Consider the following 43,070-nt stretch of genomic DNA (forward strand, 5'->3'; position numbering starts at 1 on the left):
GGGGCCGCGGGGTAGGCCGGCGGCTGCTCGGGGTGCGCGGGCGGAGGCAGTGGTGCGGGCAGGGGCGGGAGGGCGCGCGATGCGAGGACCTCCGCGGCCCGCACGCCGGGCAGGGGCGCCGGGCCCTTGTCGCGTGCGGCGCGCGCCGCACGGGTGGCGTTCAGCCGGGACAGCGCGTCGAGCAGGTCCCGCTCGCCCCGGCCGCGCAGCAGGAGCAGGACGAAGGGGTCGGCGTCGAGCAGCCGGGCGGTCTGGTAGCAGAGGGCGGCCGCGTGCTTGCAGGGGTGACCGCGGTCGGGGCAGCTGCACCGGGGGTCCAGGTCACCGGGGCCGGGCAGCAGCGGCACGCCGCATTCCGCGAGGGACTGGGGCATCTCCTTGTCGAGCAGCGCGGCGATGTGCCCGGGGCGGTCGGCGGCCGCCTCCAGGAAGCGGTCCCAGTCGGTGTCGTCGAGCGTGCGCAGGCGCACCTGGACGCGGTACGGGCGGGGACGGCTGCCCTGGACGTAGGCCAGCACGAGCCCGGGCGTCACGCTGATGGCATCGACATGCCCCTGCCCCGCGTACCCCCGCCCACGCTCCAGCCGCTTCGCGTCCAGCGCGCCCTGCTCCAGGGCACCGACCCAGGCGTTTCCCCACCAGCTCTCGGCGAAGCGGTCACCGTCCCGGGGCGGGAAGGGCGGGAAGGTACGGCGCAGGTCGCCGTCGCGGTTGGGGGCCGCCATGGAGCCTGGAGCCGTAGCGGAGGCCGTCGGGCCGGGAGCCGTCTTGGCGAGGGGCGGGGACGCCGGGTAGGCGGGTCCGGAGGCGCGCTCCGGCGGGGCCGGAGCCGCCGGTGCTGTCAGGGCCGTCGGCTCCGGGGCGTCGGTCGCGGCCACGGCCGGGCTCGCCGGGGTGTTCGTCTCGGGGGTGGGAGCCACGGCCGACGTCGCCTGAGCGTTCCTCTCGTCGAGGGCGGAGGGCGTGTCCTCCGGGCCCGCCGACGCGTCCGGCGGTCCTACCGGGTCCGGGGCATCCGATACATCAGGCGTGTCGGACACACCAAGGGGGCCCGGCACGTCCCGCGCGTCCGACAGATCCGGCATCCGGAACGCGTCCGACAGCAGCCGTCGTACCTCGGGTGCTCCCCCGCCGACGCCGTGGTCGCGGGCTCGCCGGGCGGCCGCAGCCCTCTCGTCCACGACTCTCTGCCGGGCCCTGCGCCTGCGCCGGGCGCCTTCCCGCTCGGTCTCCTCCCGGGCGCGCCGCGCTTCGTCCCGGGTCGCGCGCAGCGCCTCCCGCGCGATGTCCGCCGCGCGTGGCCCGGGCCCGTCGGGGGCACCTCCGCGGTGACCGGTCGCAGGCGCTTCGGCCTCCTGCGCCCCGGCTCCGTCCTCGGCCGGGGCGGGCCCGGCCGCATCGGCCCTCGGACGCTCCGGCACGGACGGCTCCGTCGCAGTCCCGGCTTCCCGGGTCTCCTCCTCCGTGTCCTGCCCTTCTTCCCGGCCGCTCCCCCGGTGCCCGGACACCGCCTTCCGCAGCGCCTCACGGGCGATGTCGCCGGGGCGCGTAACGTCCTGCCCCGCGGGCTCACCGCCCGGGGACGAGGCCGGGTCCGGTCCGTGGGCCGCCCGTGCCCGGGCCTCCCGCAGGGCCCGGCGGGCCTCGTCGGCAGGACCGGGTGTCATGACGACCTCCGCAGGGACACCAGGTCGGACAGCTCCCGGTCCGTCAGTTCCGTGAGGGAGGACTCGCCGGAGCCGAGGATCGCGTCGGCCAGGGCGCGCTTGGACCGGAGCATCTCGGCGATGCGGTCCTCGACGGTGCCCTCGGTGATGAGGCGGTGCACCTGCACCGGCTGGGTCTGGCCGATGCGGTAGGCGCGGTCGGTCGCCTGTTCCTCGACGGCCGGGTTCCACCAGCGGTCGAAGTGCACGACGTGTCCCGCCCGGGTGAGGTTGAGGCCGGTGCCCGCCGCCTTGAGCGACAGCACCAGGACGGGTGTCGAACCCGCCTGGAAGCGGTCCACCATGCGCTCCCGCTCGGCCACCGGCGTACCGCCGTGGAGGAGGTCGACCGGGACGGCCCGGGTGGCCAGGTGGGAGGTGATCAGGCGGGCCATCCCGACGTACTGGGTGAAGACGAGGGCGGATCCGTCCTCGGCGAGCAGCGTGTCCAGCAACTCGTCCAGCAGGGCGAGCTTCCCGGAGCGCGCGGCGAGCCGGTCCCCGGCAGCACCGGTGTGCTCCTCCTTGAGGAACAGCGCGGGGTGGTTGCAGATCTGCTTCAGCGACGTGAGGAGCTTCAGCACCAGGCCGCGGCGGGGCATGCCCTCGGCGGTCTCGATGGCGAGCATCGACTCGCGGACCACCGCCTCGTACAGCGCGGCCTGTTCGCGGGTGAGCGGGACGGGATGGTCGGTCTCCGTCTTGGGCGGCAGCTCGGGCACGATGCCCGGGTCGGACTTCCTGCGGCGCAGCAGGAAGGGCCTGACCAGCCGGGCGAGGCGCTCCACCGCCTCCTCGTCCTCGCCGTTCTCCACGGCACGCGCGTGCCGGGCGCGGAAGGACTTCAGCGGGCCGAGGAGGCCGGGGGTGGTCCAGTCGAGCAGGGCCCACAGCTCCGAGAGGTTGTTCTCGACGGGCGTGCCGGTCAGGGCCACGCGCGCGGGGGCCCCGATCGTGCGCAGCGCCTTGGCGGTGGCCGAGTAGGGGTTCTTGACGTGCTGCGCCTCGTCGGCCACGACCATGCCCCAGGCTCGCTCGGCCAGGGCGGGGGCCGCCGAGCGCATGGTGCCGTAGGTGGTGAGGACGAAGCCGCCGTCCAGGCCGTCGAGGCTGCGGTCCGGGCCGTGGAAGCGGCGGACCGGCACACCGGGGGCGAAGCGGTTGATCTCGCGCTGCCAGTTGCCCAGCAGGGAGGCCGGGCACACGACCAGGGTGGGTTCGCTGCGCGCCCGCTTCAGGTGCAGGGCGATGAGGGTGACGGTCTTGCCGAGGCCCATGTCGTCGGCGAGGCAGCCGCCGAGGCCGAGGGTGGTCATCAGGTCGAGCCAGGCCAGGCCCCGCAGTTGGTAGTCCCGGAGGGTGGCCTCAAGGGCCGGGGGCGGTTCGGCCGGTCGGATCCCCGCGGTCAGGCGGTCGCGCAGGGTGGCCAGCGCGCCCACGGGGACGGCCTCGACCGTCTCACCGTCCACGTCGGCCGTGCCGGTGAGGGCGACGGACAGGGCGTCGACCGGGTCGAGCAGGCCCAGGTCCCGTTTGCGGGCCTTGCGCACGAGCGCCGGGTCGACCAGCACCCACCGGTCGCGCAGCCGGACGACCGGGCGGTGCGCCTCGGCGAGGGCGTCCATCTCGGTGTCGGTGAGCGGGTCGCCGCCGAGCGCCAGCTGCCAGCGGAACTGGAGGAGGTCCTCGCTCTCGAAGAAGCCGGTGCCGTCGGTCGCCGAGCCGGGGGCCGGGCGGACCACCGCGGCGGCGGAGAGGTCCTGCGCGAGGTCCCGCGGCCAGTGCACGGCGACCCCGGTCGCGGCGAGCCGGGTCGCCGCGACCCCGAGCAGGTCGCTCAGCTCGTCCTCGGTCAGGGCCAGCACGTCGGGCACGTCCTGGTCGGCGAGCCGGTCGAGCGGGGGCCAGACACGGGCCGCGCGGCGGACCGCGAGGGCCGCGTCCACCCGCGCGCGGGGCCCGAAGGCGTCGTCGGCCTCCCCCGCCCACAGGGCCGCAGCGTCGGCCACGAGGGTGGGGTCGGCGAGGCTGTGCACCTGGACGATCGCCGCGCCGGCACTGCGGGCCCGGCCGTCGGAGGCGTCGTCGAACAGGTCGTACGCCGAGAGGTCCAGGCGGAGCGAGATCCGCACGCCGGCGTCCATGCCGGCGGCGACCTCGGCGGCCCAGTCGTGAGCGGCGGGCAGGTGCTGGGGTTCGCGGGCCGCGAAGGGCCTGCCGGAGGTGTGGGGCGCGGCCGGGGTGCGGGGCAGGGTGTCGGCGACCGCGTCCAGGAAGGCGCGGACGAGCGCTTCCGGTTCGGGCAGCCGGACCGGGCCCGGGCCGGGCAGCGGGACGGCGTGTCCCTCGTAGGGCAGGGCGGCGGCGACGGCCCGAAGGTGCGCGATGTCGTCCGGGTCGAGGGGGCCGGCACGCCAGGCGTCGTGGCCCGTGGGGGTGAGGCCGGGCAGCAGCCGGCCGCGGGCGGTCAGCCGCAGCGCGTGCAGGGCGGCGGCGCCCCAGCAGGCGGTGGCGGGGTGGGCTCCCGGGTCGTGCCGGGCGCGCACGAGGAGCGGCAGGGCCGCGTCGAGCGGGAGGGTCAGCGCGGGGGTGGCGCGCCGCCGGACCCCGGTGGCGCCGTGCCGCCGTACGACGGTCAGCTCGGTGGCGGCGGTGTGCTGCGGGTCCCCGGCGGGCAGGGGCTCGCCCTCGGGGTCCCAGAAGGCGATGCGGCCCTCGCGCGGGAGGGGCGCGGGCAGGAAGACGGCCGGGAGCCGGACCGGGACGGCGGGCGCCTCGGCCCGCTCGGCCACCGCAGTCGTGTCACGCATACGCCTGGTCACCTCCCGCCCGCGTTCCGGATCAGCTGTCTCCGACTCTACGGGCGGGGTCTGACAATGGGCTCCGGCGACGGTCAGGGCACGGTCCGCGCGACCACGTACACCCAGGGGTACGCCGGGTTGGACAGGTCCACGACCACGTCGTGGGTGGGGGCCGGGTTCTTCTGCCGGTGGACGAAGCCGTACCAGGAGTCGGTCGTGGCGAACTTCCAGCCGGTGACCTTCCGGTCGCGGGCGCCGATGGTGACGTCGCCCTGCTTCAGGTCCTTCCGGGTCACGCCCAGGCCGGTCAGGTAGGCGTCGAGGCCGGCGGCGTTGGTCTCGAACTGGGTGTAGAGGCGGCTGGTCTTCCAGTTGTTCGTCTCGTAGTACGCCACGTGCCAGGCCGGGTGCGGGACGGGCACCTGGTAGATCCGGCGCTGGAGCTTGGAGGGCCAGCCCTCGGTCAGGCCGGTCGCCGAGTACTTCGCCTCCTTGTCCTCGCCGCTGTCGCGGCTCTGGTTCGCGGCGATCACGAGGTAGACGGCCGGGATGCCGATGAGCAGCACGATGATCAGCAGGGTGAGGGCCCTGCGGCGGATCATGTGGCGGCGGTCCTCGACCGGGCGGTCCGGCTCGTCGGGCCAGGGTCCCTGGTGGGGCAGGGAGGCGGTCACGGCGTCTCCTGGGTACTGCGGAGCGACTGCGTGTAGCGCTCGTACCGCTCGTAGCGCTCCACGCGGCGGCGCTTGGCGCGGCGGAAGCGGCGGGCGACCAGCCGGGCGAGGTCGGCGGCGCCGACCATGCCGGCCTCGGGGCCGAGCTGGGCCCGGACGATACGGGCCTCGGGGCGGTAGCCGCGGCCGGTGAGGTGCCGCTTGAAGGCGTCCCGGGCCGGGCCGATCAGCAGGTCGTCGGCGGCCGAGACACCGCCGCCGATCACGAAGCAGGACGGGTCGAGGGCGGCGGCGAGGTTGGCGATGCCGACGCCGAGCCACTGGCCGATGTCCTGGAGCAGCTCGATGCACATGGCGTCGCCGTCACGGGCCAGCTCGGTGATCATCGGGCCGGTGATGTCGCCGATGCTGCCCTTGACGTGCTCGATGATCCCGTACGCGACGGGCGAGTCGGCGGCGGCCAGCTCGCGGGCCTCGCGGACCAGGGCGTTCCCGGAGCTGTACTGCTCCCAGCAGCCGCGGTTGCCGCACGGGCAGCGGTGGCCGCCGGGCACCACCTGCATGTGGCCGAACTCGCCGGCGACGCCGTACTTGCCTCGCTTGACCTGGCCGTCCTCCAGGATCGCGCCGCCGATGCCGGTGCCGAGGGTGATCATGACGAGGTGGTCCTCGCCCCGGCCGGCGCCGAAGCGCCATTCCGCCCAGGCCGCGGTGTTGGCGTCGTTGTCCACGAGGACGGGGACGGAGAGCCGTCCCGAGAGGCGGTCGCGGAGCGGTTCGTTGCGCCAGGACAGGTGCGGGGCGAACAGCACGCGGTTGCGGTCGGCGTCCACCCAGCCGGCCGCGCCGATGCCGACGGCGTGCACGTCGTGCCGGTCGGAGAGGTCCAGGACCAGCTCGGCGATCGTGTCCTCGACGACCTTGGGGCTCTTGGACTTGTCCGGGGTCTCCGTGCGGAGCATCTCCAGGATGTTGCCGTCGGCGTCGACGACGCCCGCCATGACCTTCGTACCGCCGATGTCGATGCCGACCGTGGGCACGCGGGGCGCCGTCAGGAGCGAGCGGCGCTCCCGGGTGCCGACGGTGCGCAGGGCCGTGGCACGGCGGGAGCCGATGGGGGCGGTGAAGTCGCGGTAGGTGCTCATCGCCGCCGATTCTGCCTCACGGGGAGGCAGGGTGCGGATCACAGGGGTGGTGCGGATCGTCGCCGAGTGCGGGCCGGTGGGGGCTCGTCGCGCGGTTCCCCGCGCCCCTCAAGTACGCACGAGCAACTGGAATTCGAAGGAATAGCGCGTCGGGCGGTAGGTGTGGGTGCCGTACTCGACGGCGCGGCCCGTGTCGTCGAACGTGACGCGTTGCATGGTGAGCAGCGGCGCGCCCGTCTCCTCCGCCAGGCGCTCCGCCTCCTCCGTCGCCGCCGCGCGGGCGCCGATCGACTGGCGGGCACTGTGCAGGGTGATGCCCGCCGCTCGCATCAGACGGTAGAGGCCGGTGGTCTCCAGCTGGCCGGTGTCGAGATCGATGAGGCCGGGCGGCAGGAAGTTGCAGAGGTAGGCCATGGGCTCGCCGTGGGCGAGCCGGAGGCGCTCCACGCGGTGGACGTCGCTGTCCTCGGCGACGCCGAGCGCGGCGGCGACCTCGGCGGAGGCGGGGACGAGCTTGTTGACGAGGACCCGGGTGGCCGGACGCTGGCCCGCCGCCTCCAGGTCGTCGTAGAGGCTGCTGAGCTCCAGTGGGCGCTTCACCTGACTGTGCACGACCTGGGTGCCCACGCCGCGGCGGCGGACGAGGAGGCCCTTGTCGACGAGCGACTGGATCGCCTGGCGGACGGTCGGCCGGGACAGGCCGAGCCGGGCGGCGAGTTCGATCTCGTTGCCCAGCAGGCTGCCGGGGGTCAGCGTGCCGTGCTCGATCGCGGCCTCCAGCTGCTGGGACAGCTGGAAGTACAACGGCACGGGGGAGCTGCGGTCCACGCTCAGCTCTAGCTGCACGGTCGGGTCCACTTCTGGTTTCGGCACGGGGCGAGCGTAGCTCCGTGCGTTGTTGACGGGAAGTCGTGTAGTCAGATTGTCCGGACATACAGATTGACAGCGGCGCGTCGGGCACGCACTTTGTTTTCATGCGCATCGGCGTCATCGGTACGGGCCGCATCGGCACCATCCACGCGAACACGCTGAGCCGGCATCGTGACGTCGGCTCGCTGATCCTCACGGACGCGGACGCCTCCAGGGCCCAGGAGCTGGCGCACCGGCTGGGTGAGACGGCGGCGCCCGGCGTGGAGGAGATCTTCCGCTGGGGGGTCGACGCGGTGGTGATCACGACGGCCACGTCGGCCCACGCCGAACTGATCGGTCGGGCAGCACGCTCGGGTCTGCCGGTGTTCTGCGAGAAGCCCATCGCCCTGGACCTGCCGGGGACTCTGAGCGCGATCTCCGAGGTCGAGACGGCCGGGACGGTGCTCCAGATGGGCTTCCAGCGCCGCTTCGACGCGGGCTACACGGGCGCGCGCGAGGCCGTGCGCTCCGGCCGCCTGGGGCGGCTGCACACCGTGCGGGCCCTGACCAGCGACCAGGCGCCGCCGGACGCCGCGTGGCTGCCGCTGTCCGGCGGGCTGTACCGGGACACGCTGGTCCACGACTTCGACGTGCTGCGCTGGGTGACCGGCCGGGAGGTGACGGACGTCTACGCCGCCGGGTCCGACGCAGGCCCCCGGATGTTCCGCGAGGCGGGTGACGTGGACACCGCCGCCGCGCTGCTCACCCTGGACGACGGCACCCTCGCCACCCTCACCGCGACCCGGATGAACGGCGCCGGCTACGACGTGCGCATGGAACTCGCCGGGGAGCGCGACCAGATCGTGGTCGGTCTGGACGACCGTACGCCGATCGCGTCCACCGAGCCGACGGGGCCGCCGGCCGCGGACAAGCCGTGGACGGGCTTCCTGGAGCGCTTCGGCCCCGCCTACGAGGCCGAGCTGAACGCGTTCGTGGAGGTCGTCCGGGGCGAGCGGGCCAACCCCTGCGACGGGCGCGAGGCCCTCCAGGCGCTGCGGATCGCCGAGGCGTGCGAGCTGTCGCGGCGGGGGCGCAGACCGGTGCACCTCGCGGAGATCTCCGGAGCCTCCCCCGCGTTCGCCTGACGGCGGGCCGCCGCGGTCAGCGCTCCTCCTGCTCCTCCTCCAGGAGTCCCGCGTCGTAGGCGAGCAGCGCGATCTGCACCCGGTTGTTGAGGTCCAGTTTCGCCAGGATGCGCGAGACGTGTGTCTTCACGGTGGCGACGCTCATGAACAGGCCGGTGGCGATCGCGGCGTTGGCCAGCCCCCGGCCGACCGCGACGGCGACCTCGCGCTCGCGGTCGTTGAGGGCGGCCAGGCGTTCGCGCGCGCGGGTGCGGCGCGTGTCGGCCGCAGTGCCGACGGCGTGCCGCATCAGCTGGCGGGTGACCGTGGGCGACAGGACCGGGTCGCCGGCCGCGACCCGGCGTACCGCCGCGAGGATCTCGGCCGGCGGGGTGTCCTTGAGGACGAACCCGGCGGCACCCACGCGCAGCGCGCGCAGCACCTGCTCGTCGGCGTGGAAGGTGGTGAGGACCACGACCTGCGGGGCGTCCTCGCGGGCGCGCAGCCGCTCCGTGGCCGTCAGACCGTCCACCGTCGGCATCCTGATGTCCATGAGGACGACGTCCGGGCGGGTGCGGTCGACGAGGGCCTCCGCCTCGGCGCCGTCGGCGGCCTCGCCGACGATCTCGATGTCGTCGGCGCCGCCCATCATGAAGGACAGCCCGGCCCGCACCAGCGGATCGTCGTCGACGAGGAGCAGTCTGATCGCAGTCATGGGCCTTACGTAATCACGGCCCGGCCGGGCTGCGGGGCGCGAGCGGTCATCCCCACGGCAGCCACGCCCGCACCTCGAACCCGCCCTGCGCGGTGGGCCCGTGCTCCAGCCGGCCGCCGGCGAGGACCGCCCGCTCGGTGAGGCCGATCAGGCCCTGGCCGGAGCCGGGGACGGGCGGCACCTCGCCCTCGGGCGGCGGGTTGTGCACCCGGATGGTGAGGCCGGTGCCCGGGGCGCCGGTGACGGTCACCGTGACGTCCGTGCCGGGTGCGTGCTTGCGCGCGTTGGTCAGGCCCTCCTGGGCGATCCGGTAGGCGGTGCGGCCGACGGAGGACGGGACGGCGGCGGGGTCCTCGACGCGGTGGTCGAGGGAGACCTTCATGCCCGCCTCGCGGGACTCGGCGACCAGGGTGTCCAGGGCCGCGAGCGTCGGCTGCGGACGGCCGGCGTCGTCCGGCTCGCCCGCCCGCAGCACGCCGATGATCTCCCGCAGGTCCTGGAGCGCCTCGTGCGCGCTCTCCCGGATCACGCCCGCCGCCCGCGCGGTCTCCGCCGGGGGCGCGTCGGGCCGGAACTCCAGGGCGCCGGCGTGCACGCTCAGCAGGGTCAGCCGGTGGGCGAGCACGTCGTGCATCTCCCGCGCGATGGCCTCGCGGGCGAGCCGCTGGGCCTGCTCGGCCCGCAGCCGCGCCTCCGTCTCGGCGCGCCGGGCCCGGTCCCGGAGGCTCACCATGAGCTGGCGCTTGGCGCGGACGAACATGCCCCAGCCGACGATCGCCAGGGTGAGCAGCACGGCGAAGGGGACACTCACCAGGTAGGGGAGGTCCGCGTCGGGGCGTACCCAGTAGTAGAGGGGCATCAGCGCCACGTTGACGCCGCCCACCCAGGCCACGTACCGGAAGGGTCGGTGCACGGCGAGGGTGAACAGGGCGATGAGGCCCGCGCCGCCCGAGGTGTCGGAGAGGAGGCCGATGGGGGTCAGCGCCACGGCCAGCCCCAGCGGCCAGCGGCGCCGCAGCCAGACCGCCGCGCAGGCCAACGCGCCGATCACCTGGTCGGCGACGGCGAGTCCGTCCGGCACATGAGGGTTGTCGGCGAGCGCCTCCATGGCGATCGCGCCCACCACCACGGCCAGCAGGAAGCAGGAGAAGTCGACGACCCAGTCGCGGGCGGTGCGCCGGGGCCTCCGCCCGGCCCGAGCGGCGTCGGGGTCGAGTTCGTGCAGGAGGGCCGACGGGAAGAACCATCGGCGCCCGGTGAACAGCGCGGGCGTCTCTCCCACCGGCAGCGGGGAGGCCTGCCCCACGTCGTCACCCTTCACGAGCGCCAAATCTACGCAGCACGAGCCCGCCGCACCTGCTCTCGCGCGGGATCGTCGACCAAAGTCGCCGCGTCGCCGACTTTCGTCGCCGTGGTGGCGGTGGAACGGGGACTTCCGCCCTTCTGGGGCTCGCCTCGCGGCCGATGTGCGTGGGGGGTCCGCGGAGCGAGGCTGAGGGCATGAAGCAGGTACTGGAGATTCTCGGCTTCCTCGCCCTGGTCCAGGGCGGGGCGGGCCTGGTGCACGAGTTCACCGACTGGAACTGGGGCCTGGTGCAGCGGCTGGGGTTCCTCGACGGCCACGAGGTCTACGCGAGCGTCGCGCTGCTCGTGCTGGGTGTCGCCCTGTTCGCGGCGGCCGGGAGCCGGAAGTCCGTCTGAGCAGTCCGACGGACGTCCGGCCCGCGGCCCCGGCCGGATTCAGCAGCCGTAGTCGACCAGGTCGAACGACGCGTAGTGGTCGGCCGTGTAGTAGTCCTCCCGGTTCTGCTCACCGGTGACGATGCGTCGCGCTCCGCGGGTGGAGGAGCCCGGGGTGATGACCGTGTACTCGTGGTAGTAGCCGGACGACTGGCCGGGCAGGATGCCCTCCCGGTTCTGGAAGACGGTGCCGTCCTGGTCGAACGGGTAGGGGCCGCCCTGTTCGATGAGGTCGAGCGTGTCGTGGGCCTGGGACGGCAGGGCGCTGTAGCAGATGTCGCCGACGGCGGTGGGGGCGGCGCCGGCCGTGGTGGCGGAGACGGTTCCGCCGACGAGGAGGGCGGACAGGAGGGCGGCTGCTGCGCCGAGCCGCGAGGCGCGTGGGGGGAAGTTCATGGATCTCATGATGACGCGCGTAGACGCTGGCATGTCAATGACAAGCGTGGAGAATTTCCTGTGAAACCCCGTGCGTTCGCGGGAAGTTCACCCGCGCACCGGCGCCCTCAGGCGTCCTCCGGCAGTCCGAACTCGCCGTACTCCGGGCGGCCCTTCGGGGCGTACGTCCGGACCGACACGCCCGCGCCGGTGACGCTCCCGCCGGTGTGCTCGAACGCGGTCGGCACGGCGCCCTCCGTGAACAGCCGGAAGCCGGAGCCGAGGACGACCGGGAAGGTCAGCAGGTGCAGGGTGTCGACGAGGTCGAGGGCCAGCAGGGAACGGACGAGGGCACCGCTGCCGTGTACCTGGACCTCGCCGTCGGTGCGTTCCTTCACGGCGGCGACCTCCTCGGCGAGGTCGCCGGTCAGCACCGTGGTGCCCGCCCAGCCGGGGTCCGTCAGCGTGGAGGACGGCACGTACTTCGGCAGGGAGTTCAGCTTGGAGGCGACCGGGTCGGCGGGGTCGGTCACCTTGGGCCAGTACGTGGCGAAGATGTCGTAGGTACGGCGGCCGAGCAGGAAGGCGCCCGGGCGGGCGAAGACCTCGTCGATGAACCGGCCGAAGTCCTCGTCGGCGTACGGGAAGCTCCAGCCGCCGTGGGTGAAACCGCCCCGGGTGTCCTCCTGCGGCCCGCCGGGGGCCTGGTAGACGCCGTCGAGGGTGACGAAGAGGGTGGAGACGAGCTTGCCCATGGCGGGTGCCTTCCTTCCGGTGGGCCGGGGTCTGCTGTCATCGGTTCAGACCCGGCCGCCGCCCGCAACTCATCGCTGGGCCGTACGCCACGCCGCCGGTGGCCTCACCTCGACGTCCGTTCGCCGCCAGCGCCGGCGTGGTGCGGCGGCTGGGATGGACTCATGACCATTCAGGGAACTCTGCACGGCAAGGTGGCTCTCGTGACCGGCGGGAGCCGTGGGATCGGCGCGGCGACGGCGGTACGGCTGGCGCGGGAGGGCGCGGACGTGGCCGTCGGCCACGTGAACGGCAAGGAGGCGGCCGAGGGGATCGTCCGGGAGGTGGAGGCGCTGGGGCGCCGGGCCGTGGCGCTGCGCGCGGACGTGGCGCAGCCCGCCGAGGCGGCCGCCGTGGTGGACGCGGCGGCACAGGCACTGGGCGGGCTCGACATCCTGGTCAACAACGCCGGTGTGGGGGTGCTCGGACCGCTGGACACCCTGTCGCTCGCGGAGGTGGACCGGGTCCTCGACGTCAACGTACGGGGTGTCTTCCTGGCCTCGCAGGCGGCCGCGGCGCGGATGCCCGAGGGCGGACGGATCATCACGATCGGCAGTTGCCTGGCCCAGCGGGTGCCGGGGCCCGGCGGGACGCTCTACGCCACGAGCAAGGCGGCCCTGGCCGGTCTGACGAAGGCGCTGGCCAGGGAGCTGGGCGGACGCGGGATCACGGCCAACCTCGTCCTGCCCGGCCCGATCGACACGGACATGAACCCGGCTGACGGGCCGTACGCGGCCGGCCAGGCGGCGATGACGGCACTGGGCCGGTTCGGGACGGCGGACGAGGTGGCGTCGATGGTCGCCTACCTGGCGGGGGCCACCTATGTGACCGGGGCGGAGTTCCCGGTGGACGGGGGCCACGCGGCGTGAGGCGCGTGGGACGCGCCGGTGCTGTCCGGCCGGTGCGCCCCACGGTCAGCGGGTGGCTCAGCCGCCCAGCTCCTGGTGGCGTGCCGCCAGCCGGCTCGTGCCCTCCTGGGTCAGGGAGCCGAACAGGCGGAGCCGGGAGATGCCCCCGTCGGGGAAGATGTCCACGCGCGCGTGCGTGCCGACGGCCGGTTCCGGCAGGACGAAGCGGTGGTTGGTGTCGGGCTGGAGGCGGGTGCGGGGCAGGATCTCCTGCCAGTCGCCGTCCTCGCCGTCCCGGACCGACACCGACGCCCAGCCGGCACTGTTGCCCTTGAGGTAGGCGGTGTCGATCTCCAGGGCGCGGATCTGCGCCCGGGCGGCCAGCCGGTAGCGGATCCAGTCGTGGCCCTGGTCGCGGCGGCGGCGGGTCTCCCAGCCGTCGTCCATCTTGAGGGAGCGGCCCGGCGCGATGGTGTTGGAGGCGGGCGAGTAGAAGCGGTTGGAGGCGTCCTCGGCCCGTCCGCCGTTCTCCAGGGCGACGACGTCGAAGGTGCCGAGCGCCTCCAGCCACGCCGGGTCGGGGACGACCTCGCCGTGGACGCGCAGCCGCGCGATGCCGCCGTCGGGGTGCTGGTTGACCCGCAGGTGCGTGAAGCACTGCTCGACGTCGACGGCGAACCCGTTCGCGGCGTGGCCGCCGACCGGCGTGCGCGGGACCAGGGTCGTCCACTTCACGTCGTCCCCGAGGAGTTCCTCCGGCGACGGGGAGCCGGTGACGCGGGTGCCCTCGACGGACACGGCCTGCGGGTAGTTGCCGCGGAAGTGGGCGGTGTCGACGACGATCCCGCGGATCACGCCCGGGGCGCCGAGGCGGACCAGCGCCCAGTCGTGGTCCTCGGCGGTCGGCCAGGGGTGACCGGCGGAGGCGCCCCGGCGGCGGCGCGTCTCCCAGCCGTCCATGATCTTGCCCTTGTGGCCGAAGTGCTCGGGGTCGAACTCGGCGGGCCCGGGCACCAGCAGGTTCTCGCGCTGGGCGAAGAACTCGTCGTTGGCGGCGATGACACCGGCACCGAGGCGCCGGTCGGCGAGGTCGGTGTACCGGGTGAAGGGGAAGTCGGCGGTGCGGTAGTCCGCGTACGGGTCGCCGCCTCCGTAGGGGCTCGCGTCGCCGGTGAAGCTGGGGATCGCCGTCACGATGATCAGGTCTGCCTTTCGGGTGTCCGGGATGGGATTCAGTGGGTCCGGGTGAGGAGCCGCCCCTTCGGTCCGGTGAACTCGCCGTCCGCGACGATGCGCTGTCCGCGCAGCCAGGTGGACTTCACGACGCCGTGCAGGGTCTTGCCGGCGTAGGCCGTGACGCGGTTGCGGTGCTGGAGGGCGACCGGGTCGACGGTGAAGGTCTCGTCGGGGGCGAGGACGGCGAAGTCGGCGTCGCGGCCCACCGCGATGGCGCCCTTGCGGTCGTCGAGCCCGACCAGTTCGGAGGTGCGCGCCGACATCCAGCGCACCACGTCCTCCAGTCCGTGGCCGCGCCTGCGGGCCTCCGTCCACACCGCGGCCAGGCTCAGCTGGAGTCCGGAGATGCCGCCCCAGGCCGTCGCGAAGTCGTCGGTCTTCAGGTCGGCCGTGGACGGGGAGTGGTCGGTGACGACACAGTCGATGGTGCCGTCGGCGAGCGCCTGCCAGAGCAGGTCCTGGTTGGCGGCCTCGCGGATGGGCGGGCAGCACTTGAACTCGCTGGCGCCGTCGGGGACTTCCTCGGCGGTGAGGGTCAGATAGTGGGGACAGGTCTCCACGGTGATGCGGACGCCCTCCGCCCGCGCCTGGGCGATCATCGGCAGGGCGTCGCTGGAGGAGAGGTGCAGGACGTGCACGCGCGCGTGGAGGGCCTTCGCCTCGCGGATGAGCTGGGCGATGGCGCTGTCCTCGGCGTCCCGTGGGCGGGAGGCGAGGAAGTCGGCGTACTTCGGGCCCGGCTGCTGCGGGGCGGAGGCGAGGAGGCGGGGGTCCTCGGCGTGCACGATGAGCAGTCCGTCGAAGGCGGCGATCTCGGCCATGGTGCGGGCCAGGGGGTCCCGCTCCAGGTGCGGGAACTCGTCGACGCCGGACGGTGACAGGAACGCCTTGAAGCCGAACACGCCGGCTTCGTGCAGCGGGCGGAGCTCCTTGATGTTGTCGGGCAGCGCGCCGCCCCAGAAGCCGACGTCGATGTGCGCCTTGGCGGCGGCGACCCGCTGCTTGGTGCGCAGATGCGGGACGCTCGTGGTCGGTGGCAGGGAGTTCAGGGGCATGTCGACGAGCGTCGTGATGCCTCCGGCCGCGGCGGCGCGGGTGGCGGTCCAGAAGCCCTCCCACTCGGTGCGGCCCGGGTCGTTGACGTGCACGTGCGTGTCGACGAGGCCGGGCAGCAGGACGTGGTCGCCCAGGTCCTCCAGGCGGGCGCTCTCCGGTACCGGAGCGTCGTGGGGGAGGACGGCCGTGATCGTGCCGGCGGCGACCGCGACCGAAGCGGCGCGGGTCCCCTCGGGAGTGATGACACGCGTCGAGCGCAGCACCAGTTCAGCGTCGGACACCCGAACCCCTTTCTTCAACGTTCTGTTGAAGGAGTCTTCACTCCCACTTCCACCCCGTCAAGGGCACACTGCTACAGAGCACACACGGCACCCCGCCCCTGGACTTTTCCACGAAGCGGAATTAACATCCCGGGAAGCGAAATGCTACCCGAAAGGAACGCCCCGTGCCGACGTCCAGCGCCAGCACCACCGACTCCGCCCGGTCCTCCGCCAACGGCGGTGTCCAGTCCCTGGAGCGCGCCTTCGACCTGCTCGAACGGATGGCGGACGCGGGCGGGGAGGTGGGCCTGAGCGAGCTGTCCGCGAGCAGCGGCCTGCCCCTGCCGACCATCCACCGCCTGATGCGCACGCTCGTGGCCTGCGGCTACGTACGCCAGCAGCCCAACCGGCGGTACGCGCTCGGCCCGCGCCTGATCCGCCTCGGCGAGTCGGCCTCCCGGCTGCTGGGCACCTGGGCGCGGCCGTACCTGGCGCGACTGGTCGAGGAGACCGGCGAGACGGCGAACATGGCGCTGCTGGACGGGGACGAGATCGTCTACGTGGCGCAGGTGCCGTCGAAGCACTCGATGCGGATGTTCACGGAGGTCGGCCGGCGGGTGCTGCCGCACTCGACGGGCGTGGGCAAGGCCCTGCTGGCCGGTTTCCCGCCGGAGGAGGTGCGGGCGCTGCTCTCCCGTACGGGCATGCCGGCGGCGACGGAGAAGACGATCACGACGCCCGACGGGTTCCTCGCGGCCCTGGAGGACGTGCGCCGGCAGGGCTACGCCATCGACGACAACGAGCAGGAAATCGGGGTCCGTTGCCTCGCGGTCCCGGTGCCCGACTCCCCCACCGCCGCGGCCATCTCCATCTCGGGCCCGGCGGGACGGGTCACTGAGGCGGCGACGGACAAGATCGTGCCGGTGCTCCAGCAGGTCGCGGGGGAACTGTCCGAGGCGCTCGCGAGTCAGAGCCCCGCGTAACGGTACGGACCGCGGGGCACGGCGCCCCACCGCCGGGCCCGGCGCGCGCCTGCGGGTTCAGCCCTGGCCCCGCACCGGCCCCCCGAAGAGATCCACCGCCCGCCGGACCTCCCGCAGCTCCACGGACAGCGCGCTCACCGAACCGATCGCGCCCGCGATCAGCAGCAGGGAGCGGCGCAGGCCGGTGATCTCGGGGATGCCGTCGGCGGCCATGGCGGCCACGGCGGCCAGTTCCTCCTCGGCGACGGTCCGGTCGGCGAACTCTCCGGGATGGGCGGCCAGCCGGCGGCGCAACCGCGACACGGCGGAGCGCAGCTCCGTCACGCGCGGATCCTCGACGCCACCGGTCACAGGCCCCTGCCGCTTCTGCTCGACGCTCCGCAACACAGTCCTCCCCCTCGCACCTCGTCGCGCTCGTGCCCCTTGGCCGCCAAGTCCCCCACACCGGGCAGCCGTCGGGCACCCGGCCGGTCGGTGCGGGCGACAGTAAACGACGTGGACCACCGGGCGCCAGTCCATTGCGTCATCGGCTTGTTTCGCAGAGTGACTTTCTGGCCCGAGGCGCACGCCCGTGCGACGCGCGCCCCGCGCCGTCGTACCCCCGTACGGGGCGTGCGGTATGCAGGAGCCATGACGACACGGGAGACGACGGACGGGGCGCCGGCGGTTGCGGGACTGCTGCTCGCGGCAGGGGGCGGACGGCGGCTCGGCGGGCGGCCCAAGGCACTGCTCCCCCACCGGGGACGGCCCCTGGTGGAGCACGCGGTGCGGGTGCTGCGGGAGGGCGGCTGTGCGACCGTCCATGTCGTGCTGGGAGCGCGGGCCGACGAGGTGCGCGCCCGGGCCTCGCTCCCGGGGTGCGTCCTGGTCGGCAACCCCGACTGGGAGCAGGGGATGGGGAGTTCCCTGCGCGCCGGGCTCGACTCGCTGACCGGCACGGGCGCGCGGGCCGCGCTGGTCTCGCTCGTCGACCAGCCCGGCATCGGACCGGAGGCGGTGGCCCGGGTCCTCGCGGCCTGCACGGACGAGGCGTCGCTCGTCTCCGCCTCGTACGACGGTGTGCGCGGCCATCCGGTGCTGTTCGGCGCCGCCCACTGGGCGGGCATCGCCGCGACCGCGCACGGGGACCGCGGGGCACGCGCCTATCTGAAGGAGCACCGGCCTCAGGTCGCCCTCGTGGAGTGCGGGGACGTCGCCCGGCCCTTCGACATCGACACCGAAGCCGATCTGGCCCACCTGGAGTGAGCGGGGTGGCACGGAGCGCCACCTTGCCTCGACCCGGAGAATCTCGACATCAACAGACGATTGAACTTCCACCATGAGGAAACTAGTATCCACTGTTCAGAAGCGCCCGTCTTCCCCCAGCTCTCGGCTTCGCTCGAGCCGGGGACACCCCCATCGCGGGCGCCGAACGCCGTATCCGGGAAGACTGGCACCCGGTGCCAAGCACGCCGGCTCGTCTTCACAGCTCGCTGAAGGAAGTGACCGTTCATGTCCGCTCCAGCGCCGTCCCCGCTGGCCATCGTCGACGCCGAGCCCCTGCCCCGGCAGGAGGAGGTCCTCACCGAAGCGGCGCTCGCCTTCGTGGCCGAGCTGCACCGGCGGTTCACGCCCCGGCGTGACGAGCTCCTCGCCCGCCGCGCCGAGCGCCGCGCCGAGATCGCCCGCACCTCCACCCTCGACTTCCTCCCGGAGACCGCCGCGATCCGCGCCGACGACTCCTGGCAGGTCGCCCCGGCCCCGGACGCCCTGAACGACCGCCGGGTCGAGATCACCGGCCCCACCGACCGCAAGATGACCATCAACGCCCTCAACTCGGGCGCGAAGGTGTGGCTCGCGGACTTCGAGGACGCCTCCGCGCCCACTTGGGAGAACGTGGTCCTCGGCCAGGTCAACCTGAGCGACGCCTACACCCGGAACATCGACTTCACCGACCCGAGGTCCGGCAAGTCCTACACCCTCAAGGCGAACGAGGAACTCGCCACGGTCGTCATGCGCCCGCGCGGCTGGCACCTGAACGAGCGTCACCTCGTCGACGCCGGCGGCACCCCGGTGCCCGGCGCCCTCGTCGACTTCGGCCTGTACTTCTTCCACAACGCCCAGCGCCTGCTGGACCTCGGCAAGGGCCCGTACTTCTACCTCCCCAAGACGGAGTCCCACCTGGAGGCCCGCCTGTGGAACGAGGTGTTCGTCTTCGCGCAGGAGTACTGCGGCATCCCGCAGGGCACCGTCCGCGCGACCGTCCTCATCGAGACGATCACCGCCGCGTACGAGATGGAGGAGATCCTCTACGAACTGCGCGACCACGCCTCCGGGCTGAACGCGGGCCGCTGGGACTACCTGTTCTCCATCGTCAAGAACTTCCGTGACGGCGGCGCCCGGTTCGTCCTTCCGGACCGCAACGCGGTGACGATGACGGCCCCGTTCATGCGCGCCTACACCGAACTCCTCGTCCGCACCTGCCACAAGCGCGGCGCGCACGCCATCGGCGGCATGGCGGCCTTCATCCCCTCCCGCCGGGACGCGGAGGTCAACAAGGTCGCCTTCGAGAAGGTCCGGGCCGACAAGGACCGTGAGGCCGGCGACGGCTTCGACGGCTCCTGGGTCGCCCACCCCGACCTGGTGCCGATCGCCATGGAGTCGTTCGACAAGGTCCTCGGCGACAGGCCCAACCAGAAGGACCGGCTGCGCGAGGACGTCGACGTCAAGGCGGCCGACCTCATCGCCGTCGACTCGCTGGACGCCAAGCCCACCTACGCGGGACTGGTCAACGCCGTGCAGGTCGGCATCCGTTACATCGAGGCCTGGCTGCGCGGCATGGGCGCGGTCGCCATCTTCAACCTGATGGAGGACGCGGCCACCGCCGAGATCTCCCGCTCCCAGATCTGGCAGTGGATCAACGCCGAGGTCGTCCTCGACAACGGCGAGCAGGTCACCGCCGACCTGGCCCGCAAGGTCGCCGCCGAGGAACTCGCGAACATCAGGGCCGAGATCGGCGAGGAGGCCTTCGCGGCCGGCAACTGGCAGCAGGCGCACGACCTGCTGCTGACGGTCTCCCTCGACGAGGACTACGCCGACTTCCTGACGCTCCCGGCGTACGAGCAGCTCAAGGGCTGACTCAGTCCGCGGACGGCTTCTCCGAGTGGCCCAGGGACTTCCCCGGGGCCACTCGGTCGCGTACGGCCTGCTTCACGGCCGTCGGCTCCGGGAAGCCCTGCTCGCGACGGTCCCAGACGACCTCGTCACCGACGCGGACCACGAACACCCCGCCCGTGCCGGGCCTGAGGGCCAGTTCTGTCAGTTCGGCCTCGAAGGTCGTGAGCAGTTCCTGCGCCAGCCAGGCGGCGCGGGGCAGCCAGCGGCACTGGGTGCAGTACTCGATCTCGACCCGCTGAGCGTCCGTCATCCGAGGTGCACCGACCAATCCTGCTGAGCCGCGGGCTTGCCGTGCAGGTCGGGCACCTGCTTGAGCCACGCGGGACGTCCTTGCTGGTTCTTCGCCGCCCGCAGGGCCTCCTCGGCGGCGAGTTCCTCCCGGGTGGGGAAGCCCGTCGGCAGCCAGTCCCCGGACGCCCGCACGCGCGCGTGCAGGTACCCCACATACGCCTCGCGCACCTCGTCCGCGGTGGCGAAGCCCGGCTCGTCGGCGAGCCAGGCGTCCGGGACCTCGGCGAGGATGCGCCGCAGCAGTTCCTCGGTGACCCGGGGCGCCAGCTCGGCGTCGGCGGCCCGGACGTCGGGCCCGTAGTGGCCGAGGGCGTGGTGCCGGAAGTCGTAGGCCTTGCGGGGGTCGGCGGCGTCCCAGCGGTGGTGGAAGACCAGGGCGGCGCCGTGGTCGATCAGCCACAGACGCGGGGGTGCGACGCCGAGGGTGGGCCAGACCATCAGGTTGGAGCTGTGGACCGTACGGTCGACGTTCACGGTCAGGGCGTCCAGCCAGACGATCCTCCCGGCCTCCAGCGGGTCGACGGGGAAGACCCGGGCGAGCTCCGGCGTGAAGTCCCTGGCGCCCGGCAGGTGATCCATGCCGAGGTTGACGCCCGCGCTGGCCGCGTGCAGGCCCCGCACCTCCTGGTGCGGCTCGTGGTCCGCGACCGCCGGGTCGAAGTGCACCAGGACCAGCTCGGGGAAGCGCATCCCGAGGGCGCGGGCCAGCTCCCCCACGATCACCTCGGCGACGAGTGCCTTGCGGCCCTGCGCGGAGCCGGTGAACTTCACGACGTAGGTGCCGAGGTCGTCCGCCTCGACGACGCCGGGGACGGAACCGCCGGATCGCAGCGGTTCGATGTAGCGGGTCGCGGTGACTTCTCTCAGCATTGCCCGCAGCCCCACGGCTGACTCGCCCTGCATTCCACGTTCCTGCCTCCGGCCTCCGGCATGAAGTGAACATAGTAACGACGGAGCCTGGACGGAGGCCTGCCACCGGGGCGAGCGTGGACTCGTGGTGCCGGATGACGCTCGTACGACAACCGGCCTCAGGGGGTCGCGGGCGCAAGACGGCGAGCGGGCGCCGGTGACCGCACGACGTCCATGACGAAGCCGCTGCGGACCCGGGCCGGCATGCGGTTCAGCGGAATCCGCAGATCCTGGTCGGGCACGTCGTACTCCAGCAGGGCCAGCCGTGGCCCGAGGGCGCGCAGCAGGGCGATCGTGACGTCCTCGCCGGGGCAGCGGTGACCGGTGTCGCGGTCGCCACCGCCCTGGGGGATCAGTTCGTCGGCCCGGGGCGGTCGCTGAAGGAAGCGCTGCGGTTCGAAGGTGTACGGGTCGTCCCAGAGGTCGGGGTCGTGGTTCTGCCCGAAGAGGTCGAGCAGGATCAGCGTGCCGGACGGGATCGGTTCGCCCCGCCACTCCAGATCGGTGGCGGCCCGGCCGCCGACGAAGGGGGCGAAGGGGTAGAAGCGGCGCACCTCGTGGGCGAACGCCACGGCGTAGGCGGGGTCGTCGCCGGTCAGGCGGTGCCGCAGCCCGGGCCTGAGGCGCAGCGCGTGGGCGGCGTACGTGACGAACCAGCACACCGCGACGGTCGGGCGGATGACGTTGAGCAATTCGACCGCGGCCGTGTGCGGGTCGAGGAGCAGGCCGTCGGCGTCCCGGTGCCGGACGATCCCCTCCAGCGCCGACCCGGCCGGCGCGGTGGCGGCCCCCGACCTTACGTCCTCGACCAAGCGCCCCAGCCAGGCCTCGCAGCGGGCCCGTGCCCGGCGGGCCCGCCAGTGGCGCGGGCCGGGGCCGCCGAAGCCGTCGACCATGGCGACGAGGTCCCGGGCCAGGGGCCCGGCGTCCTCGACCGCGAGTCCGGCCCACTGGCACACGCCCCGGGTGAGCACCCGGCTCGACTCGTCGAACAGCACGACCCGCCGGCCGGACCACGTCTCCACCGACTCGTCCCACTCCGCGGCGACGCGGTCGACCAGACCGGCCACCGCCTCCGCCCCGGTGAGCAGGGACAGGAACATCTCCTTGCGCACGCGGTGGTCCGGCCCGTCCAGGGTGTGCACGGCCCCGTGCCCGAAGAGCGTGCTCAGCACCGGCCCGGGCAGTGCCGCCCGGCGCTCCACGTGCCGCTCGTCGTAGAAGAAGCTCACCGCCTCGGGGCCGTGCAGGGCGACCACCTGCTGTCCCATGAGCCGCGTACGCACCAGCGGAGCGGTGGTGCGGCGCCTCCGGTCGGGCAGCCATGCGTAGCCCTTGGCCAGGAGGGCGAGTGAGCTGTCGGCGACAGGTGTACGGAGACGGGGATCCATGGCGGGGCGAGTGCCCGCCGGCCCTCCCGGGAAACCGGGGGCCCGCACGGGCGTCCCTGACCTGCGGCGGGGCGGCTGACCAGGGCCGCCGCCGGACCGCACCCGGTTTGTCGCCGGTTGCGGTGGGGACCCGGCGAGGCATGAGCGCACCCCCACGTCGCCGCGTGCTGCGGCAGAACCGGGTCCTGTGGTTGCTGGACCGTCTGGAGAGGGAGCCCAGGGCCGACGCGCTGATCGACACACTCCGCAGGGGCGTGCGGGCTCTTCCCCTGGGGCGTGGCCGGGACCTGCTGCACGGCAGGTGGCTGGGGCACCCGGTGCATCCACTGCTGGTGCAGGTGCCGATCGGAAGCTGGCTGTCGGCGGCCGTCCTGGACCTGCGCCCCGGCCGCTCGCGCGAGTCGGGGCTGCTGGTCGGGGTCGGGCTGGGCGCCGCGGCGCCCGCAGCCGTGGCCGGCTGGGTGGACTGGGCTGAGCTGCACCACCCCCAGCAGCGGATCGGGCTGGTGCACGCCCTGTCGAACACGGCGGCCGTCGGCCTGTACGCCGCCTCGCTCGTCAGCCGCGTCAAGGGACGCGAGGGGGCGGGCCGGGCCTACGGCTTCCTGGGGCTGACGGCCGTCGGGGTCGGGGGCATGCTGGGCGGCCACCTGGCCTACCGGCAGGCCTCCGGCGCGAATCACTCCGAGGAGGTCCCGCACGTCGTCTCCCCGGGCTGGCACCGGGTCGGGGCCGTCGACGAGTTCCCGGCCGGTGAGCCGGTGCGGCGCAGCGTGGACGACGTGCCGGTGCTGGTGGTGCGCGAGTCCGGCGGGGCGGTCCACGCGCTGGCCGAGCGGTGCAGCCATCTCGCGGGGCCGCTGTCCGAGGGCACCGTCGAGGACGGGTGTGTGCGGTGCCCGTGGCACGGCAGCGTGTTCCGGCTCTCCGACGGCTGGAACGTCCGCGGACCGGCCACCGCGCCCCAGCCCTCCTTCGAGACGCGGATCACCGGCGGGCACGTCGAGGTGCGGCTGCGTCACCAGAACGGCGGAGAGCCCGCCGGACAGAGGAGGCCGACACGATCGGGGGCCGCCCATGGGCACGGCGACCATGACTGACAGCCGCCTCGCGCGCCGGCTGCACGGAGTGCTCCGGCGCACCCGCCGGGACTACGCGGCGGGACACGACCGCCCGCTGGGCGGCTATCTCGTGACCCTGGCCGGATTCGCGGCCTACACGGCGGCCTGGACCACGGTGGTACGGCGCAGCGGACGCCCGCTGCCCGAGCGGCCCGAGCCGTGGGACGTGGTCCTGACGTCGGTGGCCACGTTCCGGCTCAGCCGGCTGCTGAGCAAGGCGTCGGTGACCAGCCCGCTGCGGGCTCCCTTCACCCGGTACGTCGGGCCGCAGGGTCCCGCCGAGCTGCACGAGGAGGCGCAGACCGAGCAGGGCAGGCACACCGTCGGCGAGCTCGCGACCTGCCCGTTCTGCATGAGCGTCTGGGTGGCGTCGGGCCTGACCGCCGGCCGGCTGCTCTGGCCGCGCGCCACCCGGACGGCCATGGGCACGCTCACCGCCCTGGCCGGGGCGGACGCGCTGCAACTGGCGTACGGCGCGCTGGTGGACAGGACGACGGGCGACTGACCGCACAGGTCTCGTCTCCCCCGCCCGCACCCTCGTACGTCCCGAGGGACCGGACGAGTTCCGGAAGCGGCACCCCTTGTCAAGGCGATATTAGGTTAGGCTAACCTTCGCCTCGTGAGATCTGGTGAAGAGACGGCCGGCGGACTGCGTCTGCGCGGGCATCAGCTGTCGGCCACGGGCGTGACCGTGTCGTACGACGGCACGGACGTCGTGCACGACGCGGCGATCACGCTGCTGCCCGGCGAGGTGACCGTCCTGGTCGGTCCCAACGGCAGCGGGAAGTCGACGCTGCTGCGGACGATCGCCCGGCTCCAGCGGGCCCGGCGGGCCGAGATCGGCATCGACGGCGACATCGACGGCCTCGCCCTGTCCGCCCGGGAGTTCGCGCGGTACGTCGCCCTGCTGACCCAGGGGCGCCCCACACCGAGCGGCCTGACCGTGCGGGATCTCGTCGAGTTCGGCCGCTACCCGTACCGGGGCCGCTTCGGCCGGCCGGACCCGGACACGCCCGCCGCCGTCGAACGGGCGCTGGCGCTGACCGGCGTGACGGACCTCTCCGAGCGCGGCGCAGACCACCTCTCCGGCGGGCAGTTGCAGCGCGTGTGGCTCGCGAGCTGCCTAGCCCAGGAGACCGGCGTCCTGCTGCTGGACGAGCCGACGACCTATCTCGACCTGCGCTACCAGATCGAACTCCTCGACCTCGTCCGCGACCTGGCGGACGACCACGGGATCGCCGTCGGGGTCGTGCTGCACGACCTCGACCAGGCGGCGGCCATCGCCGACCGGATCACGCTGCTCGAAGCGGGCCGGATCGTCGCAGACGGCCGGCCCGAGGAGGTCCTGACCCCGGAGCGGCTGACGGCCGTCTACGGCATCCGGATCGACGTCGACACAGACCCCCACACCGGCCGGATACGGACCCGCCCGATCGGCCGGCACCACACCCGCTCCAACCGAAGCGAAAGGCTCGGCACCACCTCATGAGACGTCTCCTGCTCACCGCGGCCACCACCACCGCCGCGGCGCTCACCCTTGCCGCCTGCGGCACCACCGAGCCGGCCGCCGACAGCGCGAAGAAGAAGACCTCCGAGGCCATCAGCCTCACCGACTCCACCGGCGCGAAGGTGAAGCTGGACGGCCCGGCCAAGAAGGTCGTCGCCACCGAGTGGAACGAGGTCGAGAGCCTCATCACCCTCGGCGTCGACCCGGTCGGCGTCGCCGACGTCAAGGGTTACAAGACCTGGGACACCGCCGTCCCGCTGAAGAACGAGCCGAAGGACATCGGCACGCGCGGCGAGCCCAGCATGGACACCATCGCCTCGCTCTCCCCCGACCTGATCGTGGCCAGCTCCGACCTGCCGGACGCGGCCGTGAAGCAGCTGCGGAAGATCGCCCCGGTCCTGGAGATCAAGTCGGCGGACGCCTCCGACCAGATCGGGCAGATGTTCACCAACCTCGACCTCATCGCCAAGGCCACCGGCACCACCGACAAGGCCGAGGCCGCGCGCAAGAGCTTCGAGGCCAAGGTCGCCGAGGGCAAGAAGACCCTCGCCGACGCCAAGCTCGCCGGCACCGACATCGCCTTCGCCGACGGTTACGTGACGTCCAACCAGGTCTCCCTGCGCCCCTACACCAGCGGCTCCCTCATCGGCGCCGTCAACGAGCGGCTCGGCCTGAAGAACGCCTGGAAGGTCAAGGGCGACCCGGCCTACGGCCTCGGCACCACCGACGTCGAGGGCCTCACCGCCCTGCCGAAGGACGTGCAGTTCGCCTACATCGGCAACGACGGCGACAAGTCCAGCAACCCGTTCTCCGGCCAGCTGAAGAAGAACGCCGTGTGGACCTCCCTGCCGTTCGTGAAGGCGGACCGGGTGCACCGGCTGCCCGACGGCATCTGGATGTTCGGCGGTCCGGAGTCGATGGAGGCGTACATCGACTCCCTCGTCGGCGCGCTGAAGAAGTAGCGAGGCCATGGCCGTCACCGAAGCACCCCCCGTCGCCCGTCCGCAGGCGGCCGCGTCCCGGACGGGTGCGGCCGCGGTGACGGCCGGGCTCGTCCTCCTGGTCGCCGTCCTCGCCGTCGTCGACATCACCCAGGGCACGGCCTCCGTCGGGCCGGGCCAGGTCCTCAAGGCCCTGACGGGGCAGGCCGATCCGGGCGACGCGTCCGTGGTCATCGCCTCCCGGCTGCCACGGATGACCGCCGGCATCCTGGTCGGCGTCGTCCTCGGCATCGCGGGCGCGGTCCTGCAGGCCGTCAGCCGCAACGTGCTCGCCTCGCCCGACACCCTCGCGGTGAACGCCGGTTCGTACCTGGCCCTCGGGCTGGTCGGCGCGACCGGCGTCTCGCTGCCCCTGCTCGCCTCCTCCGGCGTGGCCTTCGCGGGCGGACTCGCGGCCGCCGCCGTCGTCCTCGCGCTGTCCGGCCTCGGCACGGGCACCGTGCGGCTGGTCCTCGCCGGCACCGCGCTCGCGCTGGGCCTGAACTCCGTGACCGAAGGGCTGCTCCTGCTGTTCCCGCAGCAGACGGAGGGCCTCTACCAGTGGAACCAGGGCAGCATCGGCCAGAACGGCTTCGACGGCGTCCTTCAGATGCTGCCCGTCGCCCTGGTGGGACTCGCCGGGCTGCTGCTGGTCGCCCGCCGGGTCGATGCGCTCGCCCTCGGGGACGACGCGGCGCGCGGTCTCGGCGTCCCCGTGCGGGCCACCCGGGTCACGGTGGTGGTCCTGGCGGCGCTGCTGTCCGCCGCGGCCGTCACGCTCGCCGGACCCATCGGCTTCGTCGGCCTGTGCGCCCCGGCGCTGGTCCGTCCGCTCGCCCGCCGGTTCCGGGGGTTCGTCCGGGCCCGGGCGGTCCTGCCGGTGACCGGTCTGGCCGGTGCCGCGCTGGTGCTCGGGTCGGACGTGCTGCTGCGGGCCCTCATCCCGGCGGACACGGCGGTCGCCGTCCCCACGGGCATCGTCACCAGCCTGGTCGGTGCCGTCTTCCTGGTGGTGACGGCCCTGCGTCTGAAGGACACCGCCGGGGCCGACGCGCCGGACCGGCTGCGCATCCCGAGCCGGACGGCGTTCCTCGTCACCGTGGGCGCGCTCGTCGCGGCGGTCGTCGGCGTCACGGTGGCCGGCGTCCTGCTGGGCGACAGCAAGCTCCTGCTCGGCGATGTCGCCAACTGGGTGCAAGGGCGGGCCGGGCAGACCGTCTCCTTCGTCCTGGACACCCGCGTGCCGCGGGTGCTCGCGGCGCTGTGCGCGGGCGCGGCGCTCGCCCTGGCCGGCACGCTGGTGCAGGCCGTGACCCGCAACCCCCTGGCGGAGCCCGGTGTGCTGGGCGTCTCCGGCGGTGCCGCGCTGGGCGCCGTCCTGCTCGTCACCACCGTGCCCGCGGCCGGGTCCTGGGGGATCGCCGGTGCGGCCTTCGGGGGCGCGGCGCTGGCCTCGGCCATCGTCTTCGGTCTTTCCGCCCGGGGCGGTTACCGGCAGAACCGGCTGGTCCTCGTCGGCATCGGCATGGCGGCCGGTTCCACGGCCCTGATCAGCCTGCTCATCGTGCTCACCGACCCGTTCAACGCCGTCAAGGCGCTGACCTGGCTGTCCGGTTCGACGTACGGGCGGACCATGCCGGACGTGCTGCCCGTCGCGCTCGTCCTGGCCCTGGGCCTGGCCGTCGCGTTCGCCCGGCGCACCGAGCTGGACCTCGTCTCCCTGGACGAGGACACCCCGCGGCTGCTCGGTCTCGGACTGCCGCGGGCCAGGCTGGGCTTCCTGGTGACGGGTGTGCTGCTCGCCGCGACCGCCGTCGCCTCGGCCGGCACGATCGGCTTCGTGGGCCTGGTGGCTCCGCACGCGGCCCGTGCCCTCGTGGGCCGGCGGCACGGGCGGGTCGTACCGGTCGCCGTCCTGCTCGGCGCGGCGCTGGTCTGCACGGCCGATGTGATCGGCCGCACCGTCATCGCCCCCGCCCAGCTGGGCGCCGGCCTGATGACGGCCGTGATCGGCACTCCGTACTTCCTGCACCTGCTGGTCCGCGGCCGCAAAGCGGTATGACGCCCGAAAGGTGCATCAATAGTTAAATCGCTCCGAAAGTGCCTGTTGTATGGATGTACACACAACGGGAGCGAGGGAGCATGGCCAAGGACATCACGGACCCGGGCCCGCCCCCGGAGACGAGCCTGAAACCCAATGCGATCGGGTTCCTCGACGCCCTGGTCATCGGGCTCAACGCGACCTCCCCCGCGTACTCCGTGGCGGCGGTCATCGGTCCGATCGTGGCGCTGGTGGGCATCTACGCCCCCGGGGTGATGCTCGCGTCGTTCGTACCCATGCTGCTGATCGCGTCGGCGTTCTACTACCTCAACAAGGTCGACCAGGACTGCGGCACGACGTTCTCCTGGGTCACCCGGGCCATGGGGCCGTGGGCGGGCTGGCTGGGCGGCTGGGCCATCGCGATGACGGGCGTCCTGGTCGTCGGGTCGCTCGCCGACGTCGCCGTGACCTTCTTCCTGCTCGCCGTGGGCCTGGACGGCTGGGCCGACAACGACGCGGTGCGCCAGGTGCTGACGGTGCTGCTCATCCTGGTGATGACGGCCGTCTGTGTGATCGGCACCGAGATCTCGGCCAAGGTGCAGAACGTCCTCATCCTGGCGCAGGTGGCCTGCCTGCTCGCCTTCGCCGTGGTGGCGCTCTACCGCGTCTACGCCGACACCGGCACCCTCGACGCCGTCGATCCGGAGTTCGGCTGGCTCGACCCGTTCGGAGCCGGCGGGGCGTCCCTGACCGCGTCCCTGCTGCTGGGTGTGTTCATCTACTGGGGGTGGGAGTCGGCGGTCAACCTCACCGAGGAGACCGAGGACTCGGCCACCGCCCCCGGCCGGGCGGCCGTCTGGTCGACCGTGCTGCTGCTGGTGACCTACCTCGCGGTCGCCTTCGCCGTCGTTGCCTACGCAGGAACGGACTATCTCGCCGAGAACGCGGCGGAGGAGGAGTTCATCTTCGCCCTGCTCGCCGAGGAGGCGATGGGCGGCTGGGACTGGGTCGTCCTGCTCGCCGTCTCGACGTCGGCGCTCGCCTCCACGCAGACGACGATCATCCCGGCGTCGCGCACCGGTCTGTCCATGGCACGCCGGCACGCTCTGCCCGCGCACTTCGGCCGCATCCACCCGCGGTTCCGCACCCCCGACGTGAGCACCTGGTGGGTCGCGGGCATCGCCATCGCCTGGTACCTCGTCCTGTACCACGTCAGCGAGAACGCCCTCTTCGACTCCCTCACCGCCCTGTCCCTGCTGATCGCCTTCTACTACGCGCTCACGGGCCTGGCCTGCGCGGTCTACTACCGCCGCCAGCTGACCCGCAGCGCCCGCAACCTCTTCCTGATCGGCCTCGGCCCGCTGATCGGCGCGGGGCTGCTGGCGTGGCTGCTGGTGGAGTCCGTGGCGGACATGTCCGACCCCGAGAACTCCTACAGCGGCGTCTCGTGGTTCGGGCTGGGCCCGCCGCTCGTCATCGGCATCGGCATCGCGGTGACGGGTGTCGTCCTCATGATCGTGTGGCGGGTGCTGGCGCCCGCCTTCTGGTCGGAACACCCGAGCGTGGTCGACCCGGACCTCGTCGACGGCAAGGAGTCCTGAACATGTCGGTGGTCCTCGGCTACGACGAGTCCCCGGGCGCCCTGAGCGCGCTGCGCGTCGCCATCGAGGTGGCGACCGCGTACGACGAACCCCTGGTGATCGTCCACGGCGTCGCCGCCCCCGGCGTCACGGGCGAGGAGTACGGCGCTCATCACGAGGCCGTCCGCGAGGCAGGCAGCGCCGCGCTCTCCCACGCGGTCCGGGTGGCCGACGAGGCCGGTGTGCGAACGTCCGTGGAGCTCATCGACGAGCGGCCCGCGCAGGCGCTGATCGAGGCGGCGGCCCGGCACGGCGCCAGGGTCATCGTCGTGGGCACGTGGGGCGAGAGCCCGGTGCGGGGCGCGCTGCTGGGCTCCACGCCGCACAAGCTGCTGCACCTGTCGACCGTGCCCGTGCTGTGCGTGCCGGCCCGGTCATGAACCGCCCGGGCGTCGCCCGGGCTTGAACACGTACAGGCCGAGGATGTCGGGCAGCGGCGCGACGCCGGGGCCGCCGTCGCGCACCCAGGAGACGACGTCCTCCGTGGCGGCCGGGTCGTTGACCAGTCCGAGCCACACCGGCCGGGCTCCGGCGGCCCGGCCGGCCGCCGACGGCTGGACCACGACGACGTTGGCCTGGTCGCAGACGTCGAGGCAGTCGGAGATCCGCACCGGCGCCGCCTCGCGCAGGCGTTCGGTCTGGGCGGCGTGATCGACGCCTCTGATCTTGCGGGTGCCGCAGCAGCAGTCCCGGCAGACGACGATGCGGCAGGGGACCCCTGCGTTCGGCGTCGCGGACATGCTGCCCCTCCCTCGCTGCGTCTGGTGATGATCATGTCACGCGGGCACCGGGCCCGGAGCGTCAGGTCCCTTCCCGGAGCGGGTTGGGCAGGGGCCGGTAGCGGGCGTCGGCGCCGTCCGCGCCCGTCCACCGCAGCAGCAGGTTGGTCTTCGCGGGGAGGGTCGGCGAGCCGAGCAGGGCGGGGATCTCCGGGAGGTCGTGGCGGGCGAGTTCGCGGCGGGCGGCGGGCCAGGGGTCGAACCCGGGGTGGCCTTCGGCGAGGGCGCCGGCGATCTCCATGAGGTGATTGACGACGAGGCAGTACACGAGCCGCTCCCAGCCGTCCTCCCGCGCCACGTCCGGCAGCAGTTTCACGCCCTCGGCGTCCCGGTACAGCGCCTGCACCGGCAGACCGTCGGCGTCGACGGCGACCAGGGTGTTCTGGAGGTGGGCCTCGATGACGACGCCGTGCTCGGCGAACGCCGTCAGCGCCGGGGGCACGACCTGGGCCAGGTAGGCCGTCCACCAGGCCCCCGGGTCGGCGGCGGCACCGAGCGGGCTGCCGTCGAAGCCCTCCACCAGGCCGGCGGCGAGCAGGGGGGTCGCGCCGGGCAGGAGGCGGTCGGCGAAGCCGTCGCGCACGAGGACGGCGAGGGCCTCGAAGGCGAAGTCCGCGGTGCGGTACCCGCGGTCGCCGAGCCAGGCCGGGGGCCCGTCGAACGTCGCGAAGGCGGCGCACACGGCCGCGTCCGTCCTGCGCAGGGCGCGCAGGTCGTGGCGCCACAGCCGGCGGACGTCGTTGGTGATGCGCACGTCCAGGCTGAACTTGAGGAAGAGGTCGGGCCCGGGTGCGTAGAGCGTGCGGATCGCGGCCGTGGGCCAGGTGTCGCAGGCGGTCGTGCCGAGCCGGATCAGCCTGCCGTCCGCGAAGGCGGGGGCGAGTTCCCCGCTCGCCAGGTCCAGTTGCCAGGGGTGGGCCGGGAGCAGGCGGTAGCCGGGCGGGGCCGTGCCGAGGGCGTCGAGGGCGGAGGTGTCGCCCTCCTCGACGACGGTGTCCTCACGCAGCCCGAGCAGGGCCATCGGGAAGCGGGCGTACGCCTCGGGCGCGTAGGGCAGCCAGCCGGCGGCGGGGCCGCCCCCGCGCGCCTTGGGGGCGGGGTGGTGGGTGTGGCCGGTGAGGAGGGACTGCTCGGAGCGTCGGTAGAGGTCGCCGGGTGGGGTGGCCCGGGACCGGGCCGCGAGCAGGGCGGCCACGGCGTCCCGGCTGTCGAGCATCTCGGCCGGCAGTTCGTGGTTGGGCAGGCCGGTGTGCCGGCGCAGCTCCTCGGCGACGAGCTTGACCAGCTGGGTGTGGCCGAGGCGGTGCCAGGCGCCCGCGGACTCGACCTCCGGTTCCGCGGGCCGCCGCGTCCCGCGCACCCGCAGCAGGCGGTCGCCGGGGAGCCGGTGGACGCGACGGTCGCCCTCCCGGCGCACCGGCCGGGCCACCTCCCGCAGCAGGCAGTTCAGCAGGGGTACGGCGGCATATGCGTCGGCGAGCGCCCCGGTGGCCGGGTCGTCACCGTGGGCCGAGTCGTCGTCGGCGGGCGGGGGCATGAGGTCCACGCGTTCCACTCGTCCCTACGGTCCTTCCAGCGTTCCGGGCGGAGATGATCAGTATGTCGGTCGTCGCCATTCCGCTGTGACGCCCCTATTCGTACCCGAGGAGCCCGCCCGTGCACCGTCCCCCCTCCGCCGAGACCGACGTCGCCGGCGAGCTGTCCGTCGTACGGCCCGGGCTGCTGCCGCGGTACGAGGCCGAACTGCCCGGCGCCCGGGCGGCCGTGCTGTCCCGGCTGTGGCGCGGTCTCGCCCACGATCCGCTGCCCTGGGTCATCCGCCGCGAGCGGGACCGGGACGGTCTGACACTGCCCCTGTCCGACGGCCGCCGGCTGCACGGCCCCCGGCCTGATCCTCACTCCACCGGCGCGTACGTCACCGTCGTACGGCTCGACGGGACGGCCTACGCGGATCCGGCGCGGCTGATGACCGACCTCGCCGTACCGCACTCCGCCTCCTTCGCCGTCGAGCTCGGGCACAGCGTCGCCTCGTTGGCGCTGTCGAGGGCGGGACAGGAGGACGCGGACCGGGACGAGTGGCCGGAGAGCGACTGGGAGTGGGAGCAGCGGATCGCGGACGGGCACCCGTTCCATCCGACGTGCCGGTCCCGGCCGGGCTTCTCGGTGGCCGAGCAGCTGGCCTACGGGCCGGAGCACCGGCCGGTCGTGGAGCTGGGCCTGGTGCCGGTGCGGGCCGAGGAGTGCCTGGTCACGGGCGAGTGGCCGCGGGAGCTTCGGGACGGGGAGCGGGTGGTGCTGCCGGTGCACCCGTGGCAGGCGGCGCACGTGCTGAAGCGGGTGTGCGAGGAGCGACGGCCCGCGCATCCGCTGATGTCCCTGCGGACGCTGGCCCTGCCGGGCGGGCCGCATGTGAAGACCTCGCTGAGCGCCCGGCTGACGTCCTCGGTACGGGACATCTCCCTGCCCTCGGTGGCCGCGTCGGCGGTGCTGTCGGACTTCGCCGCGACTTTGGCGGCGCGCACGGACGGCCTGCTGCACGTCACCCGCACCCTGGGCGCGGCGGCGGCCGGCTCCCCCGACTTCGCGGCCGTCCTGCGGGAGTCGCCGCAGACCTACGCGGGCAGTGGCGAGCGGGTGCTGCCGGTGGCGGCGCTCGCCACCACCGCCCTCCCCGGGTCCCCGGCCTGGCTGGCCGGTTTCGCCCGGCTCGCGCTGACCGTCGGGCTGCGGCTGCTGGAGCTGGGCGTGGCCCTGGAGGCGCACGGCCAGAACCTCCTGGTGGTCCTGTCGGCGGCGGGCGATCCGCTGCGGCTGGTCTACCGCGACCTGGCCGACATCCGTATCAGCCCGGCCCGCCTCGCGCGGCACGGCATCACGGTGCCCGAACTGCCGGCCCGGATGGTCACGGACGACGAACGCGCGCTGCGCCGCAAGCTGTTCGGCTCGCTCGTGGCGGGTGCGCTGGCCGGCGCGGCGGGGTCGGGCCCGGCGCTCGGAGCGGCACTGGAGACGGCCGTACGGGACCTGCCGAGCACCCCCGACCTCGCGGCCCTGTGTGCGGATCCCCTGCCCACGAAGGCGCTGACGCTGATGCGCCTGTCACCGCGGACGCCCGGCGACCAGTGGGCGGAACTGCCCAATCCCCTTCGCTGAGACGCGTTTTGGAAGCGGAGCCGGATGATCACTAGGATCCGGCGATGATCACAAGAACACGGCTGGCGGCAGGGGTCTGTGCCCTGCTCGCCGCGCTGACGACCGGGCTCGCCTTCCCGGCCGGAGCGGCCGCCGGCGAACCCACGGGCCAGGACGCCCCCAAGGTCGACCTCGTCCTCGATGTGAGCGGCTCGATGCGGGCGCGGGACATCGACGGACAGTCGCGGATGGCCGCCGCGAAGCAGGCGTTCAACGAGGTGCTCGACGCGACACCGGAGAAGGTCGAACTCGGCATCCGCACCCTGGGCGCCGACTACCCCGGGGACGACCGCAGGACGGGCTGCAAGGACACCGCGCAGCTCTACCCCGTCGGCCCGCTCGACCGCACCGAGGCCAAGGCGGCCGTCGCCACCCTCACCCCGACGGGCTGGACGCCGATCGGCCCGGCCCTGCTGAAGGCGGCCGGCGACCTGGCCGGCGGCGACGGCTCCAAGCGCATCGTGCTGATCAGCGACGGCGAGGACACCTGCGCCCCGCTCGATCCGTGCGAGGTGGCCCGCGAGATAGCGGCCAAGGGCATCGGACTGACCATCGACACCCTGGGCCTGGTGCCCACCGCCAAGCTGAGCAGGCAGCTGAGCTGCATCGCCGAGGCCACCGGCGGCACGTACACCTCGGTGGAGCACCAGGACGAACTGACCGACCGGGTGAACCAGTTGGTGGACCGGGCGGCCGACCCGGTGGTGACACCGGAACCGGCGGCGGGCGCCGACCGGTGCGCCGCGGCGCCGACGCTGAAGCCGGGCCTCTACAGCGACCGCGAGGGGTTCGGGCAGCAGCGCTTCTACCGGGTGGACGTGCGGCCGGGGCAGGAGCTGCGCGCCTCGGTGAGCGTCGCGGCGGACCGGGCCGTGAACCCCGGCTACGGCGTCCTGCTGCGGGCCGTGACGTCCAAGGGCCGCGAGATCGTGCGCGGCGAGGCGGCGGGCAACGGCCGCACGGACGTGATCGCGACCGGCCTGCGCCACCCGAAGGCGGAGAGCGACGACGAGGACGCGCCCGCCGAGGCGGTCTGCCTGGCCGTCTCGCACTCCTTCTCGGCGGCCCCCGGCGTGAAGACCACGCCCGGTCTGCCGCTGGAGCTGACGGTGGACGTCGTGGACGCCCCGAGCCCGGCGGGCGACGTGGCCGCCTTCGGCCTCGGCCGCGGCTGGTGGCTGCTCGGCGTGCTGATCCTCACCGGCTTCCTCGCCGGTCTCGTCCGGGGCTGGCTGTCGCGCTGGCGGATCGCGGTCTGGAGGACCAACTGATGCGAGTGGTACGAGCGTTGAGCGCGGCGTTGCTGACCCTCGGCCTGGCGGCCGCGCCGGCGGCGGCCGACGCCTCGCCGAGTCCGTCGCAGGACGGCACGGCGGCCCCGACACGGGCCGGTACGTCGTTCCGCACGGCGGCGGAGATCGAGCAGGGGCAGCCGGCCACGGCGAGCGGTTCCACGGGTGACTACCTGTACTGGTCGTTCCCCGCCGACACCGGGCAGCGGCCCACGGTCGAGGCGACGGTGAAGCTCCCGGAGAGCCACGCCTCCCAGACCTGGCAGATCGACGTCTACGACGGTCTGCGCCGCCGCCAGGCCTGCCAGTACGGGGCGCAGACACGCACCGCGGCGGCGGACGCCTCCTCCGTGGAGCTGGCCTGCGTGCTGCGCACGGTCCGCGCCTGGTCGGAGCCGTGGGCGAACGACCCGCTGCCCGGCACCTACTACGTCCGGCTGACGGTCACCGGCGTCGCCACCGCCGACCTCGGTCTCCCGGTCGGCAGCGAAGTGCGGGTGGACTCCCGGGACATCGGCGGATCCGCGGCGGTCGACGGCTCGCTCGCCGAGCCGCTGGTGCCGGGCATCTCCACGAAGACCGGGGAGGAACGGGAGGACGCGGCGGTGCCGGCCGGTCTCGAACCCGAGGACGGCTGGGCGTCCGGCCGGTGGTCGGACCGGTGGGTGTGGACCGCGGCCGGCGGGATCCTCGCCGCGCTCGCCGGGGTCGGCGGGTACGCGCTGACGCGCGGGACGGGACGGCCGTCCCGGGTGCCGCCCGCCTGACGATCCCCGATGTCCTGACGGTCACTCAGAAGGCCCGCTGTCCGCGGGCCTTCTCTCCCGCCTCGCGCAGCGCCTTGGCGAGCGCGCCCTCCCCGCTCACCTCGACCCGCCCCGCACGCACGGCGCGGGCGAGGCTCAGCTCACCGCGGGCGACGGCCGTGCACGTGGCGGTGTCCAGGGCCAGCCGGGCGTCCGGCTCCCCGGGGGCGGGTCCGTCGCCGTACACGGGCCCCTCCTCGGCACCGGCGTACAGATGGAACAAGCCTTCCTCCAGGCGGACTTCGACGAGCCCGTCGCCGTCCAGCAGACGCAGCAGGGGCAGGGCGAACCAGTGCGCCCGGACCGCGTCCGTCGGCCGGCGCTCCCCGAGCGCGGACCGCCCCCACTCCCCCAGCGCCTGGAGCACGGGCAGCAACTTCCGCCCGTGCGGGGTGAGTTCGTACACGGAGGCCGCACCGGGCGGCGGCAGCCGGCGCCGGGTCGACAGGCCGTCGCGCTCCATGTCCTTAAGCCGCGAGGCGAGTACGTCGGTGCTGACCCCGGGCAGGTCCGCGTGCAGGTCGGTGTAGCGGCGGGGACCGGCGAGGAGCTCGCGGACGATCAGCAGGGTCCAGCGGTCGCCGACGACATCGAGCGCACGGGCGGCGGAGCAGTACTGGTCGTAGCTTCGGCGAGGTGGCATGCGACGCAGTCTAGACAAGTTGTTGGACTTTCCAAGCGCGCACTTGGTAAAACCAAGCACACGGTTCGGCAGAGGAGAGGCGCGCATGGAGTTCCGGCAGTCGAGCAAGCTCAGCGAGGTCTGTTACGAGATCCGCGGCCCGGTCATCGAGCACGCCGACGCACTGGAGGAGTCGGGCCACAGCGTGCTGCGCCTGAACACCGGCAATCCGGCGCTCTTCGGGTTCGAGGCTCCCGAGGAGATCCTCCAGGACATGATCCGGATGCTGCCGCAGGCCCACGGCTACACCGACTCGCGCGGCATCCTCTCGGCCCGCCGCGCGGTCGCCCAGCGCTACCAGAACCTGGGCCTGGAGGTCGGTGTCGACGACGTCTTCCTCGGCAACGGCGTCTCGGAACTGGTGTCGATGGCCGTCCAGGCGCTCATCGAGGACGGCGACGAGATCCTGATCCCCGCCCCGGACTTCCCCCTCTGGACGGCGGTGACGACCCTCGCGGGCGGCAAGGCGGTCCACTACCTGTGCGACGAGCAGGCCGACTGGTACCCCGACCTCGACGACATGGCCTCGAAGATCACCGACCGGACGAAGGCGGTCGTGATCATCAACCCGAACAACCCCACCGGCGCGGTCTACCCCAAGGAGATCGTCGAGGGCATCCTGGACCTGGCCCGGCGGCACGGGCTGATGGTCTTCGCCGACGAGATCTACGACCAGATCCTCTACGACGACGCCGTGCACCACTCGGCCGCCGCCCTCGCCCCCGACCTGGTGGTCCTCACCTTCTGCGGCCTGTCCAAGACCTACCGCGTGGCGGGTTTCCGCTCCGGCTGGCTCGTGGTCACGGGACCACGGCAGCACGCCAAGGACTACCTGGAGGGCCTCACCATGCTGGCCTCCATGCGGCTGTGCGCCAACGCGCCCGCCCAGTACGCCATCCAGGCCGCGCTCGGCGGCCGGCAGTCCATCCGCGAGCTGACCACCCCGGGCGGACGGCTGCTGGAACAGCGGAACGTGGCCTGGGAGAAGCTGAACGAGATCCCCGGCGTGACGTGCGTGAAGCCCAAGGGCGCGCTGTACGCGTTCCCCCGTCTGGACCCGAAGGTGCACAAGATCCACGACGACGAGAGGTTCGTCCTGGACCTGCTGCTGCGGGAGAAGATCCAGGTCGTCCAGGGCACGGGCTTCAACTGGCCGGCGCCGGATCACTTCCGCATCCTGACCCTGCCGCAGGCGGACGACCTGGAGGCGGCGATCGGCCGGATCGGACGGTTCCTCGGCGGGTACCGCCAGTAGCCGCCGAGCCGTTCCCGGAGCGTGCGGGACGGCCGGAAAGGGTCTTTGAGCCGGATGGAGGCCGAGCGCAGGGCGTGAGCGCCGCGAAGGGGGGAACGTCGTCCTCGGTCCTCTACCCCCAGGCGAGAGCGGAGACGAGTGATGGCCACCACGCAGGGTGAAGCCCGGGCCGACACCGCACGGCCGGCGGACCTCCGGTTGCCGGGCATCGTGCTCGGGGTGGGGATGGGCGGGTTCGCCGACGGCATCCTGCTGCACCAGCTGTTGCAGTGGCACCACATGCTCTCCAGCACCAACCAGGACCGCATCGGGGTGCAGTACTACGACCCCCACACCGTCTCCGGCCTGGAGATGAACACCCTGTGGGACGGCGTCTTCCACACCGTGTGCTGGCTCGCGGTCCTGCTCGGGCTGGCCGTGCTGTACGCGCGGGTCACCCACGACCGGCTGCGGGTGTGGACCTCCCGGGTGCTGTGGGGCTGGATGCTCGTCGGCTGGGGCCTGTTCAACCTCGTGGAGGGCGTCCTGGACCACCACGTCCTCGGCATCCACCACGTCCACGCCGGGGAGGGCCAGCTCTGGTGGGACATCGGCTTCCTCGTCCTGGGCGCCCTGCTGGTCGCCGGCGGCCACCTGCTCCAGCGCGGCGGCAGGTTCCTCGACCCCGGTGCGCCCGCCGACCGCCGTTCGGGCCGGCAGGGCTGATGGACCACCACCACCTGCCCGAGCACGGGCAGGACGCGACCGGCGGCGCCCTGGTCTGGCTGCCGCCCGCACTCGTGCTGCTCGCCGCCGCCGGTGCCTACCTGCTGCTCGTCCGCCGGGCGCGCCGCCGCAATCCGGCCCTCGGCTGGAGCCGGTGGCGGACCGGCTTCTTCCTGGGCGGGACCGTCCTGCTCGGTGTCGCGCTGCTGCCGCCCGTGGCCCCCTTGGCCCACGGGGACTTCCGGGGGCACATGGTCCAGCACCTCCTCATCGGCATGTACGCGCCGCTCGCACTGGTCCTGGCCGCCCCCGTCACGCTCCTGCTGCGCACCCTTCCCGCGTCCCGGGGCCGATGGCTGACCGCCGTGCTCCACAGCCGGCCCGCCCGCGTGATCGCCCACCCGGCGGTCGCGCTGGTCCTCTCCACGGGCAGCCTCGTGCTGCTGTACTTCACGCCCCTGTACAACGCGGCCTCGGCCGTCCCGGCCGCGCACTGGCTGCTGCACGCGCACTTCCTGCTCTCCGGATGCCTGTTCGCGTACGCCGTCGCCGGCCCCGACCCGGCCCCCGCGCGGCCCGGTGTCAGGGCCCGGCTGGTCTACCTCGGCGTCGCGATCGCGGCACACGCCGTGATCTCCCAGTTGATCTATGCCGGCTTCCGGGTCCACATCAACGCACCGGTCGACCAGGTGCAGGGCGGCGCGGAGATCATGTACTACGGCGGCGACGTGGCCGAACTGCTGCTGGCCGCGGCACTGGTCGCCACGTGGCGGCCCGAGCCCCGGCGCGCGGCGAACCGCGGTGCGCGGCGGGGGTTCGTCCCGGCCCGGAATGTCAGTGGCGGGTCGTAGCCTTCGAGCAGGTGGGGCGTGCGCCCCGGGGGGAGCTGCCGGAAGCCGGAGAGGAGCCGCCGTGACCCGACCGCCGACCGCCGCACAGCGGCGGGTCATCGACGCGGCCGACCCGGTGACCGGGCGGCTCCGGGGCACGGAGTCGCAGCTGACGGCGCTGGTGAAGCGGGGGCTGGCCTTCCGGCACCCCCGGCCGCCGCACGACCACTTCCTGACGCCCGAGGGGCACCGGGTGCGGCAGGGCATCACGCCGGTGCCCGAGTCCGCCGGGCCCGGGCAGGCCCCCGCGTCGACGGGCGTGTTCGCCGCACGCGTCGGGGGCGAGGAAGCCGCTCCGGATGCCGGGCCGGCCCGGCGCCGTGAGGTGCACAGCGCCTGGCAGGGGCTGCTGGAGCTGCGCCGGATGACCAACCCGGGCGGGGACACCGACCGGCCCTGCGGCTGGGAGCGTACGCATCTGGTGCGGGCCGCCGCGCTGGCCCTGGAGGCGGCCGGGCACGCTCCGGCGGGGCGGGAGGGCGGGGGCTACCGCGTGCGGGAGACCCCGCAGCCGGAGGCCGTCGCCGTGCACGAGCCGGACAGCGAGGCGCTGCGGGCCTGCGCGGCCGCCCTCGAAGGGGCAGGCTGGCAGGTGAGCGAGCACCGTGAGCCGCGCACCGGTAAGCGGTATCTGCTGGCTTCACCGCGCCGGGCGTGATGGCCATGCCAAGATCGGTGGATCGTTGTGCAGTGCACGAGAACCCGAAGGGGAAGCCGTGAGCGAGCCGTTTTCCGTCCCGGTGACCGTCCGTGGCTACGAGACCGACGTCCAAGGGCACCTCAACCAGGCGGTCTACCTGAACTACGCGGAGCACGCCCGCTGGTCGCTGCTCAAGGCCGCCGGGATCAGCCAGTCCGCCCTCATCGGCAGCGGCGTGGGCCCCGTCGCCCTGGAGACGACCATCCGCTACAAACGCGAACTGCTCGCGGGCGATGAGGTCGAGGTGACCTGCGCCTTCGCGTGGGACGGCGGCAAGACGTTCCGGATCGAGCAGAGCGTGGTGAAGGCGGACGGCTCGGTGGCCGCGGAGATCACGGCGGTCGGCGGGATCCTGGACCTTCACAAGCGCAAGCTGGTCGCCGATCCCGCCGAGGTCTTCAGGAAGCTGGCGTCGGACCCGGGGCTGTTCGGCCTCCCGTAGGGCCGTGGGCCTGGACCCCGGCGAGCGGGCGCGCGGCCGGGAGGTCAGTGCATGCCGCGTTCCTCCAGGGCCGCTCTCAGGCTGCGCAGGGCGTAGTAGACGCGGGACTTCACCGTGCCCTGGGGGACGCCCAGCGCGGTGGCCGCCTGGTGCGTGGTGCGGTCGGCGAAGAACGTGGCCTCCAGGGCCTCCCGGTGTGCCGGCGTCAGGGCCTGGAGGGCGTCGTGCAGGACGATGGACGACAGCATGCGTTCGATGTCGTCGGCGTCGCTGCCCAGTTCGGTCAGCCAGTCGGCGCCGCCTATCTCCTGCGGGCGGGCCGCTTTCGTCCGGTGTGTGTCGATCACGAGGTTGCGGGCGATGCGGAACATCCAGGGGCGTACGGCCATGCCCTCGCCGTCGGCGAGCGTCTGCTTGTTCCAGCAGCGCAGCAGCGTCTCCTGGAGGATGTCCTCCGTGCGGTGGGTGTCCCCGCCCAGCAGGCGCAGCACGTACGCGTAGAGGGCCGGGCCGTGCTCCAGGTAGAGGTCCCTCAGCGCCCGTTCCTCGGGCGACACGGCGCTCGCGGACCCGATCACCGTCACGTTCATGATGTGCTCCTGCTCCTGCTCCTTGGGGCGGCCCGTCCAGCCGTGGCGGCTGGAACCGGGGCCTGAGGTGCAACGGAGTGTGGTCAGGGGCGTTCCACGCTCGTTTGACGCCCGGTCCACGGCTCGTACATCGCCCGTCCGGTCACACGCAGGCCGACAGCGCCTCCACCTGGGCGCGCACCCGCCGGGCCAGTCGTTCGTCGTCCGGCGTGAGGCGGCCGACGCCGCGCAACCGGTTCCACATGTGCAGCAGTTCGCTGCCGTGGATGACCGCCGCCCTGCCGTCCTCAAGCCGCTGCCAGGCGGCCGCCGCCCGGGCGATCGCCGCCGGGGCCCCTGGGTCACCGGCACCGCACAGGATGCGGGCCACCGAGAGGGCCAGCACGGTCGCCTCCCTGTGGTCCCCGCGCAGGTGCGCCAGGTACGCCTCCATGGCCCGTGCCTCCAGCGCGTCCGGGTGCTCCGTGCCCGCCGACCGCGTCAGTGCCTCGCGCAGGGCGGTCACCTCGGCGGACGCCTCCTCGATCCGGCCCGCGGCCGTCAGAGCGTTGATGTGCGCCACCAGGTCCGCGAGTTCCGGCGCAAGGGGCCGGGACGGCTGCGGAGGCGGCGCGGGGGTGGGAGGGGCGGGAGCGGGAGGGGCGGGAGCGGGAGGGGCAGTCGCCGCGGCCCGGGCCCGCGCAACCGCCGCGGCGACGGCAGAGACAGGAGCGGGGGCGGGAGCGGGAGCGGGAGCCGACGGCGGCAGTTCCGGGGCGGGAGCCCTCTGCGGCGGCTCGGGAGCGGGAACCGACTGCGGCAGTTCCGGAGCGGGAACCGACTGCGGCAGTTCCGGAGCGGGAACCGACTGCGGCAGTTCCGGGGCGCGGCCCGTCGTCCCCGTCCGCTCCGCCGGGTCGAGGATGCGGCTGGAGCCGTCCGGGGCCACCTGAAGCACGAAGGCTGCTCCGGAAGGGCCGTCGTTCACCGTGGCCTCGACCGCGGCGGCGCGCTCCTGCGCGTGGCGTTGCAGGCGGTCCAGCACTGCCTCGTGCACGGACCCGCCCTCTTCGACGACCAGGGGCTCGCCGTTGATCTCGGCGAGTCCCTCACCCGGGATGCGCACCGCGAAGTGGGTCATGGCTGCGAGTCCTCCTGATGCTCAAGTGCCGGAAGCGCCGGAAGCGCCGGACGCGCCGGACGCGGACGGGGAAGCCGTGGGGTCCGGGTCCGCCCCCGGCGTGACACCGGGGGTGGCACCGGGGGGCGGGGCGGCCACACCCGCGTACTTGGCGAACTGGGCCCGGACGGCGAGGACGTAGCCCTGTGCCTCGTTCGTCTGCGGCACCCCCCTGGCCGCGCGCACGGCGTCCATCCCCACGTGGTAGCCGGCCAGCGCGAGGTCCAGGACGCTGCCGGTGGCCTCGTTCGCGTCGATCATCCGCTGGGCCTCACCGGCCAGATCGCACAGATGACGGCCCTGCGCCATGATCGAGTCCTCCGCGTCGAACGCCGAGGTCTCGTCGTTGTCGTCGTCGTCCTCGCCGTACTTCTCGAAGATTTCGGGAGGCAGTTGGGAGATGCCCTCCTCGCCGTTCTCGCCGACCAGTTCCTCGTTGAAGCCGGACTCCCGCTCGATCTGCGAGGCGATGACGACCGGGCCGATCGCCCCGCACAGGTCACCGGCCGCCTCGATCGGCTCCACGAGGTGCTCCGGCACCGTCGAGGTGTCCAGCTCGCCGCCGCCGTCGCCGTTGAAGACGGCGATCACCTCGTCCGCGTCGTCCGCACCGGCGGAACCGTCTCCACCGCCGCCCGAGAACAGCAGGATCAGCGCGATGAGCGGCGCCAGCAGGACCCCGAATCCGCCGATGATGATGATCACGACCAGGGTGCCGAGCAGCGCGAGCGGCGACAGCAGACAGCCGCAGCCGGTGCCGGCGGCGATGGTGTTCCGGACGGCGGTGGAGGTCCCGCCCTCCCCGCTCTCTCCCGTGCCCGCGCTCATGTGGGCCCGCCTTCTTCCTCTTGCCTTGAACCGCGACGGCTGGACGGCCCGTTGTGCTGTCGACGGGCTCGGGAGATCGAAACGGGCCCGGGAGCAATTCAGTTCAAACCCGTGGACATCAGATGATCCTGCACAGCCGAAGCGCGAGCGGAGAGGGAGGGCCGACCGCACATGAGCACTCCTGAGGCGACGCCGTCGAACCCGCAGTCATGGGTCCGGGGACCGAAGCCCGGACGGCCGGTGGCCCCCGGTGGCGGTACCTCCGGCGCGGCCGCCCCGCCGGGCGCCGGGCAGGGCCCGGCCCTCTCGCCGGGTCGTGCCCCCACGACGCCTCCGAACGCCGCGCGCACCCCCCGCCCGGTCCCCGCGTCCGGTCAGGGCCCCTCGCCGGCGCCTGGTACGGGGCGGGG

At 73.5% G+C, this 43,070-nt stretch carries 42 protein-coding genes; 21 read left to right on the forward strand and 21 right to left on the reverse strand.

Annotated features, from left to right (window positions below; translation table 11 throughout):
• The 5 genes from GTY56_RS33420 to GTY56_RS33440 form a co-directional block, all read right to left on the reverse strand.
• Nucleotides 1–1,667: SWIM zinc finger family protein (locus GTY56_RS33420; RefSeq protein WP_202511080.1), on the reverse strand; the 1,667-nt coding region annotated here is incomplete at its 3' end.
• Nucleotides 1,664–4,516 carry an SCO1167/SCO6262 family helicase gene (locus GTY56_RS33425; protein ID WP_161369024.1) on the reverse strand — a complete coding sequence of 951 codons (2,853 nt, stop codon included), beginning with the start codon at nucleotides 4,514–4,516 and terminating at the stop codon, nucleotides 1,664–1,666. The genes GTY56_RS33425 and GTY56_RS33420, both read right to left, overlap by 4 nt.
• Before the next feature lie 83 nt (nucleotides 4,517–4,599).
• Entirely contained in the window at nucleotides 4,600–5,181 is a 582-nt protein-coding gene (locus GTY56_RS33430; protein ID WP_161369025.1) for a sugar kinase, read from the reverse strand.
• A complete protein-coding gene (locus GTY56_RS33435; protein WP_161369026.1) occupies nucleotides 5,178–6,326 on the reverse strand; it encodes an ROK family glucokinase in 1,149 nt (382 codons plus the stop codon). Before GTY56_RS33435 ends, GTY56_RS33430 begins: the two co-directional genes overlap by 4 nt.
• 108 nt (nucleotides 6,327–6,434) lie before the next feature.
• Nucleotides 6,435–7,172: a GntR family transcriptional regulator gene (locus tag GTY56_RS33440; RefSeq protein WP_346345641.1), complete on the reverse strand. Its 738-nt coding sequence runs from the start codon at nucleotides 7,170–7,172 to the stop codon at nucleotides 6,435–6,437.
• Nucleotides 7,173–7,300: 128 nt separating this feature from the next.
• Here GTY56_RS33440 and GTY56_RS33445 point away from each other — a divergent pair, with 128 nt between their 5' ends.
• Nucleotides 7,301–8,320 (forward strand): Gfo/Idh/MocA family protein, encoded by a 1,020-nt coding sequence (locus tag GTY56_RS33445; RefSeq protein ID WP_161369027.1) that lies wholly within the window; start codon nucleotides 7,301–7,303, stop codon nucleotides 8,318–8,320.
• A 16-nt stretch (nucleotides 8,321–8,336) separates the two neighbouring features.
• Here the strand turns inward: GTY56_RS33445 and GTY56_RS33450 are convergent, their stop codons facing one another.
• Both GTY56_RS33450 and GTY56_RS33455 read right to left on the reverse strand, forming a co-directional pair.
• Entirely contained in the window at nucleotides 8,337–9,014 is a 678-nt protein-coding gene (locus GTY56_RS33450) for a response regulator (RefSeq protein ID WP_161369028.1), read from the reverse strand.
• 46 nt (nucleotides 9,015–9,060) lie between these two features.
• Entirely contained in the window at nucleotides 9,061–10,335 is a 1,275-nt protein-coding gene (locus GTY56_RS33455) for a sensor histidine kinase (RefSeq protein ID WP_524540170.1), read from the reverse strand.
• 179 nt (nucleotides 10,336–10,514) lie between these two features.
• Here GTY56_RS33455 and GTY56_RS33460 point away from each other — a divergent pair, with 179 nt between their 5' ends.
• Nucleotides 10,515–10,715, forward strand: coding sequence for a hypothetical protein (locus GTY56_RS33460; protein WP_161369029.1), 201 nt, complete (start codon nucleotides 10,515–10,517; stop codon nucleotides 10,713–10,715).
• Between the two features lie 39 nt (nucleotides 10,716–10,754).
• Here the strand turns inward: GTY56_RS33460 and GTY56_RS33465 are convergent, their stop codons facing one another.
• Together GTY56_RS33465 and GTY56_RS33470 are read right to left on the reverse strand one after the other, a co-directional pair.
• Complete coding sequence (locus GTY56_RS33465; protein ID WP_161369030.1) at nucleotides 10,755–11,150, reverse strand: ribonuclease domain-containing protein; 396 nt, start codon at nucleotides 11,148–11,150, stop codon at nucleotides 10,755–10,757.
• Nucleotides 11,151–11,257: 107 nt separating this feature from the next.
• Nucleotides 11,258–11,884, reverse strand: coding sequence for a dihydrofolate reductase family protein (locus tag GTY56_RS33470; RefSeq protein WP_161369031.1), 627 nt, complete (start codon nucleotides 11,882–11,884; stop codon nucleotides 11,258–11,260).
• 162 nt (nucleotides 11,885–12,046) lie between these two features.
• On the opposite strand from GTY56_RS33470, the gene GTY56_RS33475 reads away from it, so the two are divergent.
• Nucleotides 12,047–12,790 carry an SDR family oxidoreductase gene (locus tag GTY56_RS33475; RefSeq protein ID WP_161369032.1) on the forward strand — a complete coding sequence of 248 codons (744 nt, stop codon included), beginning with the start codon at nucleotides 12,047–12,049 and terminating at the stop codon, nucleotides 12,788–12,790.
• Nucleotides 12,791–12,847: 57 nt separating this feature from the next.
• Here GTY56_RS33475 and alc read toward each other — a convergent pair whose 3' ends face one another.
• Entirely contained in the window at nucleotides 12,848–13,963 is a 1,116-nt protein-coding gene (alc, locus tag GTY56_RS33480) for an allantoicase (RefSeq protein ID WP_161369033.1), read from the reverse strand.
• A gap of 38 nt (nucleotides 13,964–14,001) precedes the next feature.
• Nucleotides 14,002–15,342 carry an allantoinase AllB gene (allB, locus tag GTY56_RS33485; protein ID WP_161369034.1) on the reverse strand — a complete coding sequence of 447 codons (1,341 nt, stop codon included), beginning with the start codon at nucleotides 15,340–15,342 and terminating at the stop codon, nucleotides 14,002–14,004.
• Between the two features lie 164 nt (nucleotides 15,343–15,506).
• On the opposite strand from allB, the gene GTY56_RS33490 reads away from it, so the two are divergent.
• Nucleotides 15,507–16,304: an IclR family transcriptional regulator gene (locus tag GTY56_RS33490; protein WP_161369035.1), complete on the forward strand. Its 798-nt coding sequence runs from the start codon at nucleotides 15,507–15,509 to the stop codon at nucleotides 16,302–16,304.
• A gap of 57 nt (nucleotides 16,305–16,361) precedes the next feature.
• Here the strand turns inward: GTY56_RS33490 and GTY56_RS33495 are convergent, their stop codons facing one another.
• Nucleotides 16,362–16,691, reverse strand: a complete 330-nt coding sequence (locus tag GTY56_RS33495; protein WP_161369036.1) for a DUF5955 family protein — start codon at nucleotides 16,689–16,691, stop codon at nucleotides 16,362–16,364.
• A 243-nt stretch (nucleotides 16,692–16,934) separates the two neighbouring features.
• On the opposite strand from GTY56_RS33495, the gene GTY56_RS33500 reads away from it, so the two are divergent.
• Together GTY56_RS33500 and aceB are read left to right on the forward strand one after the other, a co-directional pair.
• Entirely contained in the window at nucleotides 16,935–17,549 is a 615-nt protein-coding gene (locus GTY56_RS33500) for a nucleotidyltransferase family protein (RefSeq protein ID WP_161369037.1), read from the forward strand.
• Nucleotides 17,550–17,795: 246 nt separating this feature from the next.
• Nucleotides 17,796–19,421 (forward strand): malate synthase A, encoded by a 1,626-nt coding sequence (aceB, locus tag GTY56_RS33505; RefSeq protein ID WP_161369038.1) that lies wholly within the window; start codon nucleotides 17,796–17,798, stop codon nucleotides 19,419–19,421.
• 1 nt (nucleotide 19,422) lies between these two features.
• Here aceB and GTY56_RS33510 read toward each other — a convergent pair whose 3' ends face one another.
• The 3 genes from GTY56_RS33510 to GTY56_RS33520 form a co-directional block, all read right to left on the reverse strand.
• Nucleotides 19,423–19,710 carry an Rdx family protein gene (locus tag GTY56_RS33510; RefSeq protein WP_161369039.1) on the reverse strand — a complete coding sequence of 96 codons (288 nt, stop codon included), beginning with the start codon at nucleotides 19,708–19,710 and terminating at the stop codon, nucleotides 19,423–19,425.
• Complete coding sequence (locus GTY56_RS33515) at nucleotides 19,707–20,621, reverse strand: HipA family kinase (RefSeq protein WP_161369065.1); 915 nt, start codon at nucleotides 20,619–20,621, stop codon at nucleotides 19,707–19,709. Before GTY56_RS33515 ends, GTY56_RS33510 begins: the two co-directional genes overlap by 4 nt.
• 158 nt (nucleotides 20,622–20,779) lie before the next feature.
• On the reverse strand, nucleotides 20,780–22,051 hold the full coding sequence (locus GTY56_RS33520; protein WP_161369040.1) for a cytochrome P450: 1,272 nt from the start codon (nucleotides 22,049–22,051) through the stop codon (nucleotides 20,780–20,782).
• 140 nt (nucleotides 22,052–22,191) lie between these two features.
• On the opposite strand from GTY56_RS33520, the gene GTY56_RS33525 reads away from it, so the two are divergent.
• The 7 genes from GTY56_RS33525 to GTY56_RS33555 all read left to right on the forward strand — a co-directional run bounded on the left by GTY56_RS33525 (nucleotide 22,192) and on the right by GTY56_RS33555 (nucleotide 29,720).
• On the forward strand, nucleotides 22,192–23,151 hold the full coding sequence (locus GTY56_RS33525) for a Rieske (2Fe-2S) protein (RefSeq protein ID WP_202511083.1): 960 nt from the start codon (nucleotides 22,192–22,194) through the stop codon (nucleotides 23,149–23,151).
• Complete coding sequence (locus tag GTY56_RS33530; protein ID WP_161369041.1) at nucleotides 23,144–23,677, forward strand: DUF1360 domain-containing protein; 534 nt, start codon at nucleotides 23,144–23,146, stop codon at nucleotides 23,675–23,677. The genes GTY56_RS33525 and GTY56_RS33530 overlap by 8 nt, the downstream gene beginning before the upstream one ends.
• A gap of 114 nt (nucleotides 23,678–23,791) precedes the next feature.
• On the forward strand, nucleotides 23,792–24,661 hold the full coding sequence (locus GTY56_RS33535) for an ATP-binding cassette domain-containing protein (RefSeq protein WP_161369042.1): 870 nt from the start codon (nucleotides 23,792–23,794) through the stop codon (nucleotides 24,659–24,661).
• Nucleotides 24,658–25,641, forward strand: a complete 984-nt coding sequence (locus tag GTY56_RS33540; RefSeq protein WP_161369043.1) for an ABC transporter substrate-binding protein — start codon at nucleotides 24,658–24,660, stop codon at nucleotides 25,639–25,641. Before GTY56_RS33535 ends, GTY56_RS33540 begins: the two co-directional genes overlap by 4 nt.
• A 7-nt stretch (nucleotides 25,642–25,648) precedes the next feature.
• Nucleotides 25,649–27,721 carry an iron ABC transporter permease gene (locus GTY56_RS33545; RefSeq protein ID WP_161369044.1) on the forward strand — a complete coding sequence of 691 codons (2,073 nt, stop codon included), beginning with the start codon at nucleotides 25,649–25,651 and terminating at the stop codon, nucleotides 27,719–27,721.
• 80 nt (nucleotides 27,722–27,801) lie between these two features.
• Nucleotides 27,802–29,301, forward strand: a complete 1,500-nt coding sequence (locus tag GTY56_RS33550; protein ID WP_161369045.1) for an APC family permease — start codon at nucleotides 27,802–27,804, stop codon at nucleotides 29,299–29,301.
• 2 nt (nucleotides 29,302–29,303) lie between these two features.
• Nucleotides 29,304–29,720, forward strand: coding sequence for a universal stress protein (locus GTY56_RS33555; protein ID WP_161369046.1), 417 nt, complete (start codon nucleotides 29,304–29,306; stop codon nucleotides 29,718–29,720).
• Here GTY56_RS33555 and GTY56_RS33560 read toward each other — a convergent pair.
• On the reverse strand, nucleotides 29,715–30,080 hold the full coding sequence (locus GTY56_RS33560) for a (2Fe-2S) ferredoxin domain-containing protein (RefSeq protein WP_161369047.1): 366 nt from the start codon (nucleotides 30,078–30,080) through the stop codon (nucleotides 29,715–29,717). The two genes, GTY56_RS33555 and GTY56_RS33560, sit on opposite strands and share 6 nt — an antisense overlap.
• A gap of 61 nt (nucleotides 30,081–30,141) precedes the next feature.
• Nucleotides 30,142–31,674 carry an IucA/IucC family protein gene (locus tag GTY56_RS33565; RefSeq protein ID WP_524540171.1) on the reverse strand — a complete coding sequence of 511 codons (1,533 nt, stop codon included), beginning with the start codon at nucleotides 31,672–31,674 and terminating at the stop codon, nucleotides 30,142–30,144.
• Between the two features lie 101 nt (nucleotides 31,675–31,775).
• Here GTY56_RS33565 and GTY56_RS33570 point away from each other — a divergent pair, with 101 nt between their 5' ends.
• The 3 genes from GTY56_RS33570 to GTY56_RS33580 are packed head-to-tail and all read left to right on the forward strand — an operon-like array spanning nucleotide 31,776 to nucleotide 35,370.
• A complete protein-coding gene (locus GTY56_RS33570) occupies nucleotides 31,776–33,272 on the forward strand; it encodes an IucA/IucC family protein (protein ID WP_161369048.1) in 1,497 nt (498 codons plus the stop codon).
• A 44-nt stretch (nucleotides 33,273–33,316) separates the two neighbouring features.
• Nucleotides 33,317–34,582, forward strand: a complete 1,266-nt coding sequence (locus GTY56_RS33575; protein ID WP_161369049.1) for a VWA domain-containing protein — start codon at nucleotides 33,317–33,319, stop codon at nucleotides 34,580–34,582.
• Nucleotides 34,582–35,370: a hypothetical protein gene (locus GTY56_RS33580; RefSeq protein ID WP_161369050.1), complete on the forward strand. Its 789-nt coding sequence runs from the start codon at nucleotides 34,582–34,584 to the stop codon at nucleotides 35,368–35,370. The genes GTY56_RS33575 and GTY56_RS33580 overlap by 1 nt, the downstream gene beginning before the upstream one ends.
• Before the next feature lie 25 nt (nucleotides 35,371–35,395).
• Here GTY56_RS33580 and GTY56_RS33585 read toward each other — a convergent pair whose 3' ends face one another.
• Nucleotides 35,396–36,052 carry an HxlR-like winged helix-turn-helix transcriptional regulator gene (locus GTY56_RS33585; RefSeq protein WP_161369052.1) on the reverse strand — a complete coding sequence of 219 codons (657 nt, stop codon included), beginning with the start codon at nucleotides 36,050–36,052 and terminating at the stop codon, nucleotides 35,396–35,398.
• An 85-nt stretch (nucleotides 36,053–36,137) separates the two neighbouring features.
• On the opposite strand from GTY56_RS33585, the gene GTY56_RS33590 reads away from it, so the two are divergent.
• The 5 genes from GTY56_RS33590 to GTY56_RS33610 all read left to right on the forward strand — a co-directional run bounded on the left by GTY56_RS33590 (nucleotide 36,138) and on the right by GTY56_RS33610 (nucleotide 40,083).
• Nucleotides 36,138–37,346: a pyridoxal phosphate-dependent aminotransferase gene (locus GTY56_RS33590; protein WP_161369053.1), complete on the forward strand. Its 1,209-nt coding sequence runs from the start codon at nucleotides 36,138–36,140 to the stop codon at nucleotides 37,344–37,346.
• Between the two features lie 141 nt (nucleotides 37,347–37,487).
• The gene (locus GTY56_RS33595) at nucleotides 37,488–38,051 is read left to right on the forward strand and encodes a DUF2243 domain-containing protein (protein WP_161369055.1); all 564 of its coding nucleotides are present in this window, start codon (nucleotides 37,488–37,490) and stop codon (nucleotides 38,049–38,051) included.
• Nucleotides 38,051–38,902 carry a cytochrome c oxidase assembly protein gene (locus GTY56_RS33600; protein WP_161369056.1) on the forward strand — a complete coding sequence of 284 codons (852 nt, stop codon included), beginning with the start codon at nucleotides 38,051–38,053 and terminating at the stop codon, nucleotides 38,900–38,902. Before GTY56_RS33595 ends, GTY56_RS33600 begins: the two co-directional genes overlap by 1 nt.
• Before the next feature lie 61 nt (nucleotides 38,903–38,963).
• A complete protein-coding gene (locus tag GTY56_RS33605; RefSeq protein ID WP_161369057.1) occupies nucleotides 38,964–39,599 on the forward strand; it encodes a hypothetical protein in 636 nt (211 codons plus the stop codon).
• A 58-nt stretch (nucleotides 39,600–39,657) separates the two neighbouring features.
• The gene (locus GTY56_RS33610; RefSeq protein WP_161369058.1) at nucleotides 39,658–40,083 is read left to right on the forward strand and encodes a thioesterase family protein; all 426 of its coding nucleotides are present in this window, start codon (nucleotides 39,658–39,660) and stop codon (nucleotides 40,081–40,083) included.
• Between the two features lie 44 nt (nucleotides 40,084–40,127).
• On the opposite strand, the gene GTY56_RS33615 is transcribed toward GTY56_RS33610, so the two are convergent.
• The 3 genes from GTY56_RS33615 to GTY56_RS33625 all read right to left on the reverse strand — a co-directional run bounded on the left by GTY56_RS33615 (nucleotide 40,128) and on the right by GTY56_RS33625 (nucleotide 42,660).
• Complete coding sequence (locus tag GTY56_RS33615) at nucleotides 40,128–40,673, reverse strand: sigma-70 family RNA polymerase sigma factor (RefSeq protein ID WP_161369059.1); 546 nt, start codon at nucleotides 40,671–40,673, stop codon at nucleotides 40,128–40,130.
• A gap of 142 nt (nucleotides 40,674–40,815) precedes the next feature.
• Complete coding sequence (locus tag GTY56_RS33620; RefSeq protein ID WP_161369060.1) at nucleotides 40,816–41,793, reverse strand: hypothetical protein; 978 nt, start codon at nucleotides 41,791–41,793, stop codon at nucleotides 40,816–40,818.
• A 21-nt stretch (nucleotides 41,794–41,814) separates the two neighbouring features.
• On the reverse strand, nucleotides 41,815–42,660 hold the full coding sequence (locus GTY56_RS33625) for a transglycosylase SLT domain-containing protein (protein WP_161369062.1): 846 nt from the start codon (nucleotides 42,658–42,660) through the stop codon (nucleotides 41,815–41,817).
• Nucleotides 42,661–43,070: the final 410 nt, after the last annotated feature.

It is taken from the genome of Streptomyces sp. SID5643 (genome assembly GCF_009872555.1).
GTDB classification, from domain to species: Bacteria; Actinomycetota; Actinomycetes; order Streptomycetales; family Streptomycetaceae; genus Streptomyces; species Streptomyces iakyrus.

Coding starts and splice junctions, on each gene's coding strand:
- GTY56_RS33425 (WP_161369024.1), bottom strand. CDS start 4,516: ATGCGTGACACGACTGCGGTGGCCGAGCGGGCCGAGGCGCCCGCCGTC.
- GTY56_RS33435 (WP_161369026.1), bottom strand. CDS start 6,326: ATGAGCACCTACCGCGACTTCACCGCCCCCATCGGCTCCCGCCGTGCC.
- GTY56_RS33445 (WP_161369027.1), top strand. CDS start 7,301: ATGCGCATCGGCGTCATCGGTACGGGCCGCATCGGCACCATCCACGCG.
- GTY56_RS33450 (WP_161369028.1), bottom strand. CDS start 9,014: ATGACTGCGATCAGACTGCTCCTCGTCGACGACGATCCGCTGGTGCGG.
- GTY56_RS33460 (WP_161369029.1), top strand. CDS start 10,515: ATGAAGCAGGTACTGGAGATTCTCGGCTTCCTCGCCCTGGTCCAGGGC.
- GTY56_RS33465 (WP_161369030.1), bottom strand. CDS start 11,150: ATGAACTTCCCCCCACGCGCCTCGCGGCTCGGCGCAGCAGCCGCCCTC.
- GTY56_RS33470 (WP_161369031.1), bottom strand. CDS start 11,884: ATGGGCAAGCTCGTCTCCACCCTCTTCGTCACCCTCGACGGCGTCTAC.
- GTY56_RS33475 (WP_161369032.1), top strand. CDS start 12,047: ATGACCATTCAGGGAACTCTGCACGGCAAGGTGGCTCTCGTGACCGGC.
- GTY56_RS33500 (WP_161369037.1), top strand. CDS start 16,935: ATGACGACACGGGAGACGACGGACGGGGCGCCGGCGGTTGCGGGACTG.
- aceB (WP_161369038.1), top strand. CDS start 17,796: ATGTCCGCTCCAGCGCCGTCCCCGCTGGCCATCGTCGACGCCGAGCCC.
- GTY56_RS33510 (WP_161369039.1), bottom strand. CDS start 19,710: ATGACGGACGCTCAGCGGGTCGAGATCGAGTACTGCACCCAGTGCCGC.
- GTY56_RS33515 (WP_161369065.1), bottom strand. CDS start 20,621: ATGCTGAGAGAAGTCACCGCGACCCGCTACATCGAACCGCTGCGATCC.
- GTY56_RS33520 (WP_161369040.1), bottom strand. CDS start 22,051: ATGGATCCCCGTCTCCGTACACCTGTCGCCGACAGCTCACTCGCCCTC.
- GTY56_RS33525 (WP_202511083.1), top strand. CDS start 22,192: ATGAGCGCACCCCCACGTCGCCGCGTGCTGCGGCAGAACCGGGTCCTG.
- GTY56_RS33530 (WP_161369041.1), top strand. CDS start 23,144: ATGACTGACAGCCGCCTCGCGCGCCGGCTGCACGGAGTGCTCCGGCGC.
- GTY56_RS33540 (WP_161369043.1), top strand. CDS start 24,658: ATGAGACGTCTCCTGCTCACCGCGGCCACCACCACCGCCGCGGCGCTC.
- GTY56_RS33545 (WP_161369044.1), top strand. CDS start 25,649: ATGGCCGTCACCGAAGCACCCCCCGTCGCCCGTCCGCAGGCGGCCGCG.
- GTY56_RS33550 (WP_161369045.1), top strand. CDS start 27,802: ATGGCCAAGGACATCACGGACCCGGGCCCGCCCCCGGAGACGAGCCTG.
- GTY56_RS33555 (WP_161369046.1), top strand. CDS start 29,304: ATGTCGGTGGTCCTCGGCTACGACGAGTCCCCGGGCGCCCTGAGCGCG.
- GTY56_RS33560 (WP_161369047.1), bottom strand. CDS start 30,080: ATGTCCGCGACGCCGAACGCAGGGGTCCCCTGCCGCATCGTCGTCTGC.
- GTY56_RS33575 (WP_161369049.1), top strand. CDS start 33,317: ATGATCACAAGAACACGGCTGGCGGCAGGGGTCTGTGCCCTGCTCGCC.
- GTY56_RS33580 (WP_161369050.1), top strand. CDS start 34,582: ATGCGAGTGGTACGAGCGTTGAGCGCGGCGTTGCTGACCCTCGGCCTG.
- GTY56_RS33585 (WP_161369052.1), bottom strand. CDS start 36,052: ATGCCACCTCGCCGAAGCTACGACCAGTACTGCTCCGCCGCCCGTGCG.
- GTY56_RS33590 (WP_161369053.1), top strand. CDS start 36,138: ATGGAGTTCCGGCAGTCGAGCAAGCTCAGCGAGGTCTGTTACGAGATC.
- GTY56_RS33595 (WP_161369055.1), top strand. CDS start 37,488: ATGGCCACCACGCAGGGTGAAGCCCGGGCCGACACCGCACGGCCGGCG.
- GTY56_RS33600 (WP_161369056.1), top strand. CDS start 38,051: ATGGACCACCACCACCTGCCCGAGCACGGGCAGGACGCGACCGGCGGC.
- GTY56_RS33615 (WP_161369059.1), bottom strand. CDS start 40,673: ATGAACGTGACGGTGATCGGGTCCGCGAGCGCCGTGTCGCCCGAGGAA.
- GTY56_RS33620 (WP_161369060.1), bottom strand. CDS start 41,793: ATGACCCACTTCGCGGTGCGCATCCCGGGTGAGGGACTCGCCGAGATC.
- GTY56_RS33625 (WP_161369062.1), bottom strand. CDS start 42,660: ATGAGCGCGGGCACGGGAGAGAGCGGGGAGGGCGGGACCTCCACCGCC.